Origin of the sequence: Nocardia sp. XZ_19_385, from assembly GCF_015355755.1 — a bacterium.
Lineage (GTDB): Bacteria > Actinomycetota > Actinomycetes > Mycobacteriales > Mycobacteriaceae > Nocardia.
The window spans coordinates 1-57,671 of record NZ_JACVEE010000005.1; the positions used below are offsets into that span (position 1 = coordinate 1).

A 57,671-nucleotide genomic window follows, 5' to 3' on the forward strand; every position below is an offset into this window, starting at 1 on the left:
GATGGGTTAAGGCCCCCCACAGACCATGGGGTTGATAGGCCAGAACTGGAAGCCCGGTAACGGGTGTAGGTGACTGGTACTAATCGGCCGAGGACTTACCAACAAAGAAGCTACGCGTCCACTGTGCAGTATCTGAAACAACACACTGCGTCTATCGCATTGGTTGGATCCCGGCTTTCGCCGGGACGACCGCGATAGGACGCGGTCGGTTTCATAGAGTTACGGCGGCTATAGCGGTGGGGAAACGCCCGGTCCCATTCCGAACCCGGAAGCTAAGGCCACCTGCGCCGATGGTACTGCACTCGACAGGGTGTGGGAGAGTAGGACACCGCCGGAACATCATTGCGAAAGGCCCCCAACCATTGGTTGGGGGCCTTTTTGCGTTTCCTGACGTAGTCGAGTGGGACACCACGGAGGGGCTACTCGGCCTCCGCCTCGGCTATGTCCCACCTGCGACTGTTCGTCTAGTCCTTGAGGAGGATGGCGCGGGTGTAGAGGAGGGCGAAGCCGCGGCGTTGGGCGTTCTGCTGGGACTTTGAGCCGGGCTGGGTGGTGATGACGGCTATGTCGCAGCCGGCGGTGGTCGCGACTGCGAGGCGGGTTGATAGCAGGGCGGATTGGACGCCCTGGCGGCGGTGGGCTGGGAGGGTGGCTGCGCCGGTGAGTTGGGCGATTCCGTTGGTGAGGCGCAGGCTTGCGGCGCCGGCGACTTGGTCGTCGCGGGTTGCTACGTAGCGTTGGACGCCGGCGGCGGCGGTGAGGTCGCGCATGGCGTTGGCGATGATGTCGCGGGGGAATTCCTCGTGGGAGGCGACGCCTTGGCTGTCGGGGTGGGCGAAGCCTTCGGCGACGATGTCGAGCCAGAGATCGAATTCGGTGTCGTCGCTGGGGCGTACTTCGATGGCTCCCGGTGGGACTGAGCTGGTGGTGGCGTCGGGCAGGGGGATGCCGAGGACGTTCTCGAAGTTGACGAGGCGATAGCCACGTGCGGTAAGCAGTTCGGCGAGGGGCGGGTCGGCGAGGTGGGCCAGCTCGATCTGGACGGGTGATTCCGCGGCCGCGTAGCGCTTTTCGATGTCGTCGAGTTCCGCTGTGGTCGGTGTACCGGCGAAGCCGAGACCTGCCACCTTGTTGAGGGGCGAACCCGGCTCGGCGAAGGAGGCCACGCCGCCGGCCAGCGGGACGGTGAAGCCTCCGCCGCCCAGGCGTTCCGCGGCCGCGGCGCTGCCCATGGTGATCAGGTCGGTCTCGGCGCGTTCGATGCGCGCGGCGAGTTCGGTACTGCAGAACAGGGATCCGCTGGTCATCGGAGCAGCGTAATCCGTGCGCGCACCGTCGGGCCAGGGAATTTCCGGCGCGCGCCGTGGCGACTGCCGGGCGCGTCGAGCGGGCTGTCGGCAAGGGCCTAAACTCGACCGGTGCGCCTTGTGATTGCTCGTTGCCAGGTCGATTACGTCGGTCGGCTTACCGCCCATCTGCCGATGGCCAAGCGGCTGTTGATGATCAAGAACGACGGTTCGGTGCTGGTGCATTCCGACGGCGGGTCCTACAAGCCGCTGAACTGGATGAGCCCGCCGTGCTGGCTGGAGGAACGCGACGGGGACGCGCCCGAGGGCGCGAAGGCGCTGTGGGTGGTGACCAACAAGGCCGGCGAGGAACTGCGGATCACCATCGAGGAGATCGAGCACGACTCGGCGCATGAGCTCGGCGTCGACCCCGGCTTGGTGAAAGACGGTGTGGAGGCGCACCTTCAGGCATTGCTGGCCGAGCACATCGAGACGCTCGGTCCGGGATATTCGCTGATTCGGCGCGAGTACATGACGGCCATCGGGCCGGTGGACATCCTGTGCCGCAATGCCGACGGCGCCACCGTCGCGGTGGAGATCAAGCGCCGCGGTGAGATCGACGGCGTGGAACAGCTGACCCGCTACCTGGAGCTGCTGAATCGTGATCCGCTGCTGGCGCCGGTCGCGGGCGTTTTCGCGGCCCAGCAGATCAAGCCGCAGGCCAAAACCCTGGCTGAGGACCGTGGAATCCGCTGCCTCACCCTCGATTACAACGCCCTGCGCGGCACGGACAGCACCGAATTCCGTCTGTTCTGAGGGCAAGGCCGGTCCGGCCGTCGGCGGCCCGCACAGTCACGCGTAGCCGAGGGTTTGCGCTCTCGGGCGAGGATTTAGGCTTGAGGTATGCCTCGTCGGAAACCACGCGCGCACTCACGGAACGCCAAGTCCGGTGGCGACGCGCTGGGCGAGGGTTTCCCGGCGGGATTCGAGCTCAGCAGGTCCGTCGAGGGCCCCGACGGTGAGTCCTATGTCGTGCGCACCATTCCCGGCAGCCGCGCTACCAAGACCTACCGCTGTCCCGGCTGCGATCACGAAATCCTCCCTGGCGTAGCCCATATCGTCGCTTGGCCGACGTATGGCGGGGAAGAGGATCGCAGGCACTGGCACCGCGGCTGCTGGAATGGACGCCAAACCCGCCGCATCACGAGACGGTGGTCCTGATCGTCAACGTGCGGCGGGGCTGTCATCAGGCGCATCTATCGGACGAGCAAGGGCCTTCTGGTTTCTAGATATACCGTAGGCCACTTCCGGCACATACACCTGGGTCGGTTTCGGGACAGATGTGACAGTGAAACGGTCGCGACCCACCCTCTGGAAATTAGGAAGGCCGCCCCCTCGCGGGAGCGGCCTTCGATCGAATTATCTTGTGGGACTACGGCTTCAGCCGCTGTCCCGCATCTGTGTAGTTGTCACAGCATCGCCCACGTGCGTCGTCGCCCGAGTGGTTCCGATGTCAGGCGATGTCAGCGTTCTCGCGCTCGTCGGCGTCGATGTCCTCGTCCTCGGACGCGACCTCGGGGATGGCCTTGGTGCGGGAACCGGAGACCTGCTTGTTGCCGCCGCCGATCGACTTGCGCTGATCCGGAACGCCGTCCAGCAGTTCGCTTTCCCGGTTGACCGCCGCGAGCATGGCCGGCACCGAGTCGAGCTGGCCGCGAATGCCGAGCAGCTGGGCCAGGACCCGGCCGCGCAGCACGCGCATCTCCTCGGCCAGTTCCTTGGCGTGCGCGATCTTGCGGTCGGAGGTCTGGGTGGCGGAGGTGATGAGACGGTTGGCCTCGTCGGTCGCGTCCTTGATCCGCTGTGCGGCCTCGGCGCGGCTGGTGGCCTCCAGCTCCTCCATGGCGCGGGTGAGCTTGGTGCGACGCTCGGCCATGGTGACTTCGAAGTCCTGCTGGGTGGCCTTGCGCTTGGCGTCGGCTTCCTTGCCGATACGGTCGGCCTCGGCCTGGGCGGCCTCGATGATCTTGGTGGACTCGGTACGCGCGTTCGCGAGGGTCTGCTCGAACTCGATCTCGAGCGCCTCGCGCTTCTCCTTCGTCTCCCCGAGCAGGGACTCGTACTTGCCGCGCATCTCGGTCGCCTGCTGCTCGGCGATCGACACCATCTCGGCGGCCTCGGCCTGCGCCAGGGCGCGGACCTCGGAGGCCTCGTCGGAGGCCAGGCGCAGCATGCGCGAGATACGGTCGGACATGCCTTCCGCCGTGGTCGGCGGAACGGAGAGCCGATCGACCTCCTTCCGGAGTTCGTCGATCTCGTCCCGAGCGTCTTCCAGCTGGCTCGCGAGATTCCGGGCCTGCGCCGCGGCGGCATCCCGGTCGGTAGCGGTGACCCTTAGTTCAGCGTCGAAGCGGTCGAAGTAGTTGCGTACCTCGTCTTGCGCATAACCCTTGCGCACAACGGTGAAGGGCAGTGCAACGAAGCGATTGCGATCGGACTCAGGTGACGACATGGCACACAAACTACAGCCTCTTCGAAGGTCATGGTGACTCGACCGCGAATGTGATTCCGAAGAAGTTTCCGGCCTCGATCTTGGTACTAGTGAGTAAGATTCGGGTTCGGCTCGACCAACTCGATCAGCACACCGCCAGCATCCTTGGGGTGGATGAAATTGATGCGGGAATCGGCCGTTCCGCGCCGGGGGGCGTCGTACAGCAAACGCAGACCTCGATCCCGTAAATAGGTAGAGACGGCTTCGATGTCGGTGACGCGGTAGGCCAGTTGTTGCAGGCCGGGTCCGCTGCGATCAATGAACTTGGCGATGGTCGACTCCGCGTTGAGCGGAGCCAGCAACTGGATGGCAGTCGCGGTGTCCGCGGCGCCGGGCAGCGAAAGCATGGCCTCGTGCACGCCCTGCGACTCGTTGACCTCGCGATGTGTCTCGATCATGCCGAGGTTCTCGGCGTACCAGGTGATGGCGGCGTCCAGGTCCGGTACCGCGATACCGACGTGATCGACGGCGATGACGTAGTCCCCCGGGATGAAACCGTGTTCATTTGAAGCTGTGCTCACTACTTGAAGGTAGCTTGCCCTGGTTGCCTGTGGGGCAGCCGTACCAGTTACCGTGGAGTAGTTCCCCAGGAAAGCACAGAACAGCGAGGTCTAGTCGTGACCACAACCGTCATCGTCTCCGGTGCTCGTACCCCCATCGGCCGGCTGCTCGGCGGCCTCAAAGGCTTCACCGGGTCCGACCTCGGCGGCATCGCCATCAAGGCGGCGCTGGAGAAGGGTGGCGTGGCGCCCGAGCAGGTCGACTACGTGATCATGGGCCAGGTGCTGACCGCGGGCGCGGGCCAGATCCCGGCGCGGCAGGCCGCCGTGGCCGCGGGCATCCCGATGGATGTGCCGGCGCTCACGCTGAACAAGGTGTGCCTTTCCGGCATCAACGCGATCGCCATGGCGGATCAGCTGATTCGCGCGGGCGAGTACGAGATCGTGGTCGCGGGCGGCCAGGAGTCCATGACCCAGGCCCCGCATCTGCTGGAGAAGTCCCGCGAGGGCTTCAAGTACGGCGATGTCACCATGCTCGACCACATGGCCTTCGACGGACTGCACGACATCTTCACCGACCAGGCCATGGGCGCGCTCACCGAGACCCGCAACGACACCGACACGGTGAGCCGCGAGGATCAGGACGCGTTCGCGGCGGCCTCGCACCAGCGTGCGGCGGCGGCCTGGAAGAACGGTGTCTTCGACGACGAGGTGGTCCCGGTCGCGGTGCCGCAGCGCAAGGGCGACCCGATCATGGTGAGCGCCGACGAGGGCATCCGCGCCGACACCACCGCCGAATCGCTGGCCAAGCTGCGCCCGGCGTTCCGCAAGGACGGCACCATCACCGCAGGCACCGCCTCACAAATCTCCGACGGCGCCGCCGCAGTGGTCGTGATGAGCAAGGAGAAGGCACAGTCGCTCGGCCTGACCTGGATCGCGGAGATCGGCAAGGCAGGCGTCGTCGCCGGCCCGGATTCGACCCTGCAGGACCAGCCGGCCAACGCCATCGCCAAAGCCTGTGAGCGGGAGGGGATCTCCCCGGCCGACCTGGATCTGGTGGAAATCAACGAGGCTTTCGCCGCGGTCGGCATCGCGTCGACCCGCAAGCTCGGCATCGATCCCGAGAAGGTGAACGTCAACGGCGGCGCCATCGCCGTCGGCCACCCGCTCGGCATGTCCGGCGCCCGCATCGTCCTGCACTTGGCCCTCGAACTGAAGCGCCGCGGCGGCGGCATCGGCGCGGCAGCCCTGTGCGGCGGCGGCGGCCAGGGCGACGCCCTCATCATCAGGGCCGGCTAACCGCCCCGAGACCAATAAGGGTCTCGGCTACCCCCTTGTGACATGGTCCACTACGACATGTCGTAGTGCATACGGCACAATGTTGGCCATGGGCAATATTTTCGACCTGAGCACTGTTGCGAAGCGGTTTCGGTTCATCGCTGTGCTCGAGGCGATCTCCTGGGTGGGTCTGCTGACCGGCATGGCGTTCAAGTACAGCTGGTTGGGCCTGCCTGACCCCGGGAATGAGGTCGGGGTGAAGATCTTCGGGCCGGTGCACGGGATCATCTTCGTGCTGTTCCTGGTGACGGCGCTGCTCGCTGCGCGTGAGTTGAAGTGGAACTGGAAGACCACGCTGCTGGCGCTGGCGTCCAGCATTCCGCCGCTGTTCACCGTGATCTTCGAGGTCTGGGCGCAGCGCACCGGCCAGTTGGGTGAGCTGAGCGATCCCGGCTCGGTATCCAAAGAAGCCACCGCCGTCTCCTCGTGACAAACTGGAAACCGTGAATCGACCTGCCCCACGCCGTCCTTCGCCCGCCGTCGCCGCCGCAATGTCCGGTGCGGTGGATCTGTCCAGCTTGAAGCAGCCGCCTGCCGCGCCGGATGGCGCTGCGCCCGGCGGCGATTACGCGGTCGGCGAGGCGGATTTCGAGACGAAGGTGTTGCGCCGGTCCGTCCAGGTACCGGTGGTGGTGGCGCTGTTCTCACAGCGCAGCCCGGGCAGCGTCGAGCTGGTCCGCACGCTGGAGCGCCTGGTTGTCGAAGACGGCGGCGCCTGGGCGCTGGCCACCGTCGAGGCCGAGAGCAATATGCGCATCGCGCAGGCGCTGCAGGTGCAGGGCATTCCGACGGTGGTCGCGATCGCTGGTGGCCGCCCGCTCGCCGATTTCGAAGGCGCGCAGCCGGAGCCGCAGGTGCGGCAGTGGTTGAACGCGGTCATCGACGCGGTCGCGGGCAAGCTGCCCGGGGACGAGGGCGAGGCGCAGCCGGAACCCGAGGACCCGCGCTTTACCGCCGCCGAGGAAGCCCTGGAGCGCGGCGACCTCGCCGGCGCGGAGGCGGCCTACGAGGAGATCATCGCGGCCGAGCCGGGCAATGAAGAGGCCAAGGCCGCGCTGCGGCAGCTCCGCTTCCTGGCCCGCGCGCAGTCCATCCCGGACTCGATTGTGGCCACCGCCGACGCGGATCCCGCGAATGTCGATGCCGCGCTGGACGCCGCCGACGTCGAAATGCTGAATCAGCGTCCGGAGGCTTCCTTCGATCGCCTGATCGCACTGATCAAGCGCACCGCCGGCGACGATCGCACCAAGGCCCGGACTCGCCTGCTGGAGCTCTTCGAATTGTTCGACGCGGCCGAGCCTTTCGTCGTCGCGGCCCGTCGTAAGCTTGCCGCCGCTCTGTACTAAGTACGTAGTCGTTGGCGGGGCGGGGCGAGGCTAGAAGCGGATGTGGCTGAGGCTGACCTTCGCCCGGCGCAGGCGGGTGCGGAGCGCGCCGTCGGTATTCGGGGTGAGGGTGAGGCCGGCCGCGGTGGCGATGCGGTCGGCCACCTCGCTGACGCTGATGTGATCGGTCTGGATGTGCTCGGCGAATTCGGGGCGTTGCAGGGCATCCAGGCAGCGGTCGATGCGGTCGACGGCGAAGCTGTCGAAGCGGAGACCGAAGCCGCCGCGTGCGCGCAGACGCTGCCGAACAGTCTCGCGATCGGCCAGGAGGGCGAAATGCCTGACGTCGTGGCCGGTTTCGCGGAGCCGCCCGACGGTTTCGTCGAAGTAGGCGGGGTTCACGACGGTCATCGGGGCGATGACCACGCCGTCGTGTTTGTTGAGCACCAGGTCGAGGACTTCGAAGACGCCCTGCCGCCAGGCGGGGAGGTCCTGGAAGTCGCCGCGTAGCTCCCTGGGCATCGTGCGGTGCAGGCCGAAGCCGACCATTTCCGGATCACAGACGACGCTGCCGGGCAGGCGGCGGTGCAATTCGTATGCGGTCTGGGTCTTTCCACCGCCGAACGGGCCGTTGATCCACACGAGCATGATCGACACAGTACCGATGCCGCGGAAATAGGCTGGCAGGGCGAATTTTCAAGCGGTCAGGCGGGTGGCGCGGCGAGCCAAATGGCGCTGTTGGGGGCGAGGGTGACAGCGGCGGAGCAGGGGCGGCCGTGCCAGGGGATGTCCTCGGTTTTCACCGCGCCGAGATTGCCGAGACCGGAGCCGCCGTAGTCGATGGCGTCGGTGTTGAGGATTTCGCTCCATTCGCCGGTCGTCGGCAGGCCGACCCGGTATTCGGCATGCTCTGCACCGGAGAAGTTGTAGACGCAGGCGACCATCGATCCGTCGGAGCCGTGGCGCAGGAAGGCGAAAACGTTCCGGTCGCGGTCGTCGGCTTCGATCCAGGAGTAGCCGCCGGGGGTGGTGTCCTGGGTCCACAGCGCCGGGTGCGCGCGGTAGACCCGGTTCAAGGCCCGGACGGTCGTCGTAATGCCTTGGTGGAGCGGGTTTTCCAGCTCCTGCCAGTCCAGGCCGCGGTCGTGTGACCATTCGCGGAACTGGCCGAAGTCCTGGCCCATGAACAGCAGTTGCTTTCCGGGGTGGGCCCACATGTAGGCGAGCAGGGCGCGCACGCCACCGGCCTTGGCGAAGTCGTCGCCCGGCATCCGGGTCCACAGGGTGCCCTTGCCGTGCACGACCTCGTCGTGGCTGATCGGGAGGACGTAGTTCTCGCTCCAGGCGTAGGTGAGCGAGAAGGTGAGTTCGTTGTGGTGCCAGGCCCGGTGGATGGGGTCGCGGCCCAGGTAACCGAGGGTGTCGTGCATCCAGCCCATATTCCACTTCATGGTGAAGCCGAGACCGCCGACGTCGGTGCCGCGGGTGACGCCGGGCCAGGTGGTGGATTCCTCGGCGATGGTGACGACGCCCGGATGGTGGCGGTGCACGGTGTCGTTGAGCTGCTGCAGGAAGTCGACGGCCTCCAGGTTTTCCCGGCCGCCGTGCCGGTTGGGCTCCCAATCGCCTTCGGGGCGTGAGTAATCCAGGTACAGCATGGAGGCGACGGCGTCGACGCGCAGGCCGTCGATGTGGAACTCTTCGAGCCAGTACCGTGCGTTGGCGACCAGGAAGTTGCGGACCTCGTTGCGGCCGAAGTCGAAAACGTAGGTGCCCCAGTCGAGTTGCTCGCCGCGCCGGGGGTCGGGATGTTCGTAGAGCGGGGTGCCGTCGAAGCGGGCCAGGGCCCATTCGTCGCGTGGGAAGTGCGCGGGTACCCAGTCCAGGAGCACGCCGATGCCCGCGGCGTGCATGCGGTCGACGAAGGCGCGGAAGTCGTCGGGGGAGCCGAAACGTGCTGTGGGGGCGTAATACGAGGTGACCTGGTAGCCCCAGGAGCCGCCGAAGGGGTGCTCGGCGATGGGCAGCAGTTCGATGTGGGTGTAGCCGACCTCTTGTACGTATTCGACCAGTTGGTCGGCGATTTCGTGATAGCTCAGGCCGGGCCGCCAGGAGCCGAGGTGCACTTCGTAGACACTCATCGGTGCGCGGGTGGGGTCGACCTCGGCGCGCCGCTCGAGCCAATCCTGGTCCTGCCAAACGAAACTGGACTCGGTGACCACCGAGGCGGTCGCGGGTGGCAACTCGGTCGCGAAGGCCATCGGATCGGCGTGATCGACGGTGCGTCCGTCCGCGCCATGGATCCGATACTTGTATTTCGTGCCCACCGCGACCCCCGGGACGAACACCTCCCAGATACCCGAGGAGCCGAGCGCGCGCATCGGCGCGGTATGGCCGCCCCAGCTGTCGAAATCACCGAATACGGTGACGCCCCGGGCATTCGGTGCCCAGACCGCGAACGAGGTGCCGGTCACCGCACCATCGAGGGTGGTGTAGCGCCGGGGGTGCGCGCCGAGTACCTCCCAGAGGTGTTCGTGCCGGCCCTCACCGATCAGGTGCAGGTCGAATTCGCCGACTGTGGGCAGGAAGTGATAACCGTCGGCACTCAGGACCGCAGGGCCGCCCGGGTAGGTGGCGAGGATCCGATAGTCCATCAACTCCGGATAGGGCAGCACCGCGGCAAAAACGCCGTGGCCCAACGACTTCAGCGGATGATCCACGCCGCCGACCCGCACGGCGACAGCCTCGGCCTGCGGCCGGAGCGCGCGCACGATCGTGCCGTCTGGGTGCGGATGCGCACCGAGCACCGTATGCGGATCCGGATGTGTGCCCGCTGCGAGCAACATCAGATCCCGGCGGCTGGTCGTCACCGAAAGGTCCTGCGGTAGGCCAGCTCCGTACGTGCCCGCTGCGGGACCGGCGGCAGCGCGATGATGTGGGCGACCGCTTTGGACGGGTCCAGGCGAATGTAATTGCTTTGCGCCCAGTGGTATTCCTCGCCGGTGATCTCGTCGGTCACCACCGGGTGGTCGTGCCATTCCCGGCCGATGGCGGGCAGGTCCAGCGACAGGAAACCGTGTTCGGCCGCATAGGGATTCAGGTTGATCACCACCAGAACCGCGTCCCCGCTACCCGGGTCGATCTTGGAGTAGGCGAGCAAAGCGTTGTTGTCGATCTGGTGGAAATGGATGCAGCGCAGCTGCTGTAGCGCGGGGTGGTTGCGGCGGATCTCGTTGAGCCGAGTTATCCACGGCTCCAAGGATTCTCCGCGAGCCACCGCTTCGGCGAAGGGCCGCGGGCGGAGTTCGTACTTCTCCGAGTCGAGGTATTCCTCGCTGCCGGGGCGCACCGCCTGATGCTCGAAGAGTTCGAAGCCGGAGTAGACGCCCCAGGTGGGGCCCAGGGTGGCGGCGAGGGTGGCGCGGATGGCGAACATGCCGGGCCCGCCGTGTTGCAGGCTTTCGTGCAGGATGTCGGGGGTGTTGACGAACAGGTTCGGTCTGGCCTCGTCCGCTTTCGCGGCGAGCTCGTAGCCGAATTCGGCGAGCTCCCACTTGTGCACGCGCCAGGTGAAATACGTGTAGGACTGGGTGAATCCGCGCCGTGCCAGCCCGTAGAGGCGGGCGGGTCGGGTGAACGCCTCGGACAGGAAGAGCACGTCGGGGTCGCTGCGGCGCACGCGCGCGATCAGCCATTCCCAGAAGTCGGCGGGTTTGGTGTGCGGGTTGTCGACGCGGAAGATCTTGACGCCCAGCGCGATCCAGTGCCGGACGACGCGCAGCACCTCGGCGTAGAGACCGTCGGGGTCGTTGTCGAAGTTGACCGGGTAGATGTCCTGATACTTCTTGGGCGGATTCTCCGCGAAGGCGATGGTGCCGTCGGGCAGGGTGGTGAACCATTCCGGATGCGCCGCCACCCAGGGGTGGTCGGGTGCGCATTGCAGGGCCAGGTCCAGGGCGACCTCCAGCCCTGATTGCTTTGCCGCAGCCACGAAGTCGGCGAAGTCGGCTTCGGTGCCCAGCTCCGGGTGGATGGCGTCGTGCCCGCCGGCGGCGGAGCCGATGGCCCACGGCGAACCCACATCGCCGGGCTCGGCGACCAGAGAGTTGTTGCGCCCCTTGCGATTCACCTCGCCGATCGGGTGGATCGGCGGCAGATACACCACGTCGAAGCCCATGGCGGCGATGCGCGGCAGCTCCTTCGTCGCGGTCGCGAAGGTCCCGTGCACGGGGTTGCCGTCCGCGTCGCGGCCGCCGGTGGAACGTGGGAAGAACTCGTACCAGGAACCGAACAGCGCCCGATGCCGATCGACCTGCACGGTGTGCTGCGGCCCGCGGGTCACCATGTCGCGCAACGGGACCGCGCGCAGGATCTCGGCGACCTCCTCGGTGAACGCGGGCGCGACCCGGGCCGGCAACTGCTCGTCGCCGCGCAGTGCGGCCGCGGCCGCGCGCAGCCGCTCGAACTGTTTCTTCGGCACAGCTTGGGCGGCCCGCTCGAACAGTTGCGCCCCGAGTTCCAGATCGTTCGCGAGGTCGGCGGCGCTCTGCCCGACGGCCAGCTTCGCCTCCACCGCATGCCGCCAGGTCGCGATCGGATCGCTCCAGCCTTCGATGCGGAAGGTCCAGGTGCCGGGCTGGTGCGGGACGAACACCGCGTTGAACACATCCGGCTCGTAGTCCGGCGCCATCGAAATCCGGGTGACCCGCGAGGACCCCGGCCCGCGCACCGCCAGCGTGGCGGCGACCGCGTCGTGCCCCTCGCGCCACACCACGGCGCGCACCGGGAACACCTCACCCACCACGGCCTTGGCCGGGTACCCGCCGGGGATGGATGGGGCGGTGTCATCGATGGCGATGCGGCCGGTCACGACGACCAACCTACCGGGTGCGCTGGTGTCAGCGTGCGTCCGCGGCCAGACCGACGCCGAGCGCGACCAAGATCGCCCCGAGCGCGCGCTCCACCCGCTGCCGGATCCCGGCCCGCCGCAACCAGCCACCCGCCTTGTCGGCCGCCAGCACGATCCCGACACACCACGCGGTGTCGATGACCAGCTGAATCACCGCCAGAATCAGCACCGTCGGCAGCACCGGACCGGTCGACGGCAGGAACTGCGGCAGGATTGTGAGCCCGAAGACCGCCGCCTTCGGGTTCGCGGCGATCGAGACGAGCGAGGCCCGGAAGGCCGACGCGGGCGTGCGCCCCGAGGGCAGCAGCCCCGTGACCGTCGACCCGAACTCGCCGTCGCCCTTCGCGCCGCGCCAGGCTTGGACGCCGAGCCAGATCAGCACGAGCGCGCCGACAATATGCACAGCGGTGTTGAGGAATCTGTTGGCCACCAGCAGCACCGACAATCCCGCGCCACCCGCCAGTGTCCATGCGAATACGCCGATCTCGTTGCCCGCCACCGCCGCCAAACCAGCGGTACGGCCATCACGCACCGCGCGCTGCAGAAACAGCGCTGTCGCGGGCCCGGGCAGCACAGCCAAGATCAGGCAGGCCAGCAGAAATTGGGGAAGCACGTCGACCCAGTGCGGCATCACCCGATGCTGTCATGCCGCCGGAATTCACGCGAGCGATTTTCGGCCCGCCCCAACTCGCCGCCGCCAACTGCCCGCGCGGGCATGCGAATCGTGCAATTTTCGGCAGTCTCTGGCGATTTCGGCCGATCTCGGGTGGAACTGCACGATTTGCCGACCGGGGCTGATCGAGATCTGCGAACTGTGCAGGTTGCGCGACTTAGGCGGTGGCGCCGATGTCGCCCGGTGTTCCGCCGGTGATCCGGAGGAGTTCGGCGTACGACGTCGGGAAGACAGTGTGGGCGTGGCCGCCCGCCGCCCACACGACGTCGTATTTGTCGAGCCAGGTGTCGATCAGTGTGCGGATCGGGGCCGGGTGACCCACGGGCGCGACGCCGCCGATGGCCTGGCCGGTGGCTTCCCGTACGAACGCCGGCGTGGCCCGCTCGACCTTCGCCGCGCCGACGAGGCGGGCGACCGCGGCGGTGTCGACTCGATGTGCGCCGCTGGTGAGCACCAGCAACGGGGCGCCGTCGGCCGCGAAGATCAGGCTGTTGCAGATCGCGCCGACCTCACAGCCCAGCAGCTCGGCGGCGGCCACCGCCGTGGGGGCGGGCTCGGCGAGTTCGACGATCTCCCCGCTCGCGCCGTGCCCGCGGAGGACAGCTGCCACGCGTTCGACGTTCGGATGCATGGCAGCACGGTAATTGAGGTAGTCAGATCCCCGCGATCGCTTTTCAGGCGACCCTTCTCGCCGCATTAGCGCAGACCTTCGAGTAGCCGGCGCAAGGAGGCGGTGGTCTCGGTCAAGGCCTGGGGGTCGTCCGTGCCGGCCAGCCAGAGGGCGGCCTCGTTCATCGCGCCGGAGAGCAGGTGGGTGAGGGGTGTGATCGGTTGTGGGGGAAGGATTTCCGCGTCGATCAGGGATTGCAGCGCCTCCCCGAGGTGGCGGGCGGAACTCGCCTCGTCCAGGGCCCGCCATTCGTGCCAGCCGAGGACGGCGGGGCCGTCGATCAGCATGATGCGCTGGATGTCGGGGTCGGTGCAGACGGTCAGGAAAGTTTCGCAGCCGGTGAGTAGTTGGCGCCATGGATCGGGTTCGGCGTCGGCCGCCGCGGCGACGCGTTCGCCGACCTCGTGCTGCACCTGTTCCAGGACGGCGCGGAAGACCTCGGTTTTGCTGGCGAAGTTGTGGTACAGCGCGCCCTTGGTGACGCCGGCGGCGCTGACGATCTCCGAGAGCCCCACCGCGCCATAGCCTTTCGCCGCGAACAGGCGGCGGCTCTCGCGCAGCAGGGTGCGCCGGGTCTCCTCGCGCTGCTGGGTGCGCAGGGTGCTCGCCATTCGGAATCCTCCCATTGACATACCGATGGTACGTGAACTAGCTTAGCTCACATACCAACGGTACGTGAAAGGTAATCGTCATGAAACTGACCGGCTACTACCCCGTCCTCGGCACCGACAAGATCGCCGAGAGCCGCGACTTCTACACCAAATGGATGGGCTTCGAGATCGTCTTCGAGGCAGATTGGTACGTCAGCCTGCGGCGGCAGCAGGGCGAACGGTCCGACGAGATCGCACTGCTCGACTACACCCACCCGACCGTGCCCGCGGCCTACCGCAAGCCGGTACAGGGCCTGCTGCTGAACTTCGAGGTCGACGACGTCGACGCGGAGTGGGAGCGGATGGTCGTGCAGGGCGGGATGAAAGCCGAACTGGAGATCCGCTCGGAGGACTTCGGCCAGCGCCACTTCATCGTCGCCGACCCCAGCGGCGTCCTGCTCGACATGATCATGGAGATCGCCCCGTCCGAGGCGTACGCCGACCAGTTCAGCCCCGAGTACGCCGCCGAACTGGCCGAGAAGACCGGCAAGTGAGTGGCGGATGGCTGCGGTGAACGTCGAATGATCGCCACCTGGTGCGCCACTCGGCGTCTGCACTGACCTGGGGGGTTCGGTAGGGTTCGCGGGGTGAAAGCGCTGCGCAGATTCACTGTCCGGGCCCATCTGCCTGAGCGGCTCGCGGCCCTGGCCGAGTTGTCCACCAATCTGCGCTGGTCGTGGCATTGGCCGACGCAGGACCTGTTCGAGACGCTCGACCCCGCCCTGTGGCGGGAGGTCGCGCACGACCCGGTGCGGATGCTCGGGGAGGTGCCGGCGGCCCGGCTGGACGAGCTCGCCGGCGACGCGGAGTACACCGCGCGGGTGGACGCGGCGGCCGCGGATCTGCGCGAATATCTGAGCAAGCCGCTGTGGTTCCAGAGCCAGCTGGCCGAGGAGATCAAGGGCATCGCCTACTTCTCGATGGAGTTCGGTGTCACCGAGGTGCTGCCGAACTACTCCGGCGGGCTCGGGATCCTCGCGGGCGATCACCTGAAGGCCGCCTCGGATCTGGGGTTGCCGCTGATCGGCGTCGGATTGCTCTATCGCTCCGGCTATTTCCGGCAGTCGCTGTCGGCAGACGGCTGGCAGATCGAGCACTATCCGGCGCTCGATCCGCAGGGTCTGCCGCTGCGGCTGCTGACCGCCGACGGCTCGCCGGTGCTGATCCACGTGGCGATGCCGGATCAACGGGTGCTGCGGGCGCGGGTGTGGATCGCGCAGGTAGGGCGGATTCCGCTGCTGCTGCTGGATTCCGATATCGCGGAGAACGATCCGGAGCTGCGCGCGGTCACCGACCGGCTCTATGGCGGCGATCAGGATCACCGGATCAAGCAGGAGATCCTGGCCGGTATCGGCGGTGTACGGGCGGTGCGCGCGTACACCCGCGCCGAGGGTCTGCCGGATCCCGACGTATTCCATATGAACGAAGGCCACGCCGGCTTCCTCGGTGTCGAGCGGATCCGCGAATACGTTTCGGGCGGACTGGATTTCGAGACCGCGCTGGCCACGGTCCGGGCCGGGACGGTGTTCACCACGCATACGCCGGTGCCCGCCGGCATCGACCGCTTCCCGATGCACCTGGTGCGCCGCTACTTCGGCGGTGCGCACGGCGAAGCCGAATCCGCCATGCTGCCGGGGCTTTTCGTCGATCGGATCCTGACGCTCGGGCGCGAGAACGATCCGTCGGTGTTCAATATGGCGCACATGGGTCTGCGACTCGCCCAGCGCGCCAACGGTGTTTCGAAGCTGCACGGCGAGGTCAGCCGTGAGATGTTCGCCCCGCTCTGGCCGGGATTCGATGCGGCGGAGGTGCCGATCGGCTCGGTCACCAACGGTGTGCACGCGCCCACCTGGGCGGCCCGGGAGTGGCTGGACAAGGCCCGCGAGCACATCGGTAAGGAGCTGGTGGAGGAGGCGCGCGGCTGGGAACGGCTGCGCGATGTCGACCTGCGGGAACTGTGGTCCACCCGCAACAACCTGCGCGCACTGCTGGTCGAGGAGGTGCGCCGCCGGGTGCGCGCGTCCTGGTTGCAGCGCGGCGCCGCCGAAGCCGAACTCGGCTGGGTGGACAGCATTTTCGACCCGAACGTGCTGACCGTGGGCTTCGCGCGCCGGGTGCCGACCTACAAGCGGCTCACCCTGATGCTGCGCGACCCGGAGCGCCTGCGCGCCCTGCTGCTCGACCCCGATCGTCCGATGCAGCTGGTGGTGGCGGGCAAGAGTCACCCTGCCGACGAGGGCGGCAAATCCCTTATCCAGCAGGTGGTCCGGTTCGCCGACGACCCCGAGGTGCGGCACCGCATCGTCTTCCTGCCCGACTACGACATGTCGATGGCCCGGTACCTGTATTGGGGATGCGATGTGTGGCTGAACAATCCGCTGCGCCCGCTGGAGGCGTGCGGCACCTCGGGCATGAAGTCGGCGCTCAACGGCGGTCTCAACCTGTCCATCCGGGACGGCTGGTGGGACGAGATGTTCGACGGCGAGAACGGCTGGGCCATACCGACAGCCGACGGCGTCACCGATGAGCACCGCCGCGACGATCTGGAAGCCGCCGCGCTCTACGACCTGTTCGAGCGCACCGTCGCGCCGCGCTTCTACAACCGCGATGACCTCGGAATGCCGGTGCGCTGGGTGGAAATGGTGCGCCACACGCTGCAGACGCTCGGCCCGCAGGTGCTCGCCTCGCGCATGGTCCGCGACTACGCGGTGCAGTACTACGCGCCCGCCGCCGGCGCCTATCGGAACGTTGTCGCGGACGAATTCGCCGGCGCCCGTACGGTTTCGGAATACCGGCAGCGCATCGAATCGGCGTGGCCGAAGGTGCGGGTGGTCCAGGTCGACAGCGCTGGCCTGCCGGATACCCCGATCATCGGCGCGCACCTGTCGCTGACGGCGCGCGTCGACCTCGGTGGACTGCACGTCTCGGATGTGGTGGTGCAGGCGGTACTCGGCCGGGTGTCACCGTACGACGACCTGTCCGATGTCGCCACCATCCCGATGACCCACACCGGAACCGATTCGGGCGTAGAGCTTTTCGCCGTCGACACCCCGGTTCCGCTGTCCGGCGCCGTTGGGTACACGGTTCGGGTGCTGCCGCACAACGAACTGCTCGCCTCCGACGCCGAGCTGGGTCTGGTCGCCGCGCCGAGCGCCTAATCCGCCAGGTGGTTCAGCTGGGCCAGCCCCTTCGGGTTCCACGGCATCGGGCCGGTCGGAAAACTGAAGCGCACCAGCCGATGTGGCGCCGCGGCGTCGAAGTGCAGGGTGAACGCGGGCAGCAGTCCGCTGACCACCTTGTCCAGCAGGCCGTTGATGTGGGTGAAGCTCGGCTTGGCCTTGACCTGCCAGGTGTCGAACCGCCCGGCCGGCACCTCCACGGTGGTCCGCTTCTCCACCTTCACCTCGACCGGCCAGTGGATCGAATACGCCAGCCACAGGTTGACGAGCTGCTTCTCGCCCTTGCGGAAGTCGAGCCCACGGAAGGTGGTGCCGCCGCCCAGCAGTGAGGTCAGCGGACTGGGAAACGGTTCCACCTTGCCGCCGAACTGTAGGTGCGAGGTCCCGGCGAAGTTGCCTTCCTCGCGGCTCACCAGGGTGTCCTGATGTTTGCTCTCGGCCACATAGGTGAGTGCCCGCAGCTCCCCGCCGGTGCGATCGAAGGTCTGATCCACGGTCATCGAGAAGTTGTCCGGGAGGGTCAGGGTCATCCTGGTCAGGTACCCCTTGTCGCCGTCGTGCCGGACCGTGGACGACACCTGATACTCGGCCGGATCGGACCCGATGGTGACAACATACTGGGACAGCTCGCCGTCGTTGATGTTGGGATCCCGAAAGACGTTGGACACCTGGACTTCCCCTCCATACGAGCGACGGTCGGCAGGCGCGCACAACGGCCGCTGATTGGTCTCTGCTGGCAAAAGTAGACGACACTGTCTGAGATGGCCATGGTGACGATCGTCACGAGCGTGTCGGCCGCGCAGCCACTGGTACGAATCTCCAATTCAGCCAACTGTCCGCTAACGTGCCTGAGCACCCCTTTTGTACTTATCCACGACTGGAGAACCCACATGGCCACCGACGTGCCGCCTCGCACGCGTAGTCGCATCGACGGATTTTTCGGCGTCAGCGACAACGGCTCGACGATGAAGCGCGAGCTGATGGCCGGTACGGTCACCTTCCTGGCCATGTCCTATGTGCTGGCGGTGAATCCGGCGGTGCTCGGCGATCACGGCCCGCTCGGCGACAAGGGGATTCCGACCCAGGCGGTCTTCACCGCGACCGCCGTCGCCGCGGTGTTCGGCACGCTCGTCATGGGCCTATGGGCCAAATATCCGATCGCGCTCGCGCCGGGCATGGGTCTCAACGCGTTCTTCGCCTACACCGTCGTGCTGAGCATGGGAATCCCGTGGGAAGTCGCGCTGTCGGGCACCCTCCTCTCCGGCATCATCTTCTTCATCCTCTCGGTCACCAAGGTTCGGGAGAAGATCCTCGACTCGATCCCGATGCAGATGAAATTGGCCGTCGGCGCGGGCATCGGTTTGTTCGTGGCTTTCCTCGGTTTGAAGGCCGCCGGCATCGTGCGCGCCAGCGAGGCCACCTTCGTCACGCTCGGCGATTTCCACAAGGGCACCACGCTGCTCGCGCTGTTCGGTCTGGTGGTGACCGTGATCTTCCTGGTTCGCGGCTGGCACGGCGCGGTGCTCTACGGCATCGTGCTGACCGCGCTGCTCGGCATCGTCACCGGTCTGGTCGATCTGCCCGGCGGTGTCGTCGAAATGCCTAAGGGTCTGGACCAGACCTTCGGTCAGGCGATCATCCACCTGCCCGACGCGTTCACCGCGCAGATGGCCATCGTCGTGCTGACCATGCTGTTCGTCGACTTCTTCGATGCCTCCGGCACTTTGATCGGCGTCGCGAACCAAGCCGGACTGCTCGACAAGGACGGCCGGCTGCCGCGCGCGTCCAGTGCGTTCGCCGCGGACGCGGTCGGCACGATGGCCGGTGCTGTCATCGGCACTTCCACCACCACCGCCTACGTCGAATCGACGGCCGGTGTGACGGCGGGCGGGCGCACCGGCCTCACCGCGATCACCACCGCGGGCTGGTTCCTGCTCGCGATGTTCTGCTATCCGATCTTCGCGATCATCGCGGGTTCGGGGGCGATCACCGCTCCCGCGCTGATCGTGGTCGGCATCCTGATGGCGCGCTCGCTCGGAGATATCGACTGGGGACGGCTGGAGTATTCGGTCCCGGCGTTCATCACCGTGATCATGATGCCGCTCACATACTCGATCGCCAACGGGTTGGCGATGGGCATGATCTTCTACCCGATCGTCATGGCCGCCAAGGGCCGGATCAAGGAGATCCACCCGACGATGTGGGTGCTGATGGTGGTGTTCGCAGGCTATTTCTTCTTCTTGGCCGAATAAATTCGCCCGGCGTTGGAATAGTCGCTGCATTGACGTGGTTGGGTCACAACGTGCTTCAATCGGACCTCGGTCCGGTTGTTAGCGAGACCAACAGAAGCTGTCCACCACGCAGGGATGAGGAACCAGCATGACCACCACCGAAGCCACGCCCACAACCACCTCCCGGTTGCAGTTCGCCTCGCCACTCGACAATGTCGCCACCGATATCGGCCTGCTCATCGTGCGCGTCGTGTTCGGCGGACTGATGGCTGCCTTCGGCGCCCAGAAACTGTTCGGCTGGTTCAACGGCTACGGCCTGGACGCGACCCAGCAGATGTTCGAGGGCATGGGCTACAACCCGGGCACCTTCTTCGGCACCCTCGCCGGTCTCAGTGAACTCGTCGGTGGTCTGCTGCTCATCTTCGGCCTGGCCACCCCGCTCGCGGCGGCCATCGTGACCGGCACCATGCTCAACGCGATCAATGCCACCTGGGCCAACGGCCTGTTCGGTACTGCTGAGGGCCCCGGAATCCAGAGCGCGCTGACGTTCGCGGCCGTGGCCGTCGCCATCGGGTTCACCGGCGCGGGCAAGTTCTCCCTCGACGCCGGTCGTCCGTGGGAGCGCAAGGGTTTCGTCTGGGGCGCGGGCGCACTGGCGCTGGCGGTCGCAGCCGGCGTCCTGACGCTGATCCTCAAGTCGGTGCTCTGACATCTGAGTAGTTCGTTCGGCGCGATGCCCGACTCCGTTTCCGGAGGCGGGCATCGTCATGTCGCACCTCGGTGGGCTAGGCACCTTCATCGTCGGCCACGACCTGGCGAAGCTCGAGGTGCTCGGCAAGAAGATCGCCGAGATCTGGGGCGACCGCCCGCCGGTCCAAACCTTGACCGGCGTCGCCGCACTGGCCTTGCCCGCGATGCAATTCGAAGTCGACGCGGTGGCCGCCGCGGGGTAGTGCGCAGGTAGAGCCGGGGGACTAGGGTCGGTTGCTGATCGAGGTGAGGAGGGCGGATGTTGGCGGCGGGCACGATATTTGCCGGGTACGTCATCGAGCGGCAGCTCGGGCGTGGCGGCATGGGCTCGGTGTATCTGGCCCAGGATTCGCGCTCGGCGCGGCGCGCCGCGTTGAAGCTGCTGAACCAGGAGTTGTTCTCCGACCACCGGATTCGCGCGCGGTTCGAGCGCGAAGCGGATCTGGTGATGCGGCTGGTGCACCCGAACATCGTTGCCGCGTATGACAGCGGGCTCGAGGACGAGCAGCTGTGGATCGCCATGCAATACATCGACGGCGCGGACGCCGGCACCCTCGACCCGCAAACCCTGCCGCCGCAGAAGGCGCTGTGGATCGAGTGCGAGACGGCTACGGCCCTCGACTTCGCGCACGAAAAGGGCGTCCTGCACCGCGACGTGAAACCGGCCAACATCCTGCTGACCCGCGCGTCGGCCGGTCCCGAGCAGGTCTTCCTCACCGACTTCGGCATCGCGAAACTCCGCGACGACGCCGGCCACCTCACCCAGACCGGAGCCTTCAACGCCACCCTGGCCTTCGCGTCCCCGGAACAACTGATGGGGGCGCCACTCGACCCCACCTCGGACCAGTACTCCCTCGCCTGCACACTGTTCTGGTTACTAACGGGCGCAGCACCGTTCGAGTCCAAGCACGCACCCGTGGTCGTCCAAGGTCATCTGCAAAAACCGCCACCCGCGATCAGCGAAGTGCGATGGGGATTGCCGGTCCAGTTGGACGCTGTCCTACAGCGAGCACTGTCGAAACGGCCGAACGAGCGATTCCGGTCGTGCGCGGAATTCGCGGAGGCGGCGCGATTAGCGATCAGCGGGGGGAGCTCGGCAGACACAGGTGCTGCCGGGACAGGACCGCAATCCGCGTATCAAATGCCCTCTGCGGCAGCCCAATCGATGCCCCGTCAGCCAGTAGCGGGCGACCCGCGATCGGCGAATACGCAGTCGGTGCCGCGTCAGCCGACAGCGCAAATGAGCGCGCAGCCCACGCACCAAATGCACCCCGCGGCAGGCCATTCCATGCCGCAGCAGCCGGTGGCGGGGGTCCCCGTTTATGGGCAACATGTGCCTGCACAGTCTGTGCCGCGACAGCCGACGGCGGGCGATCCCGTTTATGGGCAATATGGTCCTGCACAACCTGTGCCGCGACAGCCGACGGCGCAAATGGGCGCGCAGCCCTCGTATCAAATGCACCCCGCGGCAGGTCATTCCATGCCGCAGCAGCCGGTGGCGGGTGATCCCGTTTATGGCCAACCGATGAGTACACAGTCTGTGCCGCAGCAGCCGGTGGCTGCTCAACACGGGTACGGCCAGCAGATGCCCCTACATCAGCGAACGATGGAGTCACACGAGGCTGGAATGCACGCTTTGATGTCGGCCCGGCAGGCATCGCCTTCGCGCTCTAAAACCGGTCTCATTATCGGGCTGTGCGCAGGGCTGCTCGTGCTGATTGTGATTGCAGTCGTACTGATCGCCCTGTGATTCGGTCGGGGGAGAGTGCGCGGAGGGACTACTTGGCGTTTGGCTTGACCAGGTGCCAGGTGCCAGGTGCCAGGTGCCAGGTGCCAGGTGCCAGGTGCGCCGGATCTCGCACCTCGTGCGAGCTGTGACATGCGAAACCTGTCGATGGCTCGGACGACATGGCCATGGTCGGCCGATGCACGAAAATGCCTGGCAGGGGGCAGGAGTGAGCGGATAGCGTCGGCTTGTGGTGACGGTTGAGGCGATGCTCGCGGAGCTGGATCGGGCGTTCGGGCGGCGCACGGGCCGGACCGGTCCGGTAGACGGATGCTCGCATTGCTTCACTTCCGAAGAGCTGTAACGGCTTTCGGGGCGGTCCGATGATCTCAGCAACGTATCTGTGCCGGATGTTACAGTGATTTCGCTAACGCAACTTTTGTTGTAACAGGGGATCGGGGGAGTCCGACAAACCGGGCATGACTCTCAATCGCAAGCAGCTGCAACAGTTTTCGGCCCGTGCCGGTGTCATCGCAGCGGTGGCCACCGCCGGGGTGGTCGGGCTCGCGGGGCCATCGACCGCTATTCCGCATCAACCGGGTATGCCGTTCCAGCCGACGCTGACGCGGCTCATTCCGACCAGTTGTTCGGCGATCATCGACGCGGTCACCGTGCGGCAGGAGCAGCCCGGCACGTTCGGCGTGCGGGTGAATGTCACCCAGACGGGGGAGAGTTGCAGTGACTGGAAGGTCGCTGTGCGCTGGAAGAACTTGGATACCGGACGCGAGAACGGGCAGCAGCATCGCGTTGTGAACGGTGTTGTCCAAGACACGGCGGATGGCGTGATCCGCGGTTTCGGTATGGGTCCCGGCATCGGCCGGGTGGAGGCGCGGATCGTCGCGCTGGACTCGTCCGACCGGGAGATGGAGCAGATCTCGGGTAAGGCGACGTTCACGCTGAACTGAGCGCGGGTGCCGTGTCCAGCGCTCGCTGGACACGGCACACCCGGCGCTCAGTCACCGTGCAGGATCAGCATGGTGTGCGCACCATGATGGAACTCGTACTCCGTTTCCCGTAGCGACGAATGGATCCCCTTGTCGAGCAACTCTTTCCGGAGATGCTCGACCAATACATCGTGATGCCGGCCGATATGGTCGACCAGCGGATACAGCCGGGTTTCCCCGGCGCTCACCCGGGACAACTCGAGTAGTGCGGTGAGATGGAAATCCGCGTTCAGCCGGTCGGCATAGGTGAACAACAGATGTGAACTGAGCACCAGATCGAAACTGTTGTCCCGGAACGGGAGTGACGGCAACTCGGCAGCAATGTAGCGCTCCGGGTGCGCGGTCAGGTCGGCGCAGAAGCGAGCGGCCGCGGAGTGCCGCATCGCCCGATGCCGTTCCGGGCCGCCGTACCAGTCCCAGCGGTACCGATCGGAGTGCGCTGTGGCCCAGTCGCTTCCGCGGTCGGTCTCACTGATCGCCAGGCGGCACAGCCGATCGGCGGGGTGGGAGTAGATCGGGTCGGCGGCGGTGACGCGGGCCCCGAGGGCGCTGGCTTCCATAGTGAAACTCGCGGCTCCGCCAGGGCAATCGAGAATACGGTGGCCCTTCAGGTCTGCGTCGGTGAGATCGAAGATCGCGCGGTACTCCGCCAAAGATCTTGCACTGACGAGGAATTCGCCTAGGACATCGGTGTCGAGAGGGTGCTTCATCTGGACAACGGTCTCATGTGGCGGTGGGTGGCGAAACCGGAATTGTGTCACGAAGTGAGGATTACCTCAGCGGTGCCCCCGCGCCGCGTGCAGGGCTTGGCGCGGGAGCTCCCGGTGCCTTCGGTGGGGAATTGGGGACTCACCGAAGGTCTGCAATCCAATTTACTTCCGCGTGGAACTAAGTCCAGTTGATGTGCGCGGAGTCACATTACGCAGTGGTCAGGCGCTGCAAAGCCTTGATCACAATCTCCGGATCAGCGGTCTCCCAATAGGGCGGCAAAGTCGCCCGGAGGTACCCGCCGTAGCGCGCGGTGGCCAGCCGTGAATCCAGAATCGCGACCACGCCCTTGTCGTCCACACTGCGCAGCAGGCGTCCAGTGCCCTGCGCCAGCAGCAGCGCCGCGTGATTGGCCGCCACCGTCATGAAGCCGTTTCCGCCGCGGGACTCCACCGCTCGCTGCCGCGCGGTGAGCAACGGATCATCGGGCCGCGGGAACGGAATCCGGTCCAAGATCACCAGACTCAGCGACGGGCCCGGCACATCCACGCCCTGCCACAGCGACAGCGTCCCGAACAACGACGTCTCCGGATCGTCGGCGAACTTGCGCACCAGCGCACCGGTCGAGTCGTCCCCTTGACACAGCACCGGGGTGGCGAGCCGGGAGCGCAACGCCTCGGTTGCCGCCTTCGCCGCGCGCATCGAAGAGAACAGTCCGAGCGTGCGGCCACCCGCGGCGGTGATCAATCGTTCGATCTCGTCCAGGTAGGCCGGCGCCAGGCCGTCGCGACCGGGCGCTGGCAAATGCTTGGCGACATAAAGGATTCCGGACTTGGCGTGATCGAACGGCGACCCGACATCGACCGAACTCCAGCGCACCGTCTCGCTGTCCGAGGGCGCCTGGGCGCCGTTCGCGGTGGCGGTGTCCGGTCGGTTCGCGTTCTGTGCGGGCAGGCCCCAGGTGACCGCGAGACTGTCGAACGAGCCGCCGATCTGCAGCGTCGCCGAGGTCAAAACGACTGTGGCGGTACCGAACAGCCGGGTGCGCAACAGCCCGCCCACCGACAGCGGCGCCATTCGCAAGGTTTTGCGGGCCACGCCGCGGATGTCCTCGGCGGCCAGCCAGATCACGTCGCGCCGGATCGCCGGGTCGGGCTCGTCGAAGGCGGTGAGCGCGCGGACCGCGCTGTCGTGCACCTCGTCGATCGCCGCGAGCGCCTGGGTGCGGGCAGCCGCGCTCTCCGGATCGCCCTGCTCTTTCGAGGCGCCGGGTGGGGCCAGTTCGGTGCGTGCGTTCCAGGCCGCGTCGCGGACCAGCGCCAATACCGGTGCGACACCGTCGGGCATGACATCCCAGCGCGCGGCGGGCAGGTCTTCCAGGAGTTCGTGCCAGGCTTCGGCGGCGCCTTCGAGGCGATCCACTTCGCGTTCGTCGATGAGTTTGGCGCAGCGGCGCGCGGCCGCGCTGATCGCCGTCGAGGTGAGTTCCGCGGTGGCCACGCCGGTGACCCGGTCGACCAGTTCGTGCGCCTCGTCGATGACGACCACATCGTGCTCGGGCAGGATCTGAATACCGCTGATGGCATCGATGGCCAGCAGCGCGTGGTTGGTCACCACCACATCGGCCTGCGCCGATTCCGCCCGCGCCTTCTCCGCGAAACAGTCCTGCCCGAAGGCGCACCGGGACTTGCCGAGGCATTCCCGCGAGGAGACGCTCACCTGCCGCCAGGCGCGGTCAGTGACGCCGGGAGCCAGTTCGTCGCGGTCGCCGGTCTCGGTGTCGGAGGCCCATTCGTTGAGGCGCTGCACCTCGCGCCCGAGCCGGGAGATCGCGAACGCGTCGAACAGTTCCTGCTCGGGCTCGTCGGGGATGACGCTGTTGATTTTGTTGAGGCACAGATAGTTGTTGCGCCCCTTGAGGATTGCGAACTGCGCCTCGCGTTTCAGCGGGGCCTTCAAGGCCTCGGCCAAGCGCGGCAGATCGCGGTCGACGAGCTGGCGCTGCAGCGCGATGGTCGCCGTGGACACCACCACCGTGCGCCCGGTCCGGACCGCGTGCCGCAAGCTCGGCACCAGATACGCCAGCGACTTACCGGTACCGGTACCGGCCTGCACCGCGAGGTGCTCCTTGGTGTCGATCGCGTGATCGACCGCTGCCGCCATCGTCACCTGTCCGCTGCGCTCTTTACCCCCCAACGCTTGGACAGCGGTGGACAACAGCTCCAGAGCGGACGGGAGTTCAGGCACCCGAGCAGACTACTGCGCTCCACCGACAGGTGTGGTCGTCCTCCGGTGGATCGTCAGGCGACGGTGCCCTCGAGCTCGACGCCCGCCTTGCGCATCTGCTCGAGCGCGGAGTCGATGGTGGCCGGTGCGACGCCCGCCGTCAGGCCGAGCAGCACCCGCGTATCGAAGCCGGCGCTCTCCGCGTCCATGGCAGTGGCGCGCACGCAGTGGTCGGTGGCGATCCCGACCACGTCCACCGCCTCGACATCGCGGGCCCGCAGCCACTTCGCCAGTGTGCTGCCATCGGCGGCCGCGCCCTCGAAACCCGAATAGGCGGCGGAATATTCGCCCTTCGAAAAGATCTCTACGATCCGGTCGGTGTTCAGGTTCGGATGGAATTCCGCGCCCGGAGTGCCGACTCGGCAATGCGGCGGCCAGCTGTCCACGAAATCCGGGTGGTCGGAGAAATGCGGGCCGGGATCGATGTGGTAATCGCGAGTCGCGACAACTACGGCGTAGTCGCTGGTCGCGACGTACTCGCTGATTCTTTCCGCCACTGCGGCGCCACCCGCGACAGCCAGTGATCCGCCCTCGCAGAAATCGTTCTGCACGTCGACGATGATCAACGCCCGGTTCATGACGAGGCTCCTTTCGCGCGAATGTAAACCGAAGGCTACCGCGCTGCGATTACTTTGTGCCGCCGCTACACCGCACCCTGGAGGAACACATGGGCCCCACGATCCGAATCGCCGTCGCGTGGATCACGCTGACCGCCTGGGCTGTGCAGGCGGTCATGTTCGCCGCGTGCGCGCTGGCATTCAGCGGAATGTGGCTGCTGTTCGACCCGCCCGTCGACGGTGCCGAGTGGGGTTGGCTCGGCCTGCGTGGCGCGGTCTTCGCCGCCCTGTTCATCGGATCCAGCCTGCTCTACGAACGCCGCCGCGACTGATCACTTCACGAATGTCGTGGGTATCGCGGGCTCACCGGCCGAGAGCTTGAGCCCCTCCCACGGCAGGCTGACCAGCCCTCGCCGCACCAGCTCGCGGCTCTGCTCCAGCGTCGGCAGCCCGTCGAGCACCTTGCCCTCGCGGACCAGCGGCACCTGCAGGTCGCGGACCTCGAAACCGTTCGTCGCGGGCGCGGAACCCGTTGCGGGATAGATGATTTCCTCGACAACGGTGCCGGTGTGCCGGGACAGCCGGATCGCCTTCTTCGTGCCGCCGCGAGATTCCTTGTGGCTGCTGCGTTTTGCCACCGGAACGCCGTCGACCTCGACCAGTTTGTAGACCATCCCCGCAGTCGGCGCGCCCGAGCCGGTGACCAGCGAGGTGCCGACGCCGTAGACGTCCACCGGGTCGCCGCGCAGCGCCGCGATGGAGTATTCGTCGAGATCGCCGGAGACCACGATGCGGGTCTTGGTGGCGCCGAGACCGTCGAGCTGGTCGCGGACCTGCTTGGCCAGCACGCCGAGATCACCCGAATCTATCCGCACGCCACCGAGTTCCGGGCCCGCCACCTCGATGGCGTTGGCCACGCCCTGGGTGATGTCGAAGGTGTCCACCAGCAGCGTGGTGCCGACACCTTGCGTCGTGACCTGGCTGCGGAAGGCCTCTTTTTCGTGTGACCCGTCGGAACCGCTGTGCAGCAGGGTGAACGCGTGTGCACTGGTGCCCGCGCTGGGCACGCCGAACCGCCGCGCCGCCTCCAGGTTCGAGGTGGCGTCGAAACCGGCCAGGTAGGCGGCGCGCGAACTCGACGGCGCGGCCAGCTCGTGGGTGCGCCGGGAGCCCATCTCGATCATCCGGCGGCCGGCGGCGGCGCTGACCATGCGCGCCGCGGCGGAGGCGATCGCGCTGTCGTGATTGAGGACGGACAGGATCAGCGTCTCCAGCACGACGCCCTCGGCGAAGCTGCCCCGCACGGTCAGAATCGGGGACCCCGGGAAATACAGTTCGCCCTCGGCGTAACCATCGATTTCCCCGGTGAAGCGGTAGTCGCGCAACCACTCGACAGTGCGGGTATCGAGGAACCGGGACACCACCGCCAGCTCTTCCGCGCCGAACCGGAATCGCTCCAGCGCTTCGAGGACGCGGCCCGTGCCCGCCACCACGCCGTAGCGGCGACCGTTGGGCAACCGCCGGGCGAATACCTCGAAGGTGCACTGTCGTTCGGCCGAACCGTCGGCCAGGGCCGCGGCCAGCATGGTCAGTTCGTACTGGTCCGTAAGGAGCGCGGTGCTCGATGTCTCCACACGGCCACTGTAGACATCGAGACCCAACTGTGGCCTTATCCGCCGACCTCGCGGCAGGTGTTGTGCTGAGGGGGTCGAGTCGTACCCTGGACGTTATGGCCTTGTGCGAGATGCAACTGACAACGACGCTGTCGGCGGCACAGGCGACTCCAGAAGCGGTCGAGTACACCGAGATCCTGGAGGCGGAAGACCGCCCCTGGGTGACGGTGGTCTGGGACGACCCCGTCAACCTGATGCACTACGTCACCTACATCTTCCAGAAGCTTTTCGGCTACACCAAGGCGAAGGCGACCGAGCTGATGATGCAGGTGCACAACGAAGGTAAAGCGGTGGTGTCCTCGGGCTCGCGCGACAAGATGGAGCAGGATGTGCGCCGGTTACACGCGGCTGGCCTCTGGGCCACGATGCAACGGGATGACTGATGGTGCGACTACCCTGAGTCTTCGTGCGTAAGTGGAGTCGGAAGAATTCGCTGAGCGGCCTCAAATTGCGATCCGAACTGGATCAGCGCGAGGCCGCGGTGCTGCGCTCGCTGGTCGGCGCCGTTTCCGGGCTGCTCGTGGAACGGGCCCAGTCCGCCCCGGAGGACGAACTCGCCGCCCTGACGGGCCTGCGTAGCGGCAACACCGCCGCACCCGAAGACCCGCGCCTCAAGCGCCTGCTCCCCGATTTCCACCGCAGCGAGCCCGGTTCGCCCGACGCCGACCGCTCCGACCTCAACAGCGCCCTGCGCGGCCTGCACGAGCCGGAGATCATCGACGCCAAGGTCGCCGCCGCCAGCGTGGTACTCAACACCGTCCCCACCGAGGGCGGCAAGGTCTCGCTGACCCCGGAACAGGCCGACGCCTGGCTCACCGCGCTGACCGACGTCCGCCTGGCCTTGGGCACCGTGCTGGGTATCGACGCCGACACCCCCGATCACCTCGAACCCGGCGACCCGCGCGGCGTTCACCTGGACGTCTACCACTGGCTCACCTGGATGCAGGATTCCCTGCTCCAAGCCCTGTCGCCGGAGTAACCGGTACCCGCTCGGGCGCGGCATGCGGGCGCTTACTCCGGTAGGCGGCGCAGAATGGGTGCATGAATGCGGTGGCCGGAGTGCGGAATTCGCTGACCGATGTGGCCGGGCTTTTGGTGGGTCATCACCATGTGCTCGATCCCGGCGCGGCTATCGGGAGTGGTGCGGCGACGGGCTGCACGGTGGTGCGAGCGCCGGGTGGGGCGGTTGCGGCGGTGGATGTACGCGGGGGCGGGCCGGGGACCAGGGAGACGGATCTGCTGGATCCGAGTAACACGGTGCGGCAGGTGAATTCGATCCTGCTCACGGGCGGGAGTGCTTATGGGCTGGCCGCTGCGGATGGGGTGATGCGATGGCTGGAGGAGCGGGGCGAGGGGATCCCCATGGATCCGGCCGATCCGGGGAAGGTGGTGCCGATCGTGCCGGGGGCGGTGATCTTCGATCTTCCGGTGGGGGCTTGGGGAATTCGGCCCAGCGCGGAGTTCGGGTACCGGGCGGCGGAGGCGGCGGCGGTGGAATTCGCCAGGGGCTCGGTGGGGGCCGGGGCCGGGGCACGGGCGGGCTCGATCAAGGGTGGGATCGGTAGTGCGAGCATCGTGCTGGGGGAGGGGCCGGCCGCCGGGGTGACGGTGGCGGCGTTGATCGTCGCGAATCCCGTTGGGTCCGTGTTCGATCCGCGGACCGGTCTGCCTTGGGGCGCGGGCACGGATGGGCCCGAGTTCTTCGGATTGCGCACGCCCGCACCGGAACAGGTGGCGCGGGCGAATGCGTTGCCGGTCAAGGGAACTGTGCTGAACACGACGATCGGGGTGGTCGCGACCGACGCGCCGCTGGACCCGACCGGCTGCCGCCGCATGGCGGTGACCGCGCACGACGGGCTGGCGCGCGCGATCCGTCCGGCGCATTCGCCACTCGACGGCGACACCCTCTTCGCACTTGCCACCGGAACCGCCGAGCAGCCCGCCGGCTACCCGATGCCACCCGCCTTCCCGCCGGACCTGCTGATCCTGGACGCGATCTGCACCGCCGCCGCGGTAGCCGTCGAACGCGCCATCGTCGACGCCATCCTGACGGCCACCTCCGTCGCCGCCATCCCGTCCTACCGCGACCTGTTCGCCCACTGACCCGTTCGATCGTGTGCGACAGGTCACCCGAGACCGGTCCGGTGCGCGGTATGCCGGGAATAGGTGAATATCCTGGGTCGTTGTCGGCTGGGACGGCCGGGTTATGGAAGGGTTCGACGGTGCTGGTGATCAAGAGCGACCTCGTGGACGCGATGGTGGCGCATGCGCGCGCCGATCACCCGGACGAGGCCTGCGGAGTCATCGCCGGGCCCGAGGGGTCCGATCGGCCGGAGCGGTTCGTGGCCATGGTCAATGCCGAGCGGTCGCCCACGTTTTATCGGTTCGACTCCGGTGAACAGCTGAAGGTGTGGCGCGCGATGGACGACGCCGACGAGACCCCGGTGGTGATCTACCACTCGCACACCGCGACCGAGGCGTACCCGAGCCGCACCGACATCTCCTTCGCTTCCGAGCCCGACGCGCACTACGTGCTGATCTCCACCCGCGACCCCGAGCAGCACGAACTGCGTAGCTATCGGATCCTGGACGGTGTGGTCACCGAAGAGCCCGTGCAGATTGTCGACGCGTACTAATCCCCAGGAAATCGAGGAGTTCCGATGTCGGTAACCGTGTCCATCCCGACCATCATGCGCAGCCTCACCGGCGGCGAGAAGCGGGTGCAGGCCAGCGGTGACACGCTGTCCGCGCTGATCACCGACCTCGACGCCAGCCACCCGGGTCTGGCCGAGCGCCTGCTCAAGGACGGCAAGCTGAACCGCTTCGTCAACATCTACGTCGACGACGAGGACGTGCGCTTCTCCGGTGGCCTCGAAGCGGAGGTGCCCGAGGGCAGCTCCGTCACCATCCTGCCCGCCGTCGCCGGAGGCTAGACCCCGCCGTGGCGCGCTACGAATCGCTGATCGCGACCCTCGGCAACACCCCGCTGGTCGGGTTGCGCACCCTGTCTCCGCAGTGGGACGGCGACAACCATGTGCGACTGTGGGCCAAACTCGAGGACCGCAATCCGACCGGGTCGATCAAGGACCGCCCGGCGCTGCGCATGATCGAGCAGGCCGAAGCCGAGGGCAAGCTCACGCCCGGCTGCACCATCCTGGAGCCGACCAGCGGCAACACCGGGATCTCGCTGGCGATGGCGGCGAAGCTGAAGGGCTACCGCCTGGTCTGCGTGATGCCGGAGAACACCTCGGTGGAGCGCCGCCAGCTGCTGACGATGTTCGGCGCGCAGATCATCGATTCACCTGCCGCCGGTGGGTCCAATCAGGCGGTGGCCAAGGCCAAGCAGATCGCCGCCGAGCACCCCGACTGGGTGATGCTGTACCAATACGGCAACCCGGCCAACGCCCTCGCCCACTACGAGACCACCGGCCCGGAGATCCTCGCCGACCTGCCTGAGATCACGCATTTCGTAGCCGGTCTCGGCACCACCGGAACCCTCATGGGCACCGGCCGTTTCCTGCGCGAGAAGGTCGCCGACATCGAAATCGTCGCCGCCGAACCACGTTACGGCGAGCTGGTCTACGGCCTGCGCAACATCGATGAGGGCTTCATTCCCGAGCTCTACGACGAGTCCGTCCTGACCACCCGTTTCTCGGTGGGGCCCTTCGACGCGGTGAAGCGCACCCGCGAATTGGTCCTGGAGGAAGGCATTTTCGCCGGAATCTCCACCGGCGCCATCCTGCACGCCGCCCTCGGCGTCGCCCGCAAGGCCGCGAAAGCGGGCAAGCGTGCCGACATCGCCTTCGTCGTTGCCGACGGCGGTTGGAAGTACCTCTCCACCGGCGCCTACGACGGCACTCTCGAAGAGGCCGAAGAGCGCCTCGACGGCCAACTCTGGGCCTGACCGCCCAGCACCCGGCGCGGTTGGATGAACCGGCGGCGGGGTGAGTTGCGCCGGTACGCTCGGTGGGGCGGGTGCTGAACTCGGGCGGCCCCGTTGGACGAGGAGGTTTCCCATGGTCGGCGGTACGGGGGCAGGGTCGTCGTTCGACCCGGATCGGATCGCGCGACTACGGGGGCAGCAGACGAAACCCGGCGGGGCAGGACAGCGAGTGTGGGCTCGGGCGGGGGTGTTGATTCTCGGGTTCGTGGCGCTGCTGTACGGGATCGAAGGCGTCGACACGCTCGCGAATCATCGACTAGACCAAGCGGGGATCGAGCCGCGGGACGCCGATGGTTTGGGGGGCATTCTGTGGGCGCCGCTGCTGCACGGTGGGTGGCCGCACCTGATCAGCAATACCGTGCCGGTGCTGGTTCTCGGGTTCTTGGTGCTGCTCAGTGGTATCTGGCGAGGGCTCGCCGCGACCGCGATCATCTGGATTGTGGCGGGGGTGGGCACCTGGTTGATCGGTCCGGACAACAGCGTGCACATCGGGGCGTCGTCGCTGATTTTCGGCTGGCTGACCTACCTGATCTCCCGCGGCTGGTTCGCCCGGAATATCGGTCAGATCGTGCTCGGATTGGTGATCTTCGCGATCTACGGGTCGGCGCTGTGGGGTGTGCTGCCGGGGCAGCCCGGAATATCTTGGCAGGGCCATCTTTTCGGCGCGTTGGGTGGACTGCTTGCTGGCTGGGTACTCTCTGGTGATGCACGCCGAAGCCGCCGCGGAGATCAGTCGGGGATCATTGCGCCGCCCAGGTGAGGCCCTCGAACGCAGCCGAATGTGGGGGATCCGTTGGTGACCGAAAATTCGTCGTGGCAGCATGATGGGATGCGCCTTACCGTCCTCGGGTGCTCGGGCAGTGTGTCCGGCCCGGACTCCCCAGCGTCGGGGTACTTGCTGACCGGACCGGATATGAATCCGGTGGTCATCGATTTCGGTCCCGGAGTGCTCGGCGCACTGCAGCGATACGCCGATCCCGGTGAGGTCGACATCTTCCTCACGCATCTGCACGCCGACCACTGCCTCGATCTGCCGGGCCTGCTGGTGTGGCGGCGCTACCATCCGACACCGCCGGTCGGTAAGGCCATCGTGCGCGGCCCCTCGGATGCGGCGCTCCGGATCGGCAACGCGTCGGCCGAGGTCGGCGGCGAATGCGACGACTGGTCCGACGTAATCGACCATCGCGCCTGGGCCGAGCACGACCCGATCGAATTCGGCCCCGGTCACACGGTGGTGGCCCGGCGGATGTTCCACCCGCCGGAGTCCTACGGCCTGCGCATCACCACCAAAGCCGGTCGCACCTTCGTCTACACCGGCGACACCGCCATGTGCGACGCGGTCCTCGAACTCGCCCAGGGCGCCGACATCCTGATGTCGGAAGCCTCCTGGACCCACGACCCAGCGAATCGCCCACCCGGCATTCACCTTTCGGGCACCGAAGCAGGCCAGATCGCAGCCCGGGCAGGTGTCAAGGAACTCCTGCTCACCCACATCCCGCCCTGGACTTCACGCGAAGACGTAATCGCCGAAGCCAAGGCCGTCTTCTCCGGCCCAGTCCACGCAGTAGCCCCAGGCGAGACCTTCGACATCTGAGCGCAGTACCCTCTAACGGTGTCAAGACGAGCTGATGGCAGGGCGGATGACGAACTCCGCGAGGTCCGGATCACCCGTGGATTCACCACGCATCCAGCGGGTTCGGTGCTGGTGGAATTCGGGCAGACCCGGGTGATGTGCACGGCGAGTGTGACCGCGGATGTGCCCCCGTGGCGCCGCGGTTCCGGTCTCGGCTGGCTCACCGCCGAATACGCGATGCTGCCCGCCGCCACCCACACCCGCTCCGGCCGGGAATCGGTGAAGGGCAAGGTCGGCGGCCGCACCCAGGAGATCAGCCGCTTGATCGGCCGGTCCCTGCGCGCCTGCATCGATCTCGCCGCCATCGGCGAGAACACCATCGCCATCGACTGTGACGTGCTGCAGGCCGACGGCGGCACCCGCACCGCCGCCATCACCGGCGCGTATGTCGCGCTCGCGGACGCGGTCACCTATCTCGGCGCGACCGGCGGCCTGGCCGACCCGCAGCCGATCTCCTGCGCGATCGCCGCGGTCAGCGTCGGCGTCGTCGACGGCCGTGTCCGCCTGGACCTGCCGTATGAAGAGGATTCGCGCGCCGAGGTCGACATGAACGTTGTCGCCACCGACACCGGAACCCTCGTCGAGATCCAGGGCACCGGCGAAGGCGCCACCTTCCCGCGCTCCACCCTGGACAAGATGCTCGACTCCGCCCTCGCGGGCTGCGAGCAGCTGTTCCAGGTGCAGAAGGAAGCCCTGGCGTTGCCGTACCCGGGCGAGCTGCCCGAGTTGGTGGAGAAGCGCAAGTGAGTCGGGTCCTCGTCGCCAGCCGCAATGCCAAGAAGCTGAAGGAATTGCGGCGCATCCTCGATGAGGCCGGTGTCGCGGGTATCGAGATCGTCGGCCTCGACGACGTGCCGCCCTACGCGGAAGCCCCCGAAACCGCACCGGATTTCGAGGGCAATGCCCTGGCCAAAGCCCGCGATGGCGCCGCCGCCACCGGATTGCCCTGCGTCGCAGACGATTCCGGCATCGAAGTGGACGCCTTGAACGGCATGCCCGGCGTGCTGTCCGCGCGCTGGTCCGGCCGCCACGGCGACGACTCCGCCAACAACACCCTGCTGCTCGCCCAACTGGGCGACGTCCCGGACGACCGCCGCGGCGGCCGCTTCGTCTCCACCTGCGCCCTGGTCGTCCCCGGCGGCGAAGAGCTCGTGGTGCGCGGCGAATGGCCGGGCATCATCGGCCGGGAACCGAAGGGCGAGAATGGCTTCGGCTACGACCCCCTGTTCTTCCCGGACGGCGGCGACCGCAGCGCGGCCCAGCTGACGCCCGCCGAAAAGGACGCAGTCTCCCACCGCGGCCGCGCCCTGAAGCAATTACTCCCCGCACTCGCCGCACTAGCGAAGGCCTAGCCCCAGGGCCGCACAGCAATCAAGATCACCAGGCGCTGGTGGCGGGGCTACTCGCGCGATGCCGCCATGAGGTCCTGATGATCTTGAAGGGGCGGACGGTTGTTCGGGTCAGACGCCGAACTCTTCTTTGACCTTCTTCGCGTTCACGTGCTCGACGTAGAACGACAGGAAGGGGATGGTGCCGGCGATCAGGGTGCCGACGGTGCGGGCGAGGGGCCAGCGGACCTTGACCGCGAGGTCGGCGGTGACCAGCAGGTAGGCGAAGTAGACCCAGCCGTGGACGACGGCGATCCAGCTCGGGGTGGCCACGTCGAAGCCGTACTTGGCGATCATCTCGCCGGTGAGTAGCAGCAGCCAGAGGCCGGTGATCCAGGCGAGGGCGCGGTAGCGGGTGAGCGCGGAGGCGATCTTCTGGGTCTTCGCGCCGGGCGCGGTTTCGGTGGCGCTCATCCGGCGCTCCTTTCGGTACGGGCATCCAGGCCGGCTTCGCGGACCTGGTCTTCGAGATCTTTGGCGTTCAGGTCGGCCAGGTACTTGTTGTACTCGGCCAGTACGGGGTCGTCATCGTGCGGAGCCTTCGGCCGCTCGGGCAGGATTCCGGCCGGAATCTCGCGCGGCGCAACGGTTTTCGCGGGCTTCGAGTTCGGCTCGCCGTCTTCCTCGGCTTCGCGTTCGAGCCGCACGAAGCGGAAATAGGCGAAGACCGCGAACCCGGCGAACAGCGGCCACTGCAGCGCGTAGCCGAGGTTCTGTCCGGTGCCGCTCGCCGACTCGAAGCGTTCCCACTGCCACCAGCCCAGGGCCAGGCAGGTCAGCGCGGACAGCAACACCAAGGCGATGAGAGCCGGGCGATTGTGTGCCGAGCGGCGGGGAGGAGCAGACACGGCTCCTACGGTACCCGTCTACTACAGCGCCCGTAGGAGCAGGTCGGAACTGGTGACCGGGGTCATGAGCCGGTTTGCGTCGCCTCGCGGGCCGGTGTTGTGGCGTGGAAGGTCTGGCGGTAGGCGGTGGGGGAGACGCCGAGTGTCGTGGACAAGTGCTGACGCATCGAGGCGGCGGTGCCGAAACCGGATTCCGCGGCGACCCGATCGATGGCGAGGTCGGTCGTTTCCAACAGGCGGCGGGCGTATTCCACGCGTTGCTGGGTCAGCCATTGGCCGGGCGGCAGCCCGACTTCGTCGCGGAACTTGCGGCAGAAGGTGCGCACGCTCATGCGGGCGTGCCCGGCGAGTTCGGTCAACGCGAGGGGGCGGCCGAGATGCCGCAGCGCCCATTCCCGGGTGGCGGCGGTGGAGGAGGTGGCCGGTTCGGGAACGGGGCGTTCGATGAACTGGGCCTGACCGCCCTCGCGCCACGGCGGAACGACGCAGAGCCGGGCGACCCGGTTGGCGACGGCGGTCCCGTGGTCGCGGCGCACCAGATGCAGGCACAGATCGATGCCCGCGGCGGCGCCGGCGGCGGTGAGGATGCGGCCGTGGTCGACGAACAGGACGTTCGGGTCGACTTGGATCCGCGGGAAACTGCGCTGGAAGCTGGCGGCCTGGTTCCAGTGCGTGGTGGCGGGGGCGTCGTCGAGCAGGCCGACGGCGGCGAGCACGTAAGCGGCGGTGCAGATCGAGACGATGCGGGCATCGGGCTTCAGCTGGTCGATCGCTTCGGCTAATCCGTTTGGGAGCCAATCTTTTCCGGGATCCGTGCCGCAGTCGACGAAGGGCGGAATGACGACGGTGTCGGCGGTCCGCAGCGCCGTCCGGTCCCGATCGACCGCGATGGAGAAGTCGGCATTGCTGCGCACCGGTTTGCCGTCGAGCGTGCAGGTGACGATCTCGTACAGCGGCGACCCATCGGCGTCGAAGGCGGTGCCGAAGATCCGCGCCGGAATGCTCAATTCGAAGGGATAGACCCCGTCCAAGGCCAGAACCACCACGCGATGCATGGCAAGATCCTTTCACATATTGGCGTTCTTGCCACTCGTTGGGGTCGTCCGGCTGCGGAATTCTGTTCTCAACGCAGCCGATTCAATTCGGGATCGGCTCGGAGACGCAGGAGAGATGAGATGCGCGCGATTCGTCAGGACGAGTTCGGTGGGCCCGAGGTACTGCAGGTGGCCGAGGTCGACAAGCCGGTGCCGGGTATGGCCGAAGTGCTGGTGCGCGTGCACGCCACCTCGGTCAACCCGACCGATGTGTGGCACCGCTTCAGCGGCGGTCTCGTCCAGCGCATCGTGCCGCTGGGCTGGGATGTCTCCGGTGTGGTCGAGGCGGTCGGCGCGGGCGTCACCCGGTTCCAGCCCGGTGACGAGGTCTTCGGCATGCCGCGCCATCCGCTGCCCGCGGGCACCTACGCGGAATACATCACCTCGCCCGCCCGGCATCTGGTGCGCAAGCCGGCCGCGCTCACGCACGCCGAGGCCGCGGCTTTGCCACTGGTCGCGATGACTGCCTGGCAGGCGCTCGTCGACGTGGCAGAGGTGCGGCCCGGGCAGCGGGTGCTGATCCACGCGGCGGCCGGCGGTGTCGGGCACGTGGCGGTGCAGATCGCCAAGGCGCGCGGCGCGTATGTCATCGGTACCGCCAGCGCCGCCAAGCACGAGTTCCTGCTCGGCCTCGGTGCGGACGAGGTAATCGATTACACCGCAGTGGATTTCGCCGAGACCGTGACGGACGTGAATGTGGTCGTCGACGCGATCGGCGGCGAATATGGACCGCGCTCGCTGCGCACCCTGCGCCCAGGCGGGATCGTCGTCTCGCTCGCTTCGCCTGCGGAAGCGCAGCTCGCGGAACTCGCTGCGCCGCAGGGTAAGCGCGCGCAGTTCATGGCAGTAGAGGCGGATTTGCAAGGGATGCGGGAGATCGCCGCGCTGGTGGAGTCCGGTCGGCTACGGGCGCATGTCGATACCGAGCTGCCGCTCGAAGACGCGGCAAAGGCGCACGAGCTCAGCGCCAGTGGACGCACCGTCGGCAAAATCGTGCTCACTATCGCCTGACCGCCCGGGTCCCGGCCAACAGCGCGCCGGGACCACGGTGGACTCAGAACTTGTAGGTGACCCCGGTGCGCTGCTCGGATTCTTCCCAGAGCCGTCGCCAGAGTTCCTGGTTCTGTGAAAGCTTGCTCGACGGCGCCGGCTCCACCGGCCCCTGGCTCTGGAACAACCGGTTCGGTCCCCAATAGGTTTCGGGGTCGGCGTCGGGCATGGTGGCTGCGAAGAGGGTGGAGTGCGCGGCCTTGTGCGGCGGATGCCCGACAATGCGGATGACCGGCTTGGCGACCTTGTCGAACAGGGTCTCGGTGCGGGTGAACAGGTCGGTAGCCGACACGCCGGGGTGCACGCCATAGGAGCGCTTGGTCGAGCCGGCCTCGGTGAGGCGGCGCTGCAGTTCCCGGGCGAACATCAGATTCGACAGCTTCGACTGCGCATAGGCCAGATTCGTTTGGTAGCGCCGGTTTTCGTAGTTCAGGTCATCGACCCAGAACTTCGGCGTCTGCTTGTGCGCGATGCTGGCCAGTGTGACCACCCGGTCGCCGATCCGGTCCAGCAGCAGCCCGGTCAGCGCGAAATGCCCGAGATGGTTGACGCCCCACTGGGTTTCGAACCCATCCTTGGTGCGGGAGAACGGAATGTTCATCAGGCCCGCGTTATTGATGAGTACGTCGAAGTCGCCGGAGGTCTCGGCGAACTTGCGGATCGAGGCCAGGTCGGCCAGGTCCAGCGTCGCGGTGCGCACATCACCGGGGATGCTGTCGGCGACGGCCTGGGCCTTTTCGGCATTGCGGCATGCCATGATGACGGTGGCGCCCTTGGCCGCAAGGACTTTGGTGGTCTCCGTGCCCAGTCCGCCGTTCGCGCCGGTGATGACAAAGGTGCGCCCGGTCTGATCCGGGATCTGTGTTGGTTTCCACGCCATGGGCCAACCTTACTCTGAAGTAAGTTCTGGGGGAAGAGTGAGTCGGAATTGACTCAGACAATACGCGGCTGACCGGCTGAGTACCGTGAACCTCGTGACAACCGTAGGCAGGCAATACGGCGGGCGCGCCGTCACGGAACGCAAAGCCGAACGCCGGCTACGGTTCCTCGACGCCGCGACCCGGATCTTCGCCGAGCGCGGCTACACCGATTGCTCGCTCGCCGACGTCTGCGCCGCCGCCGGACTGTCCAAGCGGCAGTTCTACGAAGAGTTCCAGACCAGGGAAGACGTGCTGGTCGCGGCCTACGACCGAATCCAGGACGAGGCCGCCGCGATGGTGATCGGCGCGGTCCGGGTGCTGGATTCGGCCGTCGACGCGAATACCGCGATGCACACCGCGATGTCGGCCTACCTCGGCTCGATCGGCTCCGACCCGTACCGCGCGAAGGTCGCCTTCATCGAGGTGGTCGGAGTCAGCGAGCGGATGGAGACGCACCGCCGCGCGCGCCGGCACAAATGGGCCGGGCTGCTCGAAACGGTGGTCATCCCGCGGGTCGCGCCCGGTGGCCGACTGCGCGGCGGCACCCCGCTGGGGGCGTCCGCCCTCATCGGCGCGATCAACGGCCTGACGCACGAATGGCTGCTCGCCGATCCGCGCCCGCCGGTGGACGCACTCGTCGACCTCTTGGTGCCGCTGTCGTTCGCGCTGATCGAAACGCCGGAGTAACTCAGCTCAGCATGTCGGCGAGGGTGCGGGCCCGGCTCGGCTGACGCAGCTTGCCCAGCGCCTTCGCCTCCAGCTGGCGGATCCGCTCCCGGGAGACGCCCATGGCGATCCCGACCTGCTCCAAAGTGCGCGGCTCGCCGCGATCCAGGCCGAAGCGCAGCAGGATCACCTCGCGCTCCCGCTCACTCAACGTCGCCAGCACCGCATCCAGCCGGCCGCGGATCTGACCGGCCGCGACCAGTTCGGCCGGGTCCGGAGCGGCGTCGGCGATCAGGCTGCCGAGCTCGGTGTCGTCTTCCTCGCCGACCGGGGTGTGCAGCGAAATCGGGCTGCGCCCATGGCGAATGACGTCCTGGACCTGTTCGACGGACAGCTCGAGTTCGGCCGCGATCTCGGCCGGGGTGGGCGTGCGGCCCAGCTGCTGCGACAGCGTGCGCTGGGTCCGGGTGACCTTGTTGAGGACCTCCACCACGTGCACCGGAATGCGGATGGTGCGGCCCTGATCGGCCAGCGCCCGCCCGATGGCCTGGCGAATCCACCAGGTGGCGTAGGTGGACAGCTTCAGGCCGCGCTCGGGCTCGAACTTGTCGATCGCGCGGATCAGCCCGAAAGTGCCCTCCTGCACCAGATCCAGTAGCGACATGCCGGTCGGCACCGGGTAGCGCTTGGCGATGGAGACGACCAGGCGCAGGTTGGCCTCGACCATGTGCTCTTTGGCGTGCTCACCGTCGATCGCGGTCCGGCGCAGGTCCCGGCGGGTCGCGGCGTCGAGTTCGCGCCCGGCGGCGGCGCTTTCGTCGAGCTCCTGCTGGGCGCGCAGGCCGGCGGCGATGCGCTCGGCCAGTTCGACCTCCTGGGCGGCGGTGAGCAGCGGGGTGCGGCCGATGGCGCGCAGGTAGTCCTTGATCGGGTCTTCGCTGACCGAACCGGTGGTGGGGGCGAGGCGGCGGGTCGTGGTGCAGAACTGAGGCATACGAAGTCCTTTCGATCGTGGAGCGTGCGGGTGGCCGACGCGGGCTGGGCGTCGGCCACCGGCGGGGGTGCGGCATCCCGCTTCGCGGTGGGGCATCGGAGGGCCGTTGCGGATCAGTGCCTGGTAGAAGCGCTGAATGGGGTGGAATATTCCGCAACGGCCGAACTCGTTAACGCCCCGGGATCCGCAGCGGGCGGTTCACCTGCGTGCGGAGGACCTGCCCGCGCCGCAGTCCCTCGTTGCGGTGATCGCGCCGCTTGGGGACCTGACGGATCGTCTGGTCGGTGCTGGTCTGCGCGGTGTACTTGGCCATGGTGGCTGCTCCCTCGGTGTCGGTCTCCGGCAACGAACACAAAGTTAGATCAGACCTAAAAATATGTCAAGTACAAATTTGGGATGAATTCAGATAGGCTGCTCGACATGACCGAACAGGGCCTGCGGGCGCGGAAGAAACAGCAGACCAGGGACAAGATTTCGCATCAGGCGACGCTGCTGTTCCTGGAGCGTGGCTTCGACAAGGTGACGATCGCGGAGGTGGCCACGGCCGCCGACGTCGCGAAGATGACGGTGACCAACTACTTCCCGCGCAAGGAAGATCTGGCACTGGATCTGGGGGAGGTGTTCGTCGAGCAGCTCGCGCAGACGGTGCGGGAGCGCGAGCCGGGGGAGGCCGCGCTCGACGCGTTGCGCCGGGTGTATCTGGCGGCGGCCGCCGAGCAGAGTCCGGTGGTCGGGTTCTCCGGGCTGGAGTTCGCGAAGATGATCGCCGACAGTCCGGCATTGGTGGCCCGCCTGCGTGAATTCCACGAGGAGCGCGAGGCGGCGCTGGCCCGCGCGCTCGCGGCGGAAACCGGCGCCGAGTCCGCCGACATCACGCCGCGGGTCGCGGCCGCGCAGCTGGGCGGCGTGCATCGGGTGCTGTTCGACGAAACGATGCGCCGCACGCTGGCCGGTGAGTCCAACGACGAAATCGCCACTGCCCTCACCGGATATATCGCGGTCGCCTTCGACGCCCTCGCGCCCGCCCTGGCCGGCTACGCGGTCCGGCCGGGCTGATTAGCTGCCGTGTCGCTGGCAGTCCGCGGCGGAGGCATCAGACCATACTGGCCCCCATGACCGAGGCAGTTGCTGTCGCCGAGAAGTCGGCCCCGGAAGCGCTCAGCCGCGGCCGGATCAACCTCATTTTCGGCACCATCGTGCTGGGCATGCTGATGGCCGCGCTGGACCAGACGATCGTGTCGGCGGCCCTGCCCAGCATCGTCGCGGACCTCGGCGGCGCGGGACATATGGCCTGGGTGGTCACCGCCTACATGCTTACCGAGGCGGTATCGACGGCGCTGGCGGGCAAGCTGGGTGACCTGTTCGGCCGCAAGCTGATCTTCCAGCTCAGTGGTGTCATTTTCATAGCCGGTTCGGCGGTTGCCGGTCTCGCGCACGACATGCTGCTGCTGATCGTCGCCCGCGGTATTCAGGGCATCGGCGCGGGCGGGCTGATGGTGACCGCGATGGCGTTGATCGCCGACACCATCCCGCTGCGCGAACGCGGTAAGTATCAAGGCGCGCTCGGCGCGGTCTTCGGCATCACAACGGTGGTCGGGCCCACGCTCGGTGGCCTGTTCACCGACCACGCCAGCTGGCGCTGGTGCTTCTACGTCAACGTGCCGATCGCGATCATCATGATCGCGCTGGCGGCGCGCACCATCCCGCGGGTGCGGGCGGTCGCGCGGCCGATCATCGATTACGCGGGCATCGGCCTGGTCGCGGCCGGTGTCTCCTGCCTGATTCTCGGATTGGAGTTCGGCGGGCAGGAATACCCGTGGGGCTCTTGGCAGATCATCGCGCTGTTCGCGGCGTCGGTGCTGCTGCTGGCGGCATTCGTCGCGGTGGAGCTGCGGGCGCCAGAACCGATGCTGCCGATGAAACTGTTCCGCAGCAACGTTTTCACGGTGTGCTCGATCCTGAGCTTCATCGTGGGCTTCGCCATGATCGGCTCGATGACCTTCCTGCCCGCGTATTTCCAGTACGTGGACGGGGTTTCGGCCACCATGTCGGGCGTGCGCACGCTACCGCTGGTGGTCGGGTTGATGTTCACCTCGATCCTGTCCGGGCAGGTGGTCGCGAAAACCGGCCGCTACCGGTACTTTCCGATCGGCGGCACCGCGGTGATGGCACTGGGCCTGTGGCTGATGTCCACCATGGGCCGCACCACCAGCACCTGGCAGGAATCGTTGTACATGCTGGTGCTCGGCATGGGCCTCGGCCTGTCCATGCAGGTGCTCACCATCGTGGTGCAGAACACCGTGCCCTACGCCGATCTGGGTACCGCGACCTCCGGTGTCACGTTCTTCCGCACCCTCGGAAGTGCTTTCGGCGCAACGATATTCGGCACCCTCTACACCAATCAGCTCACGCCGAAGCTGGGTCAGGCGCTCGCGCAGTCGCCCGGGGTGTCGCCGGAGGTCGCGGCGAGTCCGGAGGCATTGCGCAATCTGCCCGCCGACAAAGCCGCCCCGATCATCGATGCCTATGCGCAGTCGATCGACTTCGTCTTCAAGTGGGTGGTGCCGGTAGCGCTGCTCGGCTTCCTCGTTGCCTGGTTCCTGAAACAGGTGCCGTTGCGCGACAGCATCCGGGGCGGGGCAAAGGATGTGGGCGAAGGCTTTTCGATGCCGGAACATTCCGACCGGGTGGCGCTGCTGGAACGGGCGGTGGGGGCTGCCATGCACAAGGCGCACGCGAACGGCGGCTCGATCGGCGCGGGAATTCTCGCCGACGCCGGTAGCGATCTCAGTCGCGGGCAGGCGTGGGCGCTCGGGCAGATATACCTGCACAACAAGATTCGCGGCGGCGCCACCATCGTCTCGATCGCGCGGGCGCACAAGGTTCCGGACGAGGTCATCGAGCCGGTGATCGTGAAGATGATGGGCGCGGGCTTCGTCGACGCCGACGACGGGAATCTGGACCTCACCGATTCCGGGCGAGCCGAGGTGGATCGGGTCCACCTGGCCTGGCGGCGCTGGTTGAGTGGCCGGATCGACGACTGGGACGACCGGGATCCGGCGGACGGCGCCCTGCTCGACGAAGCGCTGGACAATATCGCCCGGAAATTGCTCGACGACCAGCTGGAGCATGACGAGGTCCGAGTGTCCTGAAGATACTTGCGGCCGAATACTCGTAGACGTATATTCGTCTACGAGTAGGAGGTGTACATGGCTACGAAACGCAAGGTCAACAACCTGCTGGCACTGGCAGTGCTGTCGGTGATCGTGGAACGGCCGATGCACCGCTACGAGATCGCGTCCATGCTCAAGCAGCGTGGCAAAGACCGCGACATGGACATCAAATGGGGCTCGCTGTACACGGTCGTGCAGAACATGGCCAAGGCCGGATTCCTGGAGGAGATCGGCAGCGAGCGCGACGGCGCCCGGCCGGAACGGGTGATCTACCAGATCACCGACGCCGGGCGCGCCGAAATGCGGGACTGGACCACCGAATTGATCGCCGACCCGGAGCTGGAGGCGTCGCGCTTCACGGCCGGCCTCTCCATGCTCGGCGTGCTGCCGCCGGACCTGGTGATCGAACTGCTCGGCAACCGGATCGCCGTCTTGGACGAGGTGCTCGAATCGGGCCGCGCGGAGCTGGCGGAGCTGAAAGGCAAGCTGCCGCGACTGTTCACCGTGGAGACCGAATACGGGCTGGCGATGCTGGCGGCGGAACTCGCGTGGGCGCATTCGTTCCGCGCCGAGCTGGTCGACGGGACCTTCCCGGACCTGGGATTCTGGCGGCGGATGCACGCCGAGAACATCGATCCGGCCGAAGTCTTCGACATGGTGGAGAGGGGGGAAATACCGGAGTAGACGCCCCGGTATCGGGGTGAAAGTTAGACCCAGGCTCAGCGGAGGTGCGGCAACACCACCGCCGAGCCCGAGAAAACCGTCTCGAACCGTGCCCGCATACGCGCACCCAGCCCAAGGTTTGGCAACCACAGGATAGCCGGGTGAGCGACAGGGCGGTTTCGGGGAACCTCAACCAACCTGATTGGGAGATCACCCATGTCCACAACACGTTCCGCACTGGTCATCGGCGGCGGCATCGCCGGTCCGGTCGCCGCGACAGCCTTGCGCAAGGCGGGCATCGACGCCCGTGTCTTCGAGGCCTATCCCGGGCCCGCGTTCAATATCGGCAGCGGGCTCGCGCTGGCGCCCAACGGCGTGGCCGCGCTCGATGTGATCGATGCCGGAGATCGGGTGCGCGACATCGCATTTCCGATTTCCGAGATGGCGCTGTCGATCGGCGGCAAGATCCACCAGGTACCGGGCCTGCCCGAGGTGGAGCCGCTGCAGATGGTCGATCGCAGTGAGCTGCACCGGACACTGCACGATCAGGCGGTCGCCGCGGGGGTGCCGTTCGAGTACAACAAGCGACTGCTGCACGTCGACGAGGACGCCGACGGTGTCACCGCACACTTCGCCGACGGCAGCACCGCCACCGCCGATGTGCTCATCGGTGCGGACGGCATTCGGTCGACGGTGCGGGAGCTGATCGATCCGAACGCGCCGGGGCCGGACTACACCGGCATGCTGGGGTTCGGCGCGATGGTCGACTGCGATCTCGACATCCCGGCGGGGTCCATGGTTTTCGCGTACGGCCACCGGGCGTACTACCTGTATGGAGCCGTTGGAAACGGTCGCTTCATGTGGGGCGCGAATCTGCCCAGCAAGCAGTATCTTTCGCTGAGCGAGGCGCGGGCGCTGCCGGCCGAGCATTGGCTGAAGATCCTGCGGGACACCTACGGTGACGACACCGCAGGCGGCGCCCTGGTGCGGGCTACCAATGCCGACAATTTGGAAGTTGTTGGGGCACTGCACATCATGCCGCCGGTGCCGCACTGGTACCGGGGCCGGATGGTGCTGGTCGGTGACTCGGTGCACGCGCCGTCCAACAGCTCCGGGCAGGGTGCTTCGCTGGGTATCGAGAGCGCGATCCAGTTGGCGCGCTGCCTGCGGGATCTACCGCGCGAGCGCGCCTTCGCGGCGTACGAGCAGCTGCGGCGGTCCCGTGTGGAGGGTGTGGCCAAGCGGGCCGCGAAGATCAACCACAGCAAGACGCCGGGTCCGGTGGCCCGGAAGGTGATGAATCTGGTGATGCCGGTGATGTTCCGGCTGATGGATCAGGAGAAGCAGCTCGGAGACGAGCAGCGCTACCGGATCGATTGGGACGCACCGGTATCCGCGGAGCTCGTCACCGCGTGAGCCAGTGCTGCCGGTCGCGGGTCCGTCCGCGATCGGCAGCGCCGTTTCACCCCCTTGGGTGGGGAATCGTGCACCCCCGGGGGTTGGGTGCCCCAGCACTGGGGTTCCTGTCGAGAGGGCTCTGAACAGGGGAAATTAGAAGTCGTACACAAACAAAGACGACTTCGGAGGACCACCTCATGAACACCGCATTCGCTCAGAACCGGACCGGCACGGACAACGCGGTGTCTACCCTCGACTCCGACCGCGACTACCTGGACCGCTGGTCCAACCGGCTGGCCCGGGTCCTGCTGGCGCGTGGCGCCGCACCCGGCACCCGGATCGCGGTGGCGGTCGACCCGGCCGTCGAATTCGTGGTCACCCGCTGGGCGATCGAAAAAATCGGCGCCACAGTGGTTTCCGCCGAATCGGCGTACGCGGTCCGGCTCGGCGTCACCACCAAGGATGACCGCGACGGCCTGACCAACGGAATCGACTGGCTGGTGCTCGACGACCGCTCGACCCTGCTGGGTTACCTCACCGGGTCCGACGCGCCGATCACCGACGCCGACCTGTACCACGCCCACGCCTGCTGAGACCTGCGCATTTCTGGTTATCCGCGTATCGCCGCGAGATAGACTCCCGAGGAAAGAAATACACGCGCACGCTGGTCGAATTCCCCGCTCTTCGCGGTCGACTGCGCGCCTGCCGAACCGCGGTGTGGCGCGCGTTCCGCCTTGTCCTCACTGGCTATCTCCTGAACTTCCAGGAACTTCTATGCGATCCCTTTCGCCGGTCGCGCCGGATCATTTGCCCGCCGGTGCCTTTCCGCTGTCCGCAGCCCAGCGTGGAATCTGGTTCGCCCAGCATTTCGCGGGCGACACTGCTATTTCCATCGCGCAGTATGTCGAATTCGCCGGGCCCGTCGATGTCGAGTTGCTCGCCGATGTGGCACGTCAGGCCGGTCGCGAATTCGGTACCGGTTATGTGCGTTTGCTCGAGGTCGACGGATTTCCGTATCAGATGGTCGATCCGGGGCAGGACGATCGGATTCCGGTCATCGATCTGCGCGCGGAGCCGGATCCGGTGGCGGCGGCGCAGGCCTGGATGAGCGCGGAATACACCGCGCCCCTGGATCTGCTGCGGGATCCGCTCGGGTGCTACGTGCTGCTGCGGCTGGCCGAGGACCACTGGTATTGGTATCAGCGGATTCACCACATCGTGCTCGACGGGTTCGGCGCGATGACGATGCTGCAGCGGACCGCCGAGCTGTACAACGCGGCCCTGGAAGGGCGCGAGCAGCCACCGGGCAAGGCCGAGGACCTGCGCAAGATCATCGATAGTGATGTGGCGTACCGTGATTCGCCGCGGTTTCAGGCCGACGGGCAGTACTGGCGCGAGCATCTCGCGGGCATGGCCGAGCCGGTCAGCCTGGCCGGGCGGGCTGCCGATGTGGATGCGCATCCACGCGTCGCCGCCGGTGCCTTGCCGGCGGATACGGCCGAACTGCTGGACGGTGTGGCGAAAGCGGAGAACTCCAGCATCGCGCCGATCGTGGTCGCGGCCTTCGGCGCCTACCTGGGTGCGATGACGGGGGCGCCGGAAGTGGTGCTGAGTCTGCCGGTTTCGGGGCGCACCACGGCGTCGCTGCGGCGGTCCGGCGGCATGGTCGCCAATGTCGTGCCGTTGCGGCTGAGCATGGACCCGACGATGACGGTGGGTGCGTTCATTCGCGCCACGCAAGGGGAGCTGACCTCGGCGTTGCGCCGGCAGCGTTACCGGCAGGAAGACATCGTCCGTGACCTCGGCTGGGCGGTGGACGAAGGCGCGTCGTTCGGGCCGACGGTGAACTTGATGATGGTGGACACCAGGATCGAGCTCGGTGCGGTCACCGGGCGGATGCATGTGCTCACCTCCGGCATGATCGACGACCTGTTCCTGAACCTGTATCCCGGTGCGGGCGGGGAAAGTACGCACATCGACTTCCAGGCGAACCCGAACCTGTACGGGGAGAGCGAGCTCGCCGGGCAGCATCGGCGGTTCCTCGCGTTTCTGAATCGGTTCCTGGTTGCCGGGCCGGAGGCGCCGTTGTCGGCGGTGCCGGTGCTGTTCGAAGACGAGTTCGCCGAGTTGGTTCCCGCCCGGGGAGCCGCTGATACCCGCATGCGGACACTGCCCGAAATCTTGAGTGACGGTGCGGCATTCGATCCCTCGGCGGTGGCGCTCGTAGCCGGAGCCGTGCGTCTCACCTACCATGAGCTCGAGGAGCGAACGAACCAGCTGGCCCGGGTGCTGATCGAGGCGGGCGCGGGACCGGAACGCGCCGTAGCGATTTCGATCCCCAGATCTGCCGAATCGGTACTGGCGATGTGTGCGGTGGCCAAGGCCGGGGCGGCCTTCGTGCCGATCGATCCGGGGTACCCAGCGGACCGGATCGACTACATGGTGCGCGACAGCGGTGTGGTCGCCGGGTTGACGGTTGCTGCGGCGCGAGCGGCGTTGCCGGATCGGGTGGAATGGCTGACCCTCGATGACCTTGCGGTGGATCGACTTGTCGCCGAACAGGATTCCGCGCCGCTGATCGACGCCGACCGGTCCGCGCGGATACACCTCGACCAGCCCGCCTACCTCATCTACACCTCCGGTTCGACCGGCCTCCCCAAGGGCGTCACGGTTACCCACCGCGGCCTGGGGAACCTTGTGGAAAACTCCGGCGCCGCCTTTGGCGTGACCGCCGATTCCGTCGTGGCGCACGCTGTTTCGCCGAGCTTCGACATCTCCATCGAGGAACTGCTGGTGGCCTTCGCCGCCGGTGCGACCGTCGCTGTTGTGCCGCCCGCGGCCTACGCGGGCGAGGAACTCGCGGAAGTGCTGCGCGCACACCAGGTTACGCATCTGAACGTGACTCCCGCGGTGGTGGCTTCGCTGGATCCGTCAGCACTGCCGTCGTTGCGCACGGTGATCGTGGGCGGTGACGCGTGCCCGCCCGAACTGGTGACGCGGTGGGCCGGGCGCCGACTGCTCAACGGATACGGGCCGACCGAGACGACGATCACCGTCACGGTGAGTGCGCCGCTGGAACCCGATGCGCCGGTGACGATCGGCAGTTTGGCGCGGGGTGTCACAGCGGCGGTGCTGGATCCGTGGCTGCGGCCGGTGGCTCCCGGTGCGACCGGCGAGCTGTACCTCGGCGGGCCCGCGGTCGCGCGGGGGTACCACCAGCGCAACGGGCTGACGGCGAGTCGTTTCGTCGCCGACCCGTACACGCCCGGCGCGCGCATGTATCGCACCGGCGACCTGGTGCGCTGGTGCCGGAACGCGGGCCGATTGGAACTGGAATACGCGGGCCGCAGCGACTTTCAAGTGAAGGTGCGGGGTTACCGCATCGAACTCGGGGAGATCGACGCGGCGCTGCAACGCCAGCCCGACGTCGACTTCGCACTCACCATCGGTGCGAAGAGTCCGGCCGGGGCTACCGCGCTGGTGGCCTACGTGCTGGGTAGGCCCGGTGCCGAGCTGTCGGCAGAGGCGCTGAAAGCAGCGGTAGGTCAGGAACTTCCGGCGTACATGGTGCCGTCGGTGATCATGGTGATCGACCACGTGCCACTCACCCCGGTCGGCAAAGTCGACCGCAGAGCCTTGCCCGCACCGGATTTCGGCGTGCGTACTGTGGTGCGGCGCGCGCCCTCCACGCCCCGCGAGGAGCTGCTGGCAGCCCTGTTCGCCGAGGTCCTCGGCGTGGACGCCATCGGCGTCGACGACAACTTCTTCGCCCTCGGCGGCGACAGCATCATCTCCATCCAACTCGTCTCCCGCGCCCGCGCCGCCGGCTTGGCCTTCAGCGCGCGCGATGTCTTCGAACGCAAAACCGTCGCCGCCCTAGCCGCCGTCGCCACCGAGGCGGCCGACACAGCAGTGCATGAGCTGCCCGGTGGCGGCATCGGCCCCATCGAGCCGACACCGATCGTGCACGCCATGCTCGAGCAAGGCGACACCTGGCAGCGCTACAGCCAAGCGGTGCTGATTGCCCTTCCGGCAGATACCACACGCGCACAACTGATCCCAGCCGTGCAGGCGCTGATCGATCACCATGACGTGCTGCGCAGCACATTGCGCCGCGTTCCTCCGGCCAGCTCGAGCGTCCCCGCTGTCAGCCCGGCCGTTCCGCCTGTCAGCCCGGCCACACCGTCTGCCAGCCGCGCCGTTCCGCCAGTCAGTCCGGCCGGTCCGCCTGTCAGCCTGGGCGGACCGATGGATTTGGCCGAGTCGACCGTAGCGTGGGAATGGATTGCCGCGGAACGAGGTTCGACCCATGCCGCCGATCTGATCGATGTCGTGGACGCCGGGCCGGACCCGGACGAAACGTGTGAACGCGAATTGCAGCGTGCCGCTGACAAACTCGACCCCGCCGCCGGGGTCATGGTGCGGTTCGTGCTGATCAACCCGCATGCCGCCGATGGATCGGCGCCTGCGGGCTGGCTCGCCGACGAGTTGAGAACTTTGGCAGCGCGGCGTGCGGAGTTGGGAAAGCCACCGGCCCATCGAGTGGAAAGCGATACTGGCACAGAAGGTTCCGATGTCAGGAGGTCTGGCGAGCCAGCTCAGCCCCTGAGGTCCGGCCCCGAGAAGGCCGGGATCCTGATGAACCAGGGGGACGAGCCCGAGAGCGATGGAGCGTCCCAACATGGCGGCGTAACTGCCGGACCAAAGGAAGGCGCGGCGGCGTCCGGCGGTGGGCCGGTGCTGTGGCTGGTGCTGCATCACTTGGTTACTGATGGCGTTTCGTGGCGAACTCTGCTGCCGGACTTAGCGACCGCGTTCAGCGGTGGCGTGCTGGAGCCGGTGGGAACGTCGTATCGGCGGTGGGCGCATGCCAATGTCGAGGAGGCCACGCGCCGGATCGCGGAGCTTCCGGTGTGGGAGCGGATTGTGCGGACGCCCGATCCGTTGATCGGGGCGCGGGCGGCGGATCCTGCGGTTGACGTGGTCGCCACCATGGCGGAGGTGCGGACGACCGTGCCTGCCGAGGTGGCGCGGACGGTGCTCGACGTGCTGCCCGAGCGGTTTCATTGCGGAGCGGATGACGTGCTGCTGGCCGCGTTGGCGTTGGCGGTCGCGCGGTGGCGGGGGCGCAGTAGTGCGCTGTTCACGCTGGAAGGGCATGGGCGTGAGGAGTCGGTGCTGCCCGGAGCCGATCTGGCGCGCACGGTGGGGTGGTTCACCAGCGTGTATCCGGTAACCATCGATTTGACCGGTGTCGATGTGGATGAGCGGTTTGCGGGTGGCGCGGCGGCCGGGGCCGCGATCAAGGCCGCCAAGGAGCAGTTGCGGGCGGTGCCCGACAAGGGGGTCGGGTATGGGATGTTGCGGTACCTGAATCCGGAGTCTGCCGGGGTGCTCGCGGATGCGCCGGTGCCGCAGATCAGCTTCAACTATCTCGGTCGTGCGGCCGGCGGAGCCGAAGGAGACTGGCTGCCACAGCGTTTCGCGGCGACGCAGGATGACCGGGCGCCGCTGCCGGCTGTCATCGACATCAACGCGATCATGGGTGCCGCGGACCTCGAGGTGACCTGGGCCTACGCCTCGGAAATCTTGGACGGCAAGCAGGTTCGCGAACTGGCACAACTCTGGGCGGAGGCGCTCGGGGCGCTGGCCGGAACCGCCGCGGGCGGGCACAGCCCGTCGGACTTCCCGCTCACCTCGGTGACGCAGCAGCAGATCGACGGGTGGGAGCGGAGTTACCCGAATCTCGCTGATGTGTGGCCGCTTTCGCCGCTGCAGTACGGGCTGCTGTTCCACGCCATGTACGACACCGACACCGCCGACGGCTACACGGTGCAGACCCGGCTCACGCTGGCCGGGCATGTGGATGCACGGCGATTGCGTTCCGCCGCACAGGCATTGGTGGATCGGCACGAGAATTTGCGGGTCGCCTTCGTGGAGACCGAGGACGGCCCGCGGCAGTTGGTGCTCGGCGCTGCCGAAGTGCGCTGGCGGGAACTGGATCTGCGGCATCTGAGCGACTCCGGGGCGCGGCAGCGGGAGCTGGAACGGACCATTGCCGTCGACGCGAGCAGCCGATTCGATCTGACGCGACCGCCGCTGCTGCGGTTCCTGCTGGTCCGTAGCGATGACGAGACCTACACGCTGTTGATGACCAATCACCACGTGGTGCTGGATGGTTGGTCGACACCGCTGCTGGTGCGGGAGCTGCTGACCATGTACATCGCAGCCGCCTCGGGCGCGGCGATGACCGAAGTGCTGCCGCCCGCCCCGTCCTATCAGGGGTTCCTGGCGTGGCTCGGGGAACAGGATGCCGCCGGCTCCGGCTCGATCGACGCCTGGAAGCAGGCGCTCGCCGGGGTCGACGCTCCGACGCGGACGGTGCCGTCGCTGGCCGGAGTCGAATCCACCGAATCCGGAATGGTTTCCGTCGACCTGCCGACCGACCTGGTAGCGCGTTTGGAGACGACGACCCGCGAGGCCGGCGCCACCACGAACACCGCGGTGCAGGCGGCGTGGGCGCTGCTGCTCGTCATGCTGACCGGGCGCACCGATGTGGTGTTCGGCGGCACCGTTTCCGGCCGGCCGCCGCAGCTGGCCGGGGTCGAGGACATGGTGGGGTTGTTCATCAACACCCTGCCGGTGCGGGTGCGGCTCGACCCGGCGGAGCAGGTCGCGGATCTGCTGGCGCGGTTGCAGTCCGAGCAGGCGCGGCTGCTGGATCACCAGCAGGTGGGGCTGGCCGAAATCCACCAGGCAGTGGGCTTGTCCGAATTGTTCGACACACTAACCGTTTTCGAGTCGTATCCGATCGATCGGGAGACGCTGTCGCGGTCGCTGGATATCGCGGGTATGCGGGTGCTCGACGTGGAAGGTACCGATGCGACGCCGTATCCGTTGAACCTCATGGTGATTCCGCAGCATGGAGCGCCCGGGCAGCGGGACACCCTGCGGATCACCGTCAAGTACTTGGCCGATCACTTCGCGGAGGCCGAGGCGGGTCGTCTGCTCGATCGGTTCGTGTTGCTGCTCAGCCAGATTGCCGAACAGCCGAGGGCGCGTATCGCCCGATTGCAGCATTGTGGCCGCGCCGAGCGCGCGGAACTGCTGCCGCGGCGCGGCCCGGAATCGGTGCCGCAGCGCACCATGCCAGAGATCCTCGGTGCGGGTGCGGCGATCAACCCGGACGCCATCGCGGTCAGCCTGGGCGGCGCCTCGATGACCTACGGAGAACTCGACGCCTGGTCCAACCGCTTCGCCCGGGTGCTGCTGCGGCGCGGTGTCGGCGCAGAAGTGTTTGTGGTGCTGGCACTTACGCGCTCCATCGAATCCGTGGTCGCGGTGTGGGCGCTGGTGAAGACCGGCGCCGCGTTCCTGCCGCTGGACCCGAACTATCCGGTGGAACGGATCGAGCACATCCTCACCGACTCCAAAGCGCCCATCGGTGTCACAGTGCACGCCACCGGCGAAACCCTGCCCGGCACCATCGACTGGCTGTTGCTGGACGAACTCAACACCATTCGCCGCGTGATGACCGTGCCCGCCGATCCGATCACCGATGCCGAACGGGGCGGTGCGATCCGGATGGATCAGACCGCGTACCTGATCTACACCTCCGGCTCGACCGGTAAGCCGAAGGCGGTGCTGCTGAGTCACCGTGGTGTCGCGAATCTCGTGACAGCGCAACGTGAATCGCTGGCGCTCGATCCGTCCGCCCGGGAATTGCAGGTGGCGTCCCCGAGTTTCGACGCGTCCGTTTTCGAAATGCTGTGCGCGCACGGCATGGGTGGGCACTTGGTGCTGTCACCGCCGGAGGTCTACGGCGGCGCCGAACTCGAACTGCTGCTGCGCACCGAACGGGTCACCCATGCCGTGATCACGCCGTCGGTGCTGGCCACGATGGATCCGCGCGACCTGCCCGACCTGCGGGTGCTCTCCGTCGCCGGTGAAGCGGCCGGTGCGGAACTGACCGCCCAGTGGTCGGTGGGCAGACGCTTGCTGAACCTGTACGGCCCAACGGAATTCAGTATCTGGGCGACCGGTCCGGGTGAATTGCGCGCCGGCGAACCGGTAACCATGGGCGGGCCGATCCGCGGCGCCGCGCTGATGGTGCTGGACGGGTGGCTGCGCCCGGTCCCGGTCGGCGTCGAGGGCGAGCTGTATCTCGCCGGGCCCGCGATCGCGCGGGGATACTTCAACCGATTCTCGATGACCGCCGCACGCTTCATCGCGAATCCCTTCGACGAGCCGGGCGAGCGGATGTACCGCACCGGCGACATGGTGCGCTGGGTGCACCGCGACAACGCCTTGGAGCTGGAGTATCTGGGGCGCAGTGACTTCCAGGTCAAGATCCGTGGCCTGCGGATCGAGCTCGGGGAGATCGACGCGGTGCTCGGCGCCGACGAAGACGTGGAATACGCGGCCACGATCGGCATGCCCGGTCCCGGCGGCGAAACCGTGCTGGTGTCCTACGTCGTGCCGACCCAGGCCTGGCGCGCATCCGTCTCGGCGGGAGCCGAATTCGACACCGAGCGGTTGCGAAACCGGGTGGCGGGCCGCCTGCCCGGTTACATGGTGCCCGGCTATCTGCTCGTCCTCGACGACGTGCCGCTCACCCCGGTGGGCAAGCTGGATCGAAAAGCGCTGCCGGTACCGGACTTCGAGAGCTACCAGCGCCGCTACCTGGCGCCTCGCACCCCCGTGGAAGAGTCCGTGGCCGCCGTCTTCGCCGACGTGCTCGGCACCGAACGGGTCAGCATCGACCAGTCCTTCTTCGAACTCGGCGGAAACTCGCTCAGCGCGACTCGCGTCATCGCGCGCGTCAACGCCGCCCTCGGCTCGACCATCGCCCTGCGCGACCTCTTCGACGCACCCACTGTCGCCCGGCTCGCCGGCCGCATTGTGCCCGCCGCCGAGGGCGCCCGCGCCCGTTTCGCCCTGGCCCCGCGCATCCGCCCCGACCGGATCCCGCTGTCCCCGGCCCAGCAGCGCATGTGGGTGCTCAACCAGCTCGAACCCGGCTCCGCCGCCTACAACATCGCCGTCGCCCTACGCCTCACCGGCGACCTCGACGTCGCGGCCATGCAGCGCGCCCTGACCGATGTGGTGCACCGCCACGAAAGCCTGCGCACCATGTACCCCGCCGACGCCGAAGGGCCACGCCAGGTTGTGGTGGGCACCGAGGTCGCCGCACCTCTGCTCCAGCTCGTCGACACCGAAGATGGCGCAGCACTGCGTAATCGGATCAACGAACTCGCGGGTGTCGGCTTTGACCTTGCTACCGAGCCGCCGCTGCGCGTTGGCCTATTCCGAGTGCAAGGCACCTTCGCTTCGGGACCGGTGCACGTGGTGGTGCTTGTCGTGCATCACATCAGTGCGGACGGGGCGTCGATGGCGCCGCTCGCGACGGATCTGATGACGGCCTATGCCGCGCATGCGTTCGGTACGGGTGGGGCGCTGGCGGCACTGCCGGTGCAGTATGCCGACTTCGCGTTGTGGCATCGGGAGTTGCTCGGCAGCGAGGCGGAGCCGGAGTCGCTGGCGGCAAGCCAGATTCGGCATTGGACCGAATCGCTGAGCGGGGCGCCGGATCTGCTGGAGTTGCCGGGGGATCGGGCGCGGCCGGCGGTGCAGTCGATGCGGAGTGCGGATCTGGAATTCACGGTGGAACCGCGGTTGCATCGGGGTGTGGTGGAACTGGCCGCCGCACAGGATGCCAGCGTGTTCATGGTGGTGCATGCAGCGCTGGCGGTGCTGCTGGCGCGCCTCGGGAGCACCGATGATGTGGTGATCGGGACCGCGGTGGCCGGGCGGGGTGAGGCGGCGCTCGACGATATGGTCGGGATGTTCGTCAACACTCTCGCGTTGCGTACCCGCGTCGATCCGAATCTCGGATTCAGTGCATTCCTCGGAGCGGTACGGGCTTCGGATCTGGAGGCGTTCGGGAACGCGGACGTGCCGTTCGAACGGATGGTGCAGGTGCTGAACCCGGCTCGGTCGACCGCGCACCACCCGATCTTCCAGGTGTCGCTGTCGCTGCAGAACTTCGTGGAACCGGTGCTGGAGTTGCCGGGTCTGCGGGTCGGGGTCGAGGACCTGGAACGTACTGCGGGACAGTTCGATCTGGCCTTCGATCTGCGGGAGCGATTCGCGGGTGCGGAGCCCAGCGGTATCGAAGGCGTGTTGACCTATTCGACGGATCTTTTCGATGCCGCCACGGTGGAATCGTTCACCGCGCGCTGGCGGCGGGTACTGGCCGCGATCATCGCGAATCCCGAACTGACCATTGCCGATATCGATCTGCTCGAGCCGGAGGAGCGTGCCGAACTGGTGCCGGTGCACGGACCGGCGACCTCGGGCGCGGTCACCCTCCCGCAGCTGCTCACCGACTCGGCGGCGCGCTACACCGAGCGGCCCGCGCTCGTCTATGCCGGCGCGACCACGACTTACGGTGAGCTCGATGCGCGGTCCAATCAGCTTGCGCGACTGTTGATCGGGTCCGGCGTCGGGCCGGAAACAGTTGTTGCACTGGGACTTACTCGTGGCGCCGAGCTACTCACCGGAATGTGGGCGGTGGCCAAAGCTGGGGCCGCGTTCCTGCCGGTCGATCCAAAGCATCCGGTGGATCGAATCGACCATATGCTCACCGATTCCGGTGCGGTACTGGGGCTTACCGTGGCCGCGCATCGGGATTCCCTGTCTGGCACCGGACAGTGGCTGGTACTCGACGATCCGGAGTTCGAACTGGACTGGCAGGGTGCCGACCACGCCTCTTTGCGCCCTGACGAACTCGCCCCGATCTCGCTGGACCATCCCGCGTGGATGATCTACACCTCCGGATCCACAGGCACGCCGAAGGGCGTCACGGTCAGTCATCGCGGTATTGCCGATGTGGTTGTCGCACAGCGTGAGTCGATGGACCTCGACGAGCATTCCCGAGTCCTGCAAGTCGCCTCGCCCAGCTTCGACGCGTCGGTGTTCGAGGCGCTGATGGCTTTCGGCTCCGGTGGTGCTTCGGTGATCGCGCCTCCCGAGGTGTTCGGCGGGGACGCGCTGACCGAATTGCTCGATACCGAGCAGGTCACCCACATGGTGATCACCCCGTCTGCCCTCGCCACAGTGGACCCCGCTCAGGTAGCCAGCGTCCGAGTACTAGCCGTAGCCGGCGAGGCCGTCGGCCTCGAACTGGTCGAACGCTGGTGCGGTCCATCGGATATCGCCGAGCGGCGGATGGTCAACCTGTATGGGCCTACGGAGTTCACTATTTGGGGCACTGGATCGGGGGCGTTGTCGGCCGACGTCGCGGTCACGATCGGGGCTCCGATCCGTGGAGCGGCCGCGCTGGTGCTCGATGATCGGCTGCGGCCGGTGCCAGTGGGTGTTGCCGGTGAGCTTTACCTCGCGGGTCCAGCGCTGGCGCGTGGATATCACGCCCGTCCCGATCTGAACGCCGTCCGGTTCGTCGCCAATCCCTATGGTGGACACGGACAACGGATGTATCGCACCGGCGATCTGGTCCGCTGGACTCGGGCCGCGGCGGGGCTGGAGCTGGAATACATCGGGCGGACCGACTTCCAGGTGAAAGTGCGCGGACAGCGGATCGAGCTGGGCGAGATCGATGCCGTTCTCGGTCGGGCGGAGGGTGTGGAATTCGCTGTCACCCTCGGTGTTCCAGGGCCAACCGGGTCTACCGCACTTGCCGCGTACGTCGTGCACGAACCGGGTGTCGCGATAGACGTCGTGAAGCTGCGTGCCTATGCCGCCGACATCTTGCCCGGTTACATGGTGCCCTCGGCATTCGTGGTGCTCGACGCGATTCCGCTCAACGCGGTGGGCAAGCTGGACCGGAAAGCGCTGCCGGAACCGGTGTTCGACGCTGATCAGGC

51 protein-coding genes and 2 rRNA genes (1 of these 53 running past the window's edge) are annotated in these 57,671 nt (G+C 67.1%); 33 read left to right on the forward strand and 20 right to left on the reverse strand.

Going from position 1 to position 57,671, the window contains the following annotated elements:
* Positions 1 to 103 (forward strand): 23S ribosomal RNA (locus IBX22_RS32070); the annotation flags it as partial.
* A gap of 117 nt (positions 104 to 220) precedes the next feature.
* Positions 221 to 337, forward strand: a 5S ribosomal RNA gene (rrf, locus tag IBX22_RS32075).
* A 127-nt stretch (positions 338 to 464) separates the two neighbouring features.
* On the opposite strand, the gene IBX22_RS32080 is transcribed toward rrf, so the two are convergent.
* On the reverse strand, positions 465 to 1,292 hold the full coding sequence (locus IBX22_RS32080; RefSeq protein ID WP_194819804.1) for a GNAT family N-acetyltransferase: 828 nt from the start codon (positions 1,290 to 1,292) through the stop codon (positions 465 to 467).
* A 126-nt stretch (positions 1,293 to 1,418) separates the two neighbouring features.
* Here IBX22_RS32080 and nucS point away from each other — a divergent pair, with 126 nt between their 5' ends.
* Positions 1,419 to 2,102 (forward strand): endonuclease NucS, encoded by a 684-nt coding sequence (nucS, locus tag IBX22_RS32085; protein ID WP_194819560.1) that lies wholly within the window; start codon positions 1,419 to 1,421, stop codon positions 2,100 to 2,102.
* A gap of 87 nt (positions 2,103 to 2,189) precedes the next feature.
* Entirely contained in the window at positions 2,190 to 2,507 is a 318-nt protein-coding gene (locus IBX22_RS32090) for an ATP/GTP-binding protein (protein ID WP_194819561.1), read from the forward strand.
* A gap of 292 nt (positions 2,508 to 2,799) precedes the next feature.
* Here the strand turns inward: IBX22_RS32090 and IBX22_RS32095 are convergent, their stop codons facing one another.
* Complete coding sequence (locus tag IBX22_RS32095; RefSeq protein ID WP_194819562.1) at positions 2,800 to 3,798, reverse strand: hypothetical protein; 999 nt, start codon at positions 3,796 to 3,798, stop codon at positions 2,800 to 2,802.
* A gap of 86 nt (positions 3,799 to 3,884) precedes the next feature.
* Positions 3,885 to 4,358: a methylmalonyl-CoA epimerase gene (mce, locus tag IBX22_RS32100; protein ID WP_194819563.1), complete on the reverse strand. Its 474-nt coding sequence runs from the start codon at positions 4,356 to 4,358 to the stop codon at positions 3,885 to 3,887.
* Positions 4,359 to 4,454: 96 nt separating this feature from the next.
* Between mce and IBX22_RS32105 the strand changes: the two genes are divergently transcribed.
* From IBX22_RS32105 to IBX22_RS32115, 3 genes are all read left to right on the forward strand, one after another.
* Positions 4,455 to 5,636 carry an acetyl-CoA C-acetyltransferase gene (locus IBX22_RS32105; RefSeq protein ID WP_194819564.1) on the forward strand — a complete coding sequence of 394 codons (1,182 nt, stop codon included), beginning with the start codon at positions 4,455 to 4,457 and terminating at the stop codon, positions 5,634 to 5,636.
* A 79-nt stretch (positions 5,637 to 5,715) separates the two neighbouring features.
* Positions 5,716 to 6,105: a DUF3817 domain-containing protein gene (locus IBX22_RS32110; RefSeq protein ID WP_194819565.1), complete on the forward strand. Its 390-nt coding sequence runs from the start codon at positions 5,716 to 5,718 to the stop codon at positions 6,103 to 6,105.
* Positions 6,106 to 6,166: 61 nt separating this feature from the next.
* Entirely contained in the window at positions 6,167 to 7,021 is an 855-nt protein-coding gene (locus IBX22_RS32115; RefSeq protein WP_194819805.1) for a tetratricopeptide repeat protein, read from the forward strand.
* A 30-nt stretch (positions 7,022 to 7,051) separates the two neighbouring features.
* On the opposite strand, the gene IBX22_RS32120 is transcribed toward IBX22_RS32115, so the two are convergent.
* The 6 genes from IBX22_RS32120 to IBX22_RS32145 all read right to left on the reverse strand — a co-directional run bounded on the left by IBX22_RS32120 (position 7,052) and on the right by IBX22_RS32145 (position 13,863).
* Positions 7,052 to 7,648, reverse strand: a complete 597-nt coding sequence (locus tag IBX22_RS32120) for an AAA family ATPase (protein WP_194819566.1) — start codon at positions 7,646 to 7,648, stop codon at positions 7,052 to 7,054.
* A 56-nt stretch (positions 7,649 to 7,704) separates the two neighbouring features.
* The gene (gene glgB / locus IBX22_RS32125) at positions 7,705 to 9,846 is read right to left on the reverse strand and encodes a 1,4-alpha-glucan branching protein GlgB (protein WP_194819806.1); all 2,142 of its coding nucleotides are present in this window, start codon (positions 9,844 to 9,846) and stop codon (positions 7,705 to 7,707) included.
* A gap of 20 nt (positions 9,847 to 9,866) precedes the next feature.
* Positions 9,867 to 11,870 carry a maltotransferase domain-containing protein gene (locus IBX22_RS32130; protein WP_194819567.1) on the reverse strand — a complete coding sequence of 668 codons (2,004 nt, stop codon included), beginning with the start codon at positions 11,868 to 11,870 and terminating at the stop codon, positions 9,867 to 9,869.
* A gap of 28 nt (positions 11,871 to 11,898) precedes the next feature.
* On the reverse strand, positions 11,899 to 12,540 hold the full coding sequence (locus IBX22_RS32135) for a LysE family translocator (RefSeq protein ID WP_194819568.1): 642 nt from the start codon (positions 12,538 to 12,540) through the stop codon (positions 11,899 to 11,901).
* Between the two features lie 199 nt (positions 12,541 to 12,739).
* Entirely contained in the window at positions 12,740 to 13,213 is a 474-nt protein-coding gene (locus IBX22_RS32140) for a YbaK/EbsC family protein (protein ID WP_194819569.1), read from the reverse strand.
* A gap of 65 nt (positions 13,214 to 13,278) precedes the next feature.
* Positions 13,279 to 13,863, reverse strand: coding sequence for a TetR/AcrR family transcriptional regulator (locus IBX22_RS32145; protein ID WP_194819570.1), 585 nt, complete (start codon positions 13,861 to 13,863; stop codon positions 13,279 to 13,281).
* A gap of 80 nt (positions 13,864 to 13,943) precedes the next feature.
* Here IBX22_RS32145 and IBX22_RS32150 point away from each other — a divergent pair, with 80 nt between their 5' ends.
* Complete coding sequence (locus tag IBX22_RS32150) at positions 13,944 to 14,396, forward strand: VOC family protein (RefSeq protein ID WP_194819571.1); 453 nt, start codon at positions 13,944 to 13,946, stop codon at positions 14,394 to 14,396.
* 93 nt (positions 14,397 to 14,489) lie between these two features.
* Positions 14,490 to 17,060: an alpha-glucan family phosphorylase gene (glgP, locus tag IBX22_RS32155; RefSeq protein ID WP_194819572.1), complete on the forward strand. Its 2,571-nt coding sequence runs from the start codon at positions 14,490 to 14,492 to the stop codon at positions 17,058 to 17,060.
* On the opposite strand, the gene IBX22_RS32160 is transcribed toward glgP, so the two are convergent.
* On the reverse strand, positions 17,057 to 17,749 hold the full coding sequence (locus IBX22_RS32160; protein ID WP_194819573.1) for a hypothetical protein: 693 nt from the start codon (positions 17,747 to 17,749) through the stop codon (positions 17,057 to 17,059). The genes glgP and IBX22_RS32160 overlap by 4 nt on opposite strands.
* 222 nt (positions 17,750 to 17,971) lie before the next feature.
* Here IBX22_RS32160 and IBX22_RS32165 point away from each other — a divergent pair, with 222 nt between their 5' ends.
* The 5 genes from IBX22_RS32165 to IBX22_RS32185 all read left to right on the forward strand — a co-directional run bounded on the left by IBX22_RS32165 (position 17,972) and on the right by IBX22_RS32185 (position 22,753).
* Complete coding sequence (locus tag IBX22_RS32165) at positions 17,972 to 19,333, forward strand: NCS2 family permease (protein WP_194819574.1); 1,362 nt, start codon at positions 17,972 to 17,974, stop codon at positions 19,331 to 19,333.
* 127 nt (positions 19,334 to 19,460) lie between these two features.
* Entirely contained in the window at positions 19,461 to 20,021 is a 561-nt protein-coding gene (locus IBX22_RS32170; RefSeq protein WP_194819575.1) for a DoxX family protein, read from the forward strand.
* Between the two features lie 58 nt (positions 20,022 to 20,079).
* On the forward strand, positions 20,080 to 20,265 hold the full coding sequence (locus tag IBX22_RS32175) for a hypothetical protein (protein WP_228539972.1): 186 nt from the start codon (positions 20,080 to 20,082) through the stop codon (positions 20,263 to 20,265).
* 56 nt (positions 20,266 to 20,321) lie between these two features.
* Positions 20,322 to 21,812 carry a serine/threonine-protein kinase gene (locus IBX22_RS32180; RefSeq protein WP_194819576.1) on the forward strand — a complete coding sequence of 497 codons (1,491 nt, stop codon included), beginning with the start codon at positions 20,322 to 20,324 and terminating at the stop codon, positions 21,810 to 21,812.
* Between the two features lie 455 nt (positions 21,813 to 22,267).
* On the forward strand, positions 22,268 to 22,753 hold the full coding sequence (locus IBX22_RS32185) for a hypothetical protein (RefSeq protein ID WP_228539973.1): 486 nt from the start codon (positions 22,268 to 22,270) through the stop codon (positions 22,751 to 22,753).
* A 47-nt stretch (positions 22,754 to 22,800) separates the two neighbouring features.
* Here IBX22_RS32185 and IBX22_RS32190 read toward each other — a convergent pair whose 3' ends face one another.
* From IBX22_RS32190 to IBX22_RS32200, 3 genes are all read right to left on the reverse strand, one after another.
* Positions 22,801 to 23,502: a methyltransferase domain-containing protein gene (locus IBX22_RS32190; RefSeq protein WP_228539975.1), complete on the reverse strand. Its 702-nt coding sequence runs from the start codon at positions 23,500 to 23,502 to the stop codon at positions 22,801 to 22,803.
* A 208-nt stretch (positions 23,503 to 23,710) separates the two neighbouring features.
* Positions 23,711 to 25,747 carry an ATP-dependent DNA helicase gene (locus tag IBX22_RS32195; RefSeq protein ID WP_194819577.1) on the reverse strand — a complete coding sequence of 679 codons (2,037 nt, stop codon included), beginning with the start codon at positions 25,745 to 25,747 and terminating at the stop codon, positions 23,711 to 23,713.
* Between the two features lie 53 nt (positions 25,748 to 25,800).
* Entirely contained in the window at positions 25,801 to 26,364 is a 564-nt protein-coding gene (locus tag IBX22_RS32200) for an isochorismatase family protein (protein ID WP_194819578.1), read from the reverse strand.
* A gap of 89 nt (positions 26,365 to 26,453) precedes the next feature.
* On the opposite strand from IBX22_RS32200, the gene IBX22_RS32205 reads away from it, so the two are divergent.
* Entirely contained in the window at positions 26,454 to 26,675 is a 222-nt protein-coding gene (locus IBX22_RS32205) for a hypothetical protein (RefSeq protein WP_194819579.1), read from the forward strand.
* On the opposite strand, the gene IBX22_RS32210 is transcribed toward IBX22_RS32205, so the two are convergent.
* The gene (locus IBX22_RS32210) at positions 26,676 to 27,977 is read right to left on the reverse strand and encodes a nicotinate phosphoribosyltransferase (protein WP_309234877.1); all 1,302 of its coding nucleotides are present in this window, start codon (positions 27,975 to 27,977) and stop codon (positions 26,676 to 26,678) included.
* A gap of 95 nt (positions 27,978 to 28,072) precedes the next feature.
* Between IBX22_RS32210 and clpS the strand changes: the two genes are divergently transcribed.
* From clpS to rdgB, 10 genes are all read left to right on the forward strand, one after another.
* On the forward strand, positions 28,073 to 28,399 hold the full coding sequence (clpS, locus tag IBX22_RS32215; protein ID WP_375540304.1) for an ATP-dependent Clp protease adapter ClpS: 327 nt from the start codon (positions 28,073 to 28,075) through the stop codon (positions 28,397 to 28,399).
* Between the two features lie 23 nt (positions 28,400 to 28,422).
* Entirely contained in the window at positions 28,423 to 28,995 is a 573-nt protein-coding gene (locus tag IBX22_RS32220; RefSeq protein ID WP_194819581.1) for a DUF2017 domain-containing protein, read from the forward strand.
* 62 nt (positions 28,996 to 29,057) lie between these two features.
* A complete protein-coding gene (locus IBX22_RS32225; protein ID WP_194819582.1) occupies positions 29,058 to 30,119 on the forward strand; it encodes a P1 family peptidase in 1,062 nt (353 codons plus the stop codon).
* A gap of 119 nt (positions 30,120 to 30,238) precedes the next feature.
* On the forward strand, positions 30,239 to 30,652 hold the full coding sequence (locus tag IBX22_RS32230) for a M67 family metallopeptidase (protein ID WP_309234893.1): 414 nt from the start codon (positions 30,239 to 30,241) through the stop codon (positions 30,650 to 30,652).
* 24 nt (positions 30,653 to 30,676) lie between these two features.
* Complete coding sequence (locus tag IBX22_RS32235) at positions 30,677 to 30,949, forward strand: MoaD/ThiS family protein (protein WP_194819583.1); 273 nt, start codon at positions 30,677 to 30,679, stop codon at positions 30,947 to 30,949.
* 8 nt (positions 30,950 to 30,957) lie between these two features.
* Positions 30,958 to 31,920 (forward strand): PLP-dependent cysteine synthase family protein, encoded by a 963-nt coding sequence (locus IBX22_RS32240; protein ID WP_194819584.1) that lies wholly within the window; start codon positions 30,958 to 30,960, stop codon positions 31,918 to 31,920.
* 112 nt (positions 31,921 to 32,032) lie between these two features.
* Positions 32,033 to 32,719: a rhomboid family intramembrane serine protease gene (locus IBX22_RS32245; RefSeq protein WP_194819585.1), complete on the forward strand. Its 687-nt coding sequence runs from the start codon at positions 32,033 to 32,035 to the stop codon at positions 32,717 to 32,719.
* 69 nt (positions 32,720 to 32,788) lie between these two features.
* Positions 32,789 to 33,553, forward strand: a complete 765-nt coding sequence (locus IBX22_RS32250; RefSeq protein WP_194819586.1) for a cyclic nucleotide-degrading phosphodiesterase — start codon at positions 32,789 to 32,791, stop codon at positions 33,551 to 33,553.
* Between the two features lie 18 nt (positions 33,554 to 33,571).
* Positions 33,572 to 34,339: a ribonuclease PH gene (rph, locus tag IBX22_RS32255; RefSeq protein ID WP_194819587.1), complete on the forward strand. Its 768-nt coding sequence runs from the start codon at positions 33,572 to 33,574 to the stop codon at positions 34,337 to 34,339.
* Positions 34,336 to 34,944, forward strand: coding sequence for an RdgB/HAM1 family non-canonical purine NTP pyrophosphatase (rdgB, locus tag IBX22_RS32260; protein ID WP_194819588.1), 609 nt, complete (start codon positions 34,336 to 34,338; stop codon positions 34,942 to 34,944). The genes rph and rdgB overlap by 4 nt, the downstream gene beginning before the upstream one ends.
* A gap of 108 nt (positions 34,945 to 35,052) precedes the next feature.
* Here the strand turns inward: rdgB and IBX22_RS32265 are convergent, their stop codons facing one another.
* From IBX22_RS32265 to IBX22_RS32275, 3 genes are all read right to left on the reverse strand, one after another.
* Positions 35,053 to 35,394, reverse strand: coding sequence for a DUF3817 domain-containing protein (locus IBX22_RS32265; RefSeq protein WP_194819589.1), 342 nt, complete (start codon positions 35,392 to 35,394; stop codon positions 35,053 to 35,055).
* A complete protein-coding gene (locus IBX22_RS32270) occupies positions 35,391 to 35,828 on the reverse strand; it encodes a transcriptional regulator (protein ID WP_194819590.1) in 438 nt (145 codons plus the stop codon). Before IBX22_RS32270 ends, IBX22_RS32265 begins: the two co-directional genes overlap by 4 nt.
* Before the next feature lie 62 nt (positions 35,829 to 35,890).
* Positions 35,891 to 36,883 carry a GlxA family transcriptional regulator gene (locus tag IBX22_RS32275; RefSeq protein WP_194819591.1) on the reverse strand — a complete coding sequence of 331 codons (993 nt, stop codon included), beginning with the start codon at positions 36,881 to 36,883 and terminating at the stop codon, positions 35,891 to 35,893.
* A 120-nt stretch (positions 36,884 to 37,003) separates the two neighbouring features.
* Between IBX22_RS32275 and IBX22_RS32280 the strand changes: the two genes are divergently transcribed.
* Positions 37,004 to 37,933, forward strand: coding sequence for an NADP-dependent oxidoreductase (locus IBX22_RS32280; protein ID WP_194819592.1), 930 nt, complete (start codon positions 37,004 to 37,006; stop codon positions 37,931 to 37,933).
* A gap of 43 nt (positions 37,934 to 37,976) precedes the next feature.
* On the opposite strand, the gene IBX22_RS32285 is transcribed toward IBX22_RS32280, so the two are convergent.
* Positions 37,977 to 38,852 (reverse strand): oxidoreductase, encoded by an 876-nt coding sequence (locus tag IBX22_RS32285; protein WP_194819593.1) that lies wholly within the window; start codon positions 38,850 to 38,852, stop codon positions 37,977 to 37,979.
* Positions 38,853 to 38,946: 94 nt separating this feature from the next.
* Here IBX22_RS32285 and IBX22_RS32290 point away from each other — a divergent pair, with 94 nt between their 5' ends.
* Positions 38,947 to 39,579: a TetR/AcrR family transcriptional regulator gene (locus IBX22_RS32290; protein WP_194819594.1), complete on the forward strand. Its 633-nt coding sequence runs from the start codon at positions 38,947 to 38,949 to the stop codon at positions 39,577 to 39,579.
* 1 nt (position 39,580) lies between these two features.
* Here IBX22_RS32290 and IBX22_RS32295 read toward each other — a convergent pair whose 3' ends face one another.
* Positions 39,581 to 40,552 (reverse strand): sigma-70 family RNA polymerase sigma factor, encoded by a 972-nt coding sequence (locus IBX22_RS32295; protein ID WP_194819595.1) that lies wholly within the window; start codon positions 40,550 to 40,552, stop codon positions 39,581 to 39,583.
* A gap of 169 nt (positions 40,553 to 40,721) precedes the next feature.
* Complete coding sequence (locus IBX22_RS32300; RefSeq protein ID WP_194819596.1) at positions 40,722 to 40,898, reverse strand: hypothetical protein; 177 nt, start codon at positions 40,896 to 40,898, stop codon at positions 40,722 to 40,724.
* A 50-nt stretch (positions 40,899 to 40,948) separates the two neighbouring features.
* Between IBX22_RS32300 and IBX22_RS32305 the strand changes: the two genes are divergently transcribed.
* From IBX22_RS32305 to IBX22_RS32335, 6 genes are all read left to right on the forward strand, one after another.
* A complete protein-coding gene (locus tag IBX22_RS32305; RefSeq protein WP_228539977.1) occupies positions 40,949 to 41,608 on the forward strand; it encodes a TetR/AcrR family transcriptional regulator in 660 nt (219 codons plus the stop codon).
* Between the two features lie 56 nt (positions 41,609 to 41,664).
* Positions 41,665 to 43,704: an MDR family MFS transporter gene (locus tag IBX22_RS32310; RefSeq protein WP_194819597.1), complete on the forward strand. Its 2,040-nt coding sequence runs from the start codon at positions 41,665 to 41,667 to the stop codon at positions 43,702 to 43,704.
* 57 nt (positions 43,705 to 43,761) lie between these two features.
* On the forward strand, positions 43,762 to 44,409 hold the full coding sequence (locus IBX22_RS32315; protein ID WP_194819598.1) for a PadR family transcriptional regulator: 648 nt from the start codon (positions 43,762 to 43,764) through the stop codon (positions 44,407 to 44,409).
* 195 nt (positions 44,410 to 44,604) lie between these two features.
* Positions 44,605 to 45,804: an NAD(P)/FAD-dependent oxidoreductase gene (locus tag IBX22_RS32320; protein ID WP_194819599.1), complete on the forward strand. Its 1,200-nt coding sequence runs from the start codon at positions 44,605 to 44,607 to the stop codon at positions 45,802 to 45,804.
* Positions 45,805 to 45,983: 179 nt separating this feature from the next.
* Positions 45,984 to 46,379, forward strand: a complete 396-nt coding sequence (locus tag IBX22_RS32325) for an AMP-binding protein (protein WP_194819600.1) — start codon at positions 45,984 to 45,986, stop codon at positions 46,377 to 46,379.
* Positions 46,380 to 46,560: 181 nt separating this feature from the next.
* Positions 46,561 to 57,671 carry the 5' portion of a non-ribosomal peptide synthetase gene (locus IBX22_RS32335; RefSeq protein ID WP_228539979.1) on the forward strand. It continues 2,668 nt past the right edge of the window, so only the first 11,111 of its 13,779 coding nucleotides appear in the window; the start codon lies at positions 46,561 to 46,563; the stop codon falls past the right edge of the window.

Bases quoted from the DNA above. Each gene is read 5' to 3' on its own strand.
- IBX22_RS32235 (WP_194819583.1), top strand. From the start codon at position 30,677: ATGTCGGTAACCGTGTCCATCCCGACCATCATGCGCAGCCTCACCGGC.
- IBX22_RS32265 (WP_194819589.1), bottom strand. From the start codon at position 35,394: ATGAGCGCCACCGAAACCGCGCCCGGCGCGAAGACCCAGAAGATCGCC.
- IBX22_RS32180 (WP_194819576.1), top strand. From the start codon at position 20,322: ATGTTGGCGGCGGGCACGATATTTGCCGGGTACGTCATCGAGCGGCAG.
- IBX22_RS32305 (WP_228539977.1), top strand. From the start codon at position 40,949: ATGAATTCAGATAGGCTGCTCGACATGACCGAACAGGGCCTGCGGGCG.
- IBX22_RS32090 (WP_194819561.1), top strand. From the start codon at position 2,190: ATGCCTCGTCGGAAACCACGCGCGCACTCACGGAACGCCAAGTCCGGT.
- glgB (WP_194819806.1), bottom strand. From the start codon at position 9,846: ATGTTGCTCGCAGCGGGCACACATCCGGATCCGCATACGGTGCTCGGT.
- IBX22_RS32165 (WP_194819574.1), top strand. From the start codon at position 17,972: ATGGCCACCGACGTGCCGCCTCGCACGCGTAGTCGCATCGACGGATTT.
- IBX22_RS32120 (WP_194819566.1), bottom strand. From the start codon at position 7,648: ATGCTCGTGTGGATCAACGGCCCGTTCGGCGGTGGAAAGACCCAGACC.
- IBX22_RS32095 (WP_194819562.1), bottom strand. From the start codon at position 3,798: ATGTCGTCACCTGAGTCCGATCGCAATCGCTTCGTTGCACTGCCCTTC.
- IBX22_RS32115 (WP_194819805.1), top strand. From the start codon at position 6,167: ATGTCCGGTGCGGTGGATCTGTCCAGCTTGAAGCAGCCGCCTGCCGCG.
- IBX22_RS32205 (WP_194819579.1), top strand. From the start codon at position 26,454: ATGGGCCCCACGATCCGAATCGCCGTCGCGTGGATCACGCTGACCGCC.
- IBX22_RS32170 (WP_194819575.1), top strand. From the start codon at position 19,461: ATGACCACCACCGAAGCCACGCCCACAACCACCTCCCGGTTGCAGTTC.
- IBX22_RS32140 (WP_194819569.1), bottom strand. From the start codon at position 13,213: ATGCATCCGAACGTCGAACGCGTGGCAGCTGTCCTCCGCGGGCACGGC.
- IBX22_RS32175 (WP_228539972.1), top strand. From the start codon at position 20,080: ATGTCGCACCTCGGTGGGCTAGGCACCTTCATCGTCGGCCACGACCTG.
- IBX22_RS32185 (WP_228539973.1), top strand. From the start codon at position 22,268: ATGACTCTCAATCGCAAGCAGCTGCAACAGTTTTCGGCCCGTGCCGGT.
- IBX22_RS32285 (WP_194819593.1), bottom strand. From the start codon at position 38,852: ATGGCGTGGAAACCAACACAGATCCCGGATCAGACCGGGCGCACCTTT.
- IBX22_RS32110 (WP_194819565.1), top strand. From the start codon at position 5,716: ATGTTGGCCATGGGCAATATTTTCGACCTGAGCACTGTTGCGAAGCGG.
- IBX22_RS32245 (WP_194819585.1), top strand. From the start codon at position 32,033: ATGGTCGGCGGTACGGGGGCAGGGTCGTCGTTCGACCCGGATCGGATC.
- IBX22_RS32295 (WP_194819595.1), bottom strand. From the start codon at position 40,552: ATGCCTCAGTTCTGCACCACGACCCGCCGCCTCGCCCCCACCACCGGT.
- IBX22_RS32190 (WP_228539975.1), bottom strand. From the start codon at position 23,502: ATGAAGCACCCTCTCGACACCGATGTCCTAGGCGAATTCCTCGTCAGT.
- IBX22_RS32275 (WP_194819591.1), bottom strand. From the start codon at position 36,883: ATGCATCGCGTGGTGGTTCTGGCCTTGGACGGGGTCTATCCCTTCGAA.
- IBX22_RS32145 (WP_194819570.1), bottom strand. From the start codon at position 13,863: ATGGCGAGCACCCTGCGCACCCAGCAGCGCGAGGAGACCCGGCGCACC.
- IBX22_RS32310 (WP_194819597.1), top strand. From the start codon at position 41,665: ATGACCGAGGCAGTTGCTGTCGCCGAGAAGTCGGCCCCGGAAGCGCTC.
- IBX22_RS32250 (WP_194819586.1), top strand. From the start codon at position 32,789: ATGCGCCTTACCGTCCTCGGGTGCTCGGGCAGTGTGTCCGGCCCGGAC.
- clpS (WP_375540304.1), top strand. From the start codon at position 28,073: ATGGCCTTGTGCGAGATGCAACTGACAACGACGCTGTCGGCGGCACAG.
- IBX22_RS32200 (WP_194819578.1), bottom strand. From the start codon at position 26,364: ATGAACCGGGCGTTGATCATCGTCGACGTGCAGAACGATTTCTGCGAG.
- IBX22_RS32325 (WP_194819600.1), top strand. From the start codon at position 45,984: ATGAACACCGCATTCGCTCAGAACCGGACCGGCACGGACAACGCGGTG.
- IBX22_RS32320 (WP_194819599.1), top strand. From the start codon at position 44,605: ATGTCCACAACACGTTCCGCACTGGTCATCGGCGGCGGCATCGCCGGT.
- IBX22_RS32135 (WP_194819568.1), bottom strand. From the start codon at position 12,540: ATGCCGCACTGGGTCGACGTGCTTCCCCAATTTCTGCTGGCCTGCCTG.
- IBX22_RS32315 (WP_194819598.1), top strand. From the start codon at position 43,762: ATGGCTACGAAACGCAAGGTCAACAACCTGCTGGCACTGGCAGTGCTG.
- IBX22_RS32150 (WP_194819571.1), top strand. From the start codon at position 13,944: ATGAAACTGACCGGCTACTACCCCGTCCTCGGCACCGACAAGATCGCC.
- IBX22_RS32225 (WP_194819582.1), top strand. From the start codon at position 29,058: ATGAATGCGGTGGCCGGAGTGCGGAATTCGCTGACCGATGTGGCCGGG.
- IBX22_RS32280 (WP_194819592.1), top strand. From the start codon at position 37,004: ATGCGCGCGATTCGTCAGGACGAGTTCGGTGGGCCCGAGGTACTGCAG.